A 56,184-nucleotide genomic window follows, 5' to 3' on the forward strand; every position below is an offset into this window, starting at 1 on the left:
TGGACATAGAGCGAGTTGCAGCGGACCCGGGCACGCGGGTGGCGGCGTTGCAGCTCGTCCACGTACCGCCAGTGGGTGGTGCACTCCCGGTCGTCCAGCAGCCCGGCCTCGCCCAGCAGGAAGGCGCCGGAGCAGACGCTGAACAGGTGCGCTCCGCGTGCGTCGGCTCGGCGGAGCGCGTCGAGGACCGGCTCGGGAACGTTGGTGCCCTGGGCGTGCGCCGGTACGGCGACCAGGTCGGCCTCCTCCACCGGCCCGAGGTCGGCGTTTGGAGTGAGGTGGAACCCGGCGGAGGTGCGGACGGGAGCGCCGTCCGGGCTGCACACGTCGAAGCGGTACGCGGGGAAGCCGTCGGCCGTGCGGTCGGTGCCGAACACCTCCGCGAGCACGCCGAGCTCGAAGGGGGCGACCTGGTCGAGGGCGAGGACGGCGACGGAGCGAAGCATGTGACGAGGGTAACCCGACAGGTGGCAGTAAATCGATGATCAGTGGCATCACTGCCACTGTTCGGCCGGCGCGAGTCGTCGCAGACTGGTCTCAGTCCGGTGCGCACCGGCGGCGAAACCGACAGCAACCATGCGAAAGTGAGCGCCGCCATGGAGTTCCTGATCTTCCTCCTGTTCCTCGCCCTGCTCGTCGCCGCCTCGGCGGCCGGTCTCACCGCGGACAGCCGCGACTCGGCCGACTGGAAGCCCAGTGAGGACGGCCGTCGCTGGCAGTCCCGTACCTGCTGATGGCTTTGATGCTTTTTGCGCCGAAAATCCCGGGCGGGACCGCGCCGAAAGGTGCGGCCCCGCCGACGGAGGGCATCCGCCGTACGGCAGGCTAGGAGACATGGCTGACGGCTCCTGGTACGACGCCGACATCGACCACGTGATCATCTCCGAGGCGCAGATCCGCGAGAAGACGGCCGAGCTGGCCAAGCAGGTCTCCGCCGACTACGCCCACGTGGGTGACGGACTGCTGCTGGTCTGCGTGCTCAAGGGCGCGGTGATGTTCATGGCGGACTTCGCTCGAGCGTTGGGCCGCAACGGCCCCCCGGCCGAACTCGACTTCATGGCCATCTCCTCCTACGGCCAGGGCACCACCTCCTCCGGGGTGGTCCGCATCCTCAAGGACCTGGACCGGGACATCGCCGGCCGGCACGTCGTGGTCGTCGAGGACATCGTCGACTCCGGGCTGACGCTCTCCTGGCTGCTGCGCTACCTGGAGTCCCGCTCGGCGGCGAGCGTCGAGGTGGTCGCGCTGTTCCGCAAGCCTGACGCCGTCAAGGTGCCGGTCCCGGTGAAGTACGTCGGCTTCGACATCCCCACCGAGTTCGTGGTCGGGTACGGCCTGGACTTCGGGGAGCGTTACCGGGAGTTGCCCTACGTCGGGGTGCTCAAGCCTGAGGTCTACGCCCGGTCCTGAGGTTGGCCGGTCCGGGTCACCCACGGTGTGAGGGCAACTCGCATCGGTGCTCGTCAAGCCGACGTTCAGCGCGCTCTCAGTTCTTCCGGCTACCGTGGAGCCCGGTGGCGCGAAAGTACCCTCGCGCTCGGCCCCTCGACCGCGTGACCGGGCGTTCGGGTGGTCGGGCCGAAATTCCCGCCACGCCGGTTTCTGCCCGGACCCGCCGTACGACTTCGATGCGGGGCTGGCGAGGCCGCCCACGGTGCCCGTCGTCGATGGCAATGGTGCGCCGAGTGCGGGGCTCGCAAGCTCGCTCGTCGCGTACACGGTGTACCGTCGAATGACCGCGGCGCGGCAGTTTTCGCGTCTCGGGGTCGAGGCCGGCCCGCACGGCGGCTCCGGCCGCCGCCCAGCGCGGCGACACCATCAGACGGTCAGGACGTCGATCAGGAGGATGCGGGCGCCTTGGCGCTCGACAACAGTATGGAACGTACGCGTTTCTTCCGCCGACCGGTGGTCTGGATCATCCTGGTCATCCTCGGCGCCGTTGTGCTCAGTCAGCTGTTCACCAGTGGTCCCAGCTACCACCGCGTGGACACTTCCGTTGCGCTCGACCAGCTCCACACCGCCAAGATCAACAAGGTCGTCTTCCAGGACAAGGAGCAGACGCTCCAGCTCGACCTGGCCGAGAAGGCGAAGTTCGGCAAGACCGAGACCGACAAGATCGAGGCTCAGTTCCCGTACCAGGCTGGCGACCAGATCTGGAACGAGGTGCTGGACGCCAAGGCGGCCAACCGGGTCACCGGCCCGGCCGACACCGAGGTCTCGTCGGACAGCATCTGGGTGAGCCTGCTGGTCAACCTGCTGCCGATCGCGCTGCTCGTGCTCCTGCTGCTGTTCTTCATGTCGCAGATGCAGGGCGGCGGCTCCCGGGTGCTCAACTTCGGCAAGTCCAAGGCGAAGATGATCACCAAGGACACTCCGAAGACGACCTTCGCGGACGTCGCGGGTGCCGAGGAGGCCGTCGAGGAGCTGCACGAGATCAAGGACTTCCTGCAGAACCCTGCGAAGTACCAGGCCCTGGGCGCCAAGATCCCGAAGGGCGTGCTGCTGTTCGGCCCGCCCGGCACCGGCAAGACGCTGCTGGCCCGCGCGGTCGCCGGCGAGGCCGGAGTGCCCTTCTACTCCATCTCCGGCTCCGACTTCGTCGAGATGTTCGTCGGTGTCGGCGCCAGCCGGGTCCGTGACCTCTTCGAGCAGGCCAAGACCAACGCCCCGGCGATCGTCTTCGTCGATGAGATCGACGCCGTCGGCCGGCACCGTGGCGCTGGCATGGGCGGCGGCCACGACGAGCGGGAGCAGACGCTCAACCAGCTGCTCGTCGAGATGGACGGCTTCGACACCAAGGGCGGGGTCATCCTGATCGCGGCCACCAACCGGCCGGACATCCTCGACCCGGCGCTGCTGCGCCCGGGCCGGTTCGACAGGCAGATCCCGGTGGACGCCCCCGACATGGAGGGCCGCAAGGCCATCCTGCGGGTGCACGCCAAGGGCAAGCCGTTCACCCCCGACGTCGACCTCGACGCGGTGGCACGGCGTACCCCGGGCTTCAGCGGCGCCGACCTGGCCAACGTGATCAACGAGTCGGCCCTGCTCACCGCCCGCAAGGACCAGCGGGCGATCACCAACGACTCGCTGGAAGAGTCGATCGACCGGGTGATCGCCGGTCCGCAGCGTCGGACCCGGGTGATGAGCGACCAGGAAAAGAAGATCACCGCGTACCACGAGGGTGGGCACGCGCTGGTCGCCTGGGCGCTGCCGCACGCCGCGCCGGTGCACAAGGTGACGATCCTGTCCCGTGGCCGCTCGCTGGGCCACACCCTGGTGCTGCCGACCGAAGACAAGTACACCCAGACCCGCGCCGAAATGATCGACACCCTGGCGTACGCGCTGGGCGGCCGGGCCGCTGAGGAGTTGGTCTTCCACGAGCCCACCACCGGTGCCGGCAACGACATCGAGAAGGCCACCCAACTGGCCCGCGCGATGATCACCCAGTACGGCATGAGCTCCAAGCTCGGCGCGATCAAGTACGGCACCAGCGGGGACGAGCCGTTCCTCGGCCGCAACATGGGCCACGAGCGGGACTACTCGGACTCGGTGGCCGCCGAGATCGACGGCGAGATGCGGGCGCTGGTCGAGCTGGCGCACGACGAGGCCTGGGAGATCCTGGTGGAATACCGGGACGTCCTGGACAACATCGTGCTGGAGCTGATGGAGAAGGAGACCCTCTCCACGGCCGACATGGCGCGGATCTGCGCCCGGGTGGTCAAGCGCCCGCCGCTGGCGCCGTACAACGGCTTCGGCAAGCGCCAGCCGTCCACCGAGCCGCCCGTGCTCACCCCTGCGGAGAAGGACAAGCTCAAGGCGCAGGCCCAGGCTGACGGCGCGCAGGCGTCCGTTGGTGGCGGCACGCCGTCCAACAACTCGGACGGTACGCACTGAGCAACGACCCGACGGCCAGCTCCCCTCACCGGGAGCTGGCCGTCTCCGCGACCGAACCCGACGGCGACGACGCGTTGGACTACGTGGCCGCCCGACTCATCAGCGGCAGGCTGAGTGGCCGCCCGGTCGAGGACGCTGTCGACCTCGGCCGGATCGAGAAGGCGGTCCGGGAGATCCTGATCGCGGTCGGCGAGGACCCGGATCGTGACGGGCTCCAGCAGACCCCGGCCCGCGTCGCCCGCGCGTACGCCGAGCTCTTCGCCGGTCTGCGGGTCGACCCGGCCCAGGTCCTCAGCACCACCTTCGAGGCCAACCACGAAGAGCTCGTGATCGTTCGGGACATCGACGTGATGAGCCTCTGCGAGCACCACCTGCTGCCGTTCCGCGGCAGCGCGCACATCGGCTACATCCCCGGCCCGGACGGGCGGATCACCGGCCTGTCCAAGCTGGCCCGACTGGTCGAGGTCTACGCCCGCCGGCCGCAGGTGCAGGAACGACTCACCTCGCAGGTCGCCGACCTGCTGATGAGCAAACTCGCCCCGCGGGGCGTCGTCGTCGTGCTGGAGTGCGAGCACATGTGCATGGCGATGCGCGGCATCCAGAAGTCCGGTGCCAAGACCATCACCTCGGCGGTGCGCGGGATCCTACAGACGGACTCCAAGTCACGGGCCGAGGCGATGGCGTTGATCATCCCTCGCTGACCCGTACGCACCACGGCCGGCCGACCCCCTCTCGGGACGGCCGGCCGTTCCGTTTCCCGCCCCTTTTCCGAAGCAGCCGCAGCGGGTCAGCCGGCCAGCAGGGCCAGCAGCAGGCCCGCCGTGACCAGCACCGCCGGCACCAGGCAGACCAGCGCGCCGAAGCGCACCGTCCGGTCCAGCCGCTCGCCCGGGCCAGCGCGGAACGACCGCCCGATGCCCACCCAACCGGCGACGAACGCGACAGCCGGCATCGGCAGCCCGCAGATCAGCGCCGCCACACTCGCCGGACCCGGCCCGGTCGACGCGTACACGATCACTTGGATCAGAGGCACCAGCAGCGCCAGCGGCCCGTACACCAGAAGGTTCCGCGCCCGTGCGGGCCAGGAGCCCGGCCGGAGCCCGCGGCGCGCGGCCAGCGCCGCGTCCGCCGCCTCGGCCCGGCCGCGTGCGGCCCGCAACGCCGCCAGCACGGCCGCTGGGCCGCCGGCCATCGACCGGGCCGCCTCGGTCAGCTCCGGCGGCGACGGCATCAGCGAGATCGCCGGTACGCCCAGCTCCCGCAGCCGCTCCTGCTGGCTCGCCAGCCCGGTGCGGACCACCGTCAGCTCCTCCCGAGCCGCCTCCGCCGAACGGGCCTGCTCGCCAGCGGCCGCGGCCGCGCCGCGACGCACACCGTCCAGCTGACGCGCCGCCGCGAGGTACTCCGCCCACGTGTTGGCCGGCTCGGCGCCCGACCGCGTGACCGCGTCGTCCGGCCCGGCCGTCCGCTGGCGGCCCGGCCCGGTCACCGTCGCCTCCGAGCTCATCCCCGCACCTCCCGCGCGCACCACCGGATCACCCCGCCTCGTCGGCGAACGGCACCAGGACCGTGCCCCGCTCGTCCGGACCATCCCAGAGCGTCACCCGGTCGGGGCGCGACCGCCACTCCACCGGCCGGCCGAAGACGGCGGCGAGCTGCGCGGTCGGCACATCCAGCACCGCGACGGCGGCGAGCTTGTCCACCTCGCCCTCCGGCTCCAGCAGCGCGGCGAACGGCGGCACCGCCCGCCACCAGCCCAACAGGTGCCGGCCGGCCGGCGGCCCGTCCCGCAGCAGCGCACGCAGCCGGTCCGCCGGCAGCTCCCGAGGCCCGGGTCGATCCAACCCGAAGACCACCAGGTACGTCGGCAGGTCGTCGTCCGGATCCGCGAGCAGCGTCGGCAGGTCCACCATGCAGGCCGGGTGACGGGCGGCCAGCTCGGCCGTCAGCGTCTCCACCAGTGGTCGGGCCCCCGGGTCCGGTGCCGCCAGCAGGAAACGGGCGGTGCCCGGCGGGTGATGGGCCGCGGTGCTCCGGGCCGCCGTCGCCAGCAACCCACCCGCCGCCGAACCCGACCCCAGCACCGCGAGGTTACGGCCGGCCGCCGGCCCCAGTGGTACGGCAACCGTCGTGCGGGCCACGTCCACGGCCCGGCCGAGCAGGGCCGCCGGCCCGTGCGCCTGCCCCGCCAGCGCAGCGCGGTGGCGCGGATCGTTGCCCAGCAGCGGCCTGGCATACCCGGCGAACACCACCGGCGGTGCCGACGCCGCCGGCCGGGCGGCGAACAGCTCGTGCCGCAGCCGCTCCACCACCTCCGGATGGTCCTGCGGATCGGGGTGGTGGATCAGCCGTTCGTGACCACGGATCGCGCCCCGGGGACCGCCGAGCCCGCCGGCGGTGTTCACCACCGCGCTGCCGACCGGCAGGCCGGCCGCCGAGTCGTTCGTCGGCTCCAGGACAGGGCTGCCACCCGGCAGCGCCACCCGCACCGGAAACTGCCCGAGCACCGAATCCCGGTGCCCGGCGTCCGACCGGGCGCTCAACCCCAGCTCGCCGGCCCCGGCCAGCACCAGGTGTACGCCGTACGCCCGACCGGTCCGGGCCAGCCCGTCCAGGCGGGCGGCCACCTCGGCGGCCAGCCGGTCCCGTTCGGCGAAGACCAGCGGCAGATTGTCCAACACACAGACGATCCGGGGCAGCGGCTGGTGCTGGCGCAGCTCGGCGAAGCGCTGACCACCGGCCCGCCCGCCCGCCTCCGCCCGGCGCTGCACCTCGGTCGTCAACTGTTCGAGCAGATCCCGGACGTACTCCCGGTCGGCAGCCATCGCGGCCGCCCGCACCTGCGGGATCCAGGACCGGTCCCGCTCGGTCTGGAGGAACTCCACGAAGGACTCGCCATCCCCGAGGTCCGCCAGATAGAGGGCGAGGTCGTCCGGGCCATACCGGGCGACCAACCCGAGCAGCGCCGTGGTCAGGAACGCCGCACGCCCCGCCCCGGACCGGCCACTCACCAGCCAGTGCGGGGTCAGCTCCGTGAAGCCCAGCGGCACCGGCCGGCCCCCGGCGTCGCCGACCATCGTGGTCAGCCCGTCCGCCGAATCCGCCTCCCAGAGCCGCTCACCCGTCGCAGGCAGCAGACTCGCCAGCCCCAACCGGGAACCCGCCTCCACCTGCTCGGCCAGCCGGCGACAGACCGCGTCGACCAGGTCGGCCGGAGGGTCCGCCTCGACGAAGACCGGCGAGTTCAACCCGCCCGGCGGCTCGGCACCCGGGCTCGCGAAGGACGTCCCCGGCGGGTCGCCAAGCAGCGCGTACGCGTTGCGCAACACCAACGGGGTGGCCCGCGGCAGCGGTGCCCGGGTCGCGTACGGACCGGAGGGAGGCCACCCGGCCACCACCAGGTGCAGCCCAGCGGCCGGACCCTGCTCCGCCAACGCCTCAATCCGTGCCAGGTCCGTCGGGCCGGTCAGCTCCGGCAGGGCCGCGACCACCAACAGCAGCGTCCGGTCGTGCCGACGTCGCCCACTCGCCCCCGGGGTCACCCACTGCTCCGCCTCGGTCAGCACCGCGCGCAAACCCGCCACGTCCACCGCCGGCGGCGGCAACAGACCGGCATCGCCCAACGCGCCGAACGGGCTGAGCACGTCACCCGTGGCGTCCACCGCGCGCACCAGCAGCGCACCGGCAGGGGCCGCACCCAGCAACCGCAGCAGCACGGCCCGGAGCAACCCCGCCACCCGCGGCTCCCGGGCATCGGTGTCCACACTCAGGTGCCCCGTGCCGAACAGCGGCACCAGCGCGGGGAAACGGGCATCGTCCAACGGCGCCGCCGTACCCACCCGCACAAACGGCGGCGGGCCGTCACCCGCCGGAGAGTCCACGGTCAGCGAATCCAGGGCGGCACCAGACCAACCCGGTGCCAGTCGCCCGGCAACCACCCGCAGACGGTCGGCCAACTCGTACTGGCGGCGCTGGTCAGCGGGGGCCGGTCGGGTCTCGTCGAGGATGCCGGCGGCGGCGGTCACGACAGCTGCGGCCCGGCGGTGCAGCGCTGCGGCGCGGTTCGTGCGTGCCTTCGGACCGGCCACCGCGTCCCACCCCCTCTACCCGAGGTTGGCAACCCCTCCCTGAGCAGAGACGGTATCCCAGCCGAGGCCGCACCTTCGGGAGGTGCCACGGCGGTGCGCCGGTGTTGTCGCGGATCTCACCAGTGGGGAGGGGTCCGTCACGATCCGCTCGATCTGAGGCATTGGCTCCGGAGCATCCAGCCGTTAACGTCAGGAGGTGGAATCAGTGCAGCCCCCCGCCGGTTCCCAGGTCTCCCGCGTGCCGGCCCAGCGGACGCCGTCCGAGCAGCTGCCGCCGGCCCCGGCCGCACCGGCGCCGCAGCCGCCACGCCGCCGGTTGCGGACCGTGCTCACCGTGGTCGGAGGGGTGCTCGCCCTGCTCGGCATGGGCGCTGCCATCACCGGCTTCGTCTGGTACAACCGCGCCGCTGCCCCGGATCGCAGCGCGCCCGACGTGGTCGTGGACAACTACCTGCGTGCGTTCCTGGTAGACCGTAACGACGCGAGGGCGGACCTATTCACCTGCGAGGGCGGCGCGCAACTGGAACCACTTCGCTCGCTACGAGCCGACCTGATTGCCCGTGAAGAGCGCTTCGACGTCACAATCACGCTGAGTTGGGGGCAGCTTGCCAAGCAGGAGCAGGGCGACTCTGTAGTTGTTCGAGTCACTTTGATCATCTCGGCCATGGTCGACGGGGTCAAGCAGAGTGACCGGCAGCCCTGGCAGTTCGACACCCGGTTAGGCAAAGACTGGCGGGTATGCGGCGGCTCCCCGGCTGTCTAATCATTCAATCCACAGCAGATGAACTGGGACCTCCAGGGTGGTGGGGGACTGGCCGCGCCAGGCCCAGCGGTACCACTCGACCTCGGGGGTGATCCGCACGCAGATGTCGCCCTCGGCGCCCGAGTAGGTCTCGGTGACCGCCCGCATGTCCCGATGTTCCACCCCGCCCTCGACGTGTACCACCCGGCGTCCGGTGACCGCGTCCGCCTCGAAGACGGGGGTGGGTGACCGGTGGGACGGGCCGTCCAGTGAGACCAGCCGGATGCCGGTGCCCCGGGTGCTGTCCGGCACGGGTCGTTCACCGACCGTCTCCACCCAGACCCGCTCCACGGGCATCAGCGGCGCGAACACCTCGACCTGGTCGGCCTCGGCCCGGTACCACTCGTGCTCCGGAATCACCGGCACGTAGGTTCGGGCACCCTGCACCACCCGGTCGTCGGCGCGCAGGTCACCGCGCCAGCCCAGCCCTGGCAGGCCCACCACCACCCGCCGCCCGCGCAACTCCACGGGCTCGATCGCGGAGACGATGGTCAGCGGGCGGGGTGGCCGTGGCGCCCAGTCGGGCTGGTCGGCGAACGGGTCCGGCAACGGTCCGGTCATGCCCGTGGTGGCCTCACTCGACGGCGCGCAGCGGAGCACCCCGCGCGCGCATGAACGGGACCGGATCGATCGCGCCCCGGCTGGACCGGTCGTTGCGCAGGTGCACCTCGAAGTGCAGGTGTGGGCCGGACGAGTTGCCGCTGCTCCCGACCTGCCCGATGACCTCGCCAGCCGGCACGATCTGATCGGGTGTGACCCGGGGACGGCTCACCATGTGGCAGTACCGGGTGATGTAGCCGCCAGCGTGCAGCATGTCGACGAACCACCCGCAGCCGCCCTTGTCGGGGTATCCGTCCACGTCGCAGCTCTGCCGCCCACGGTCGTCGGGGTCGCAGCGGGCGACCAGCACCCGACCAGCGGCCGCGGCACGGATATCGGTGCCCTTGGCCGCACCGATGTCGACCCCGTTGTGGCTGGGCCGCTCGGCGGTCCGGAAACCGGAGCCGACGTCGCCGGGGATCGGCGCGGTCCAGCCGGAGGCGGCGATCTCACCGCGCTCGGCCGCGTTGCAGACCGCCTTGCCATTGATCTCGACGGTGCGGGCCGCGCCGCCGGCCAGGGCATCCACGATCTTGCTGGCCAGTTCCTCGTGCTTGGCGTACGCGTCCGGATAGGCGCTGATCTGGACCTGCTGTGCCACCACGGTCAGCGGTCGGCGCTGCCAGCTCCGTACCTTGACGAGCTTCTCGTAGAACTTGCGGGCTGTGTAGGCGGGGGTCATCCGTTCGGCGACCGTGCCCCACCCCGGCCGCTGCTGGAACAGGCCTAGCGAGTCGTGATCGGCACCGACACCCTCGTGCGGCAGGGCGAGGGACTCGGGCACGCTGGTGTTCGCCAGGTTGCGCAGGGCGGATTCCTGCATGGCGGTGGCCAGCGCGATCACCCAGCCACGCGAGGGCACTGCCATGTCCTGGCCAACCTTGATGATGATCGCGGCGTTGCGGACCTGCGCGTCGCCGTACTCGGCGAACCGTGGCAGCTCACCGGCGATATCCACCGGACGGATCGGACCACAGCCCCAACCGGCCTGGGTGTCCCCGCTGTCAGCGTCGCCGCCGAGCCCACTGAGGAAGAACGCCGCCGTGCCGCCGGTACAGCAGAGCAGGAGCAGCACACCGGTGAGAACGCTCGCGATCACGCCGACCCGCAGCGGTCGGCGAACAGCGGTGGCAGCGCGGCCGGCGGTCACGGCCGCTCCCAATCCACGACGTCGACCAGCCAGCCACCGTCGGCGGTGACCAGCTCGAGCCGGAGCCGACCTCTGTCGAGCGGCAGCAGCACCTCGACGAACGTCTCGGTGCGCGCTCGCACCGACGATGGGCCGGTCACCTCCTCGGCCGGAACCCCGCCGGGGTCGGCACCGGCTAGCTTCTCGGTCAGTGCCGACGTCGACATCGGCCGCAGGCCGGCATGCCACTCCTCGGCGGTCATCCCGGGCCGGCCGAGCCAGGCCGCAGCGAACCGGTCAGCGGTCTGCTCCGGTGTAGGGGCACCCGCCGAGGTGACCGGTGATGGTGGAGCCTCGGTGGAGAGCACGCCATCGTCACCGGCCTTCGGGTCCACTGTTGTGATCGGCCGGCTCGGTCGGCTGCTCAGACCGTCCGCCGGGTCGAGTGGACCGGAGGCCAGACGGGCCGCCCCGATCACGCCGAAGACGAGCACCGCGATCACCAGCGCCACCCCCAGCCGGGACCGCAGCGCCCGGGTGAAGAGGAACTCCAGAGCCCGCCGCATCACCGTCACCGAGCCTCTGAGCGCACCCGCGGTCCGGTGCGGTCCGGTGCACGCTCGGTGGAGCCCGGCCGGTAGACCACGAACGACGTATTCTCGGCCGGCACGTCCGGTTCGGTCCAGGTCGCCGGCTGCCGCCGCCGAGGTTGGGGCGGGACCGGGCGGCCCCGGCCGCCCGTCTCCGTTGTCGGTGTCTCGTCGGCGCGTTCCTGACCGTCCGGCCGTCCGCTGTCGGCGCGTCGGCCGTCAACGGGGGCGGTAGGTGTCGGCACCGGGTCTTCCCTGCGCGCCTCCGGGCGCAGCCGGGTCTGCTCCGCGTCGGGCGATCGGCGGCGTCCACCCACCGGCTCCGCCGTGCCGCCCGGCTCCGCGACATCGAGCCGCGCCGCGACCCGCATGTCCCGGAAGAACCGACGGTGCCAGGACCCGGCCGAGCTGACCGCCTCGCTGCTGTCCTTACCGCCCAGTTGGGTGATCCGCCGGTATGGGCGCAGCAGCAGCCAGCCGACGACTCCGCAGAGCCAGACCAGCACCACCTGGAGCCAGCCCGGCAGGGTGGGCGTACTCATGATCAGGTCGACGGCGAACAGGTAGATGGCTGCCCCGGTGCCGAAGATGGCGATGTTGAAGACCGCGGCGACCACCGCGTTCGCCAGCCGCCGCAACCCGGCGCTGGCAGGTCGGAGCAGCCCGACGGTGCCCAGGATGGGCGCCGCGATCACCGCCCACCGGAAGATCAGGAAGCCCAACAGCACCAGCAGCGACGCCGTCAGGTCGAACATGGCGAAGAGGATCGAGGCCAACACCGCGATGAATCCCGCGCCGACCCGGTCCATGTCGCGAACTCCCTGGAGGTACTCGTACGCCTCCGGATCCTCGGTCTGGATCTGCTGGGCCACCCGCGCCCACTGCTGCTGCTTTGCCTTGATCGTCGCCTCCCGGGTGGCCGGGTTGGCACGCAGCTTCTCGACCTCATCCCAGGACAGCGACTTCGCGTCGTAGAGCGCCGGGCCGTACTTGCGGGCGGTCTCACTGTCGGCTGAGCCGAGCACTCCCCGCAGCCAGTTCCGATAGAGCATGGCCTCGGTGGCAGTGTCACTGGCCCGAACGGCGGGCGGCCGTTTGTCGATACAGGCGTCTGGGTTGGGAAGAGCACACCGATCCGGCGGCGTGTCCCGGGTTGCGGGGCCTACCGCGTCGTGGACCACGCCCAGTGTGGTGATCAGCGTGCCGTCCGCGATATTGGCCGACTTGACCGGCCAGGCGGCGAGCGCCGTGACCGCGACCATGACGAGCAGAGCCCAGCCGGCGGTGGTCATCGCGTTGCTCATGTCCGACTGCCGGGACCGCCAGAGCAGGTAGAGCCCCACAACGCAGAGGGTGACGATGCCAAATACGCTGAAAACCTTCTGGTAAACAGCCTTGGTCGCCTGCTCGACCAGGGGGTCTGCCCAGCCCCACATCGACCGCGGATCCCAGGCCCGCTCCCGGAGCGCGTTCGAGGCGCCGACGATCGCGGTAGCGACCATGAACTCGCCGTTCGCCACCGTGGTGGTGAACTTGTAATCCGGATGCAGGACCGACGAGGCACAGCCGCCGGGGATGTCGTACGTCGGATAGCTGTACCCGGCGTAGCCATAGTCGCTGTAGAGCCCTTTCGGCCCGAGCTGCTTGGCGGAGTCCGGCCGACCAGCGAACCAGCCGGCGAGGCCGGAGTCCGGTGCGCCGGGGGTCGGGGCGTTGCGGCAGGTGATCTCGTCTTCGCTGACCGCCTGGAGTTTTGCCACGCAGGCCCGGAAATCGGCCTGCCACTCCGGGGTCGTGCAGAGGTCGGCGCGGGCCTGGGCGGCGGGCGGGGCGGCGGCTGCCGCCTCCGCGCCGATCAGTGGCCAGGTGAGCGAGGCCCCGGCCAGTACGCCGAGGGCGAGCAGGAACGACGCGATCCGTGCCCGGGCCCTCGCCATGTCACGCCTCCAGATCCGGCAGGGGGATGCTCGGCAGAACTCCGGCCGCCGCGGCGATCGCGGCGGGCGTCGTGTCGAGGTGGTCCAGCAGACCGTCGACGTACGAGACGTCGACCCGGACCTTCTGCACGCGGCCGTCGACGTCGCGCATCACGAACTCGCGGAAGCCGAGCCGGCTGGCCGAGTTGGTGTCGGCGGCGGAGAGCGAGGCGAGGGTGGCCTCGTACCCGTCGTTGACCGGCACCCGCAGCAGCCGCAGCGCTTCGGAGGCGATCTCGGCGTCCTCGGCGATCCGGCCGACGAAGACGGTGGAGACGAGGTTCTGCACGTCGAGGCCGAGGATGTCGCGTGGGTTCTGCGAGGCGACCAGTGCGGCGAGGTTCCACTTGCGGGAGTCCCGGGCGAGGCGGACGAGGAACGAACGTCCGGAGCGCCAGCCCTCCATGAAGTGCGCCTCGTCGAGGCCGACGAGCTTGCGCGACGACATCGACCCGCCGTAGCAGCGCCGGACGGCGAGCCGGTGCGCGGTGTGCAGCATCGGCAGGGCGAGCGCCTCCTCGGCCGACCAGTACTCCCGTTCGATCTTGAGGTCGGGCAGTCGCAGCCCGGCCATGGTGATCACGGTGAGCGCCGCGTCGGCGCCGAGCAGGCCCTCCGGTGGCCGGCCGAAGAAGAGCATGGCCAGCGGCATCTCCGCGGTGTCCAGCAGGAGGTTGGCCAACTCCTTGCCGGCATCGTCGTCGAGCCGGCCGAGGCAGCTCACCACGTCGTCCAGGGTGGACGTCTCCTCGGCGGGAACCTGCCGGACCGCGTGCCGGAACAGGGTGGCCGTCGACGCCTCGCGGGCCACCTGCGGTGGCACCAGCATCATGCAGATGTCCTGGACCAGCATCCGCCGCTCGGCGCGGGCGTTGGAGACCGCGATCTCGAACTCCCGGTCACCGGCGGCCCCGGCCGCGAACTCGCTGCGTAGGGGCGTGGGGATGAGCGAGTAGGGGGCCAGGGTGCCGTGCTCCGAGCCGGTCAAATTCAACACTCGGGAGTACGGCCGCAGCTCGGGCATGGCGCAGAGCCGGGCGAGCGGCCCGGACGGGTCGAGCAGGGTCACCTGGACGCCTCGGCGGGCGGCCAGATAACCCAGGGCGCCGAGCAGGGTGGACTTGCCACCGCCCGGCTCGGCCACGAAGACCGCGAGCCCGGAGCGTTCGCGGACCTCCATGGGGAAGTGCAGGTCGAGGAAGACCGGGCGGCGGCAGGTGCCGGCGGTCCGGCCGATCAGGTCGCCGCGCCGGTCGCCCACGTTGGAGGCGGCCTGCGGGAGCGCGGCGGCGAGCAGCGGGACTGGCATCCGGCGGACGTAGCCGGTGTTGGCGATCGGCTCGCCGGGGATGAACTCGCGGGCCAGCCAGTCCTGGTTCTTGGGGTGCTGAAGCGAAATGCGCAGCTCGCGGGAGTAGAGCTGGATGAGCCGGCGGGCCCGCTCCAGGCACTCCTCCCTGGTCCGGCCGCCGACCGCGATCCGGTGCCAGCCGTGGGCGCGGGCCGAGTCGACGGGCAGCCCGGTGGTCATCTCGTCGCCGATCACCAGCGCCCGCTTGGCGAGCCGTTCCAGCTCCGGTGGTGCGTCGATGCCGTGCTCGGCGTAGTCGAGCTGCTGGGAGCGGATCATCCGCAGCCGGTGTTCGAGATTACGGAAGGAGTCGCCGGAGCCGAGGATGTCGACCCGGGTGGAGATCTCCATCGGCCAGGGCAGCCGCTCGTGGAAGTGCAGCCAGGGCTCGTGTCGTTCCGGGATCTCCAGCGGCTCCATCCGGCCGACGGCGAGCACCGCGACGTGTCGTTCCTCGCCGGTCATCCGGTTGACCAGCTTCACGGTCGAGCCGTACGGGGTGCGGTAGCGCTCGACCTGCTCGGTCAGGGCGAGCAGGTCGCCGCGTTCCCAGCGCCCGTCGGTGACCGGGGAGAGCCGACCCGGCGGTGCCATGCAGAGTGCCACCGAGCGGTAGAGCAGCCACTCCAACTCCTGGGCGGTGACCCGCCGGCCGCGCATGCCGAACGCGCCGAGCACCTCGTCGAACTGTTCCACGGTGCGGCCCAGCTTGCGGCGTTCACCGTCAGCGGTGCCCCGGCCGAAGGTGCGCAGCAACCGCTCGGTGAGCGAGTCGCCGAGGGACCGGCGGGCGAAGGTGACGCCCAGGTAGGTCTGCCCCTCGGCGTGGTTGACCGACATCAGGTGCCGCTGGGCGGCGACCAGGTGATCGGCCCAACCGGTGGTGCCGGGTACGTCGGCGAGCGGCGCCGGGGTGTGCGCGTCGATGGTGCGCGCCCACTCGTCGGCGGGGAAGGGCCGGGTGGTGCGGCGCAGGTGCAGCCGGAAGCCGGCCAGGCCCGCGTACTGCTCGGAGATCGCCGACAGCAGCGCCTCGCGTTCGGCGTCCGGACGGAAGGCCCAGCGGACCTCGGGCAGCCAATACCAGGCGGTGACCGTGTTCAGGGTGAAGGTCAGGTGGCCGGCGATCTCGGTGATGGCCAGCTCGACCGACGGATCCCGGTCACCGAACTTGATCTTCGGTGCGCGGACCCGGGTCGGTCGGATCGGTCGGTCCTGGCGGTTGGCGGACCGCTGTCGGGGGGTGGCGACATCCCGCCCGGTCGGCTCGGTGCCGGCGGACCTGGGTCGGGCCGTGTCGGTCGCGGAGGCCCGCCGCGTTGGCCGCTCCAGGGCCGGCCGCTCGGCGGCCGTCACCTCGGCCGGGCCTGCCGGTGCCCGCATCGGCGGTGCTGCGCCGGGCCCGCCTGGCGGTGCCGTCGACCGGTCGATCGGGGTGGCGGGGTTGGTGGTGGCCGAGGTCGACGTGTGGCCCGTGACCGGGTCGGGCGCGGCCGGCGGGCGGGGCAGGGGCAGCCGGTCGCCGGCCTGGTGTGGCACCCGGGACTCGATGGCCGGGCTCGCACCCCCGCGCCACGGCTCGACGGGCCGGCCGCCGGGCTCGTCGTCGGGGGTCCACGGTGCTTCCAGTTCGGGTGCGCGGTCCGGCACCCGCTGAGCCGGTCGGGTGGGCGCTGGCCCCAGGGCGGACTGCTGTGGAACTGCCGGCTGCTCCCGGGTGGCGGGGCCGGCCGTCACGGCCCGTGCCGAGCCGGGCCGGGACGCGCCGAAGAGATCCAGGAACGGTGAGTCGATGTCGGCGTTCTCGCCGGCCGACACGGCGGTGGGCTCGGCGGGTGGCGTGCGGCGGTTGACCGGCCGAGGGGCCTGGAAGACGCCGACCGCGCCGTGACCAGGGGAGGCCACCAGCGCGGGATCGAGCGCCACCTCATCCTCGGCCTCGTTGTAGTCGAATGACTGCGCACGGTGACTGGCCGGTACGGCCGGGCGGCCGGCCGGGGAGCCCGGCGTGGAAGAGCGATTCATGCGGCAGCCTCACCCACAACGTGTGCCAAACCGATCGGCGTACGCCCGGTCATGCCAGCTCCTCCCGGATCCTGATCCGGCTGCCGACCAGGCGCGGGTCGCGCTGCTCGATCGCCGGCTCCCGGGTGCGTCGCCAGTCGGTCAGCGCGGTGCGGATGACCACCCGCGCCGGCCGATCGGGGTCGACGTGCCGGAAGATGAACGACGTGGTCACGATGGCGAGCGCGATCTCCCAGGCTGGGAAGAGCTCGACCGTCAACGTGAACAGCCAGTGGATGAACATGTAGAGGGGGACGAGCAGCATGAAGAGCCCGTACTGGGCGTAGGGCAGGTGGACCGGAAGGGTGTAGCCGGGCGGCCCGAGGTAGACCAGGCGGGCCCGGTAGATGTCGTCGTCGGTGCGCAGCCGCATCTGGTGAACGCGCCTATTCGAAGATGAGGTCGATCAGGTAATCGCCGACGAAGAAGAGCGTGGCCGCGCCGGCGATGAAGGCCAACCCGACGATGGCGATGGCGGAGCTCGTCAGCACCTTGGATATCTCGCCGCGGCTGGCTCGGCCGATGAAGATGACGCCCAGCACGGCGAGCAGGATCGGCGCGATCTTGCTGGCGAAGAAGGTGACCACACCATTGGTGTCGATCCCCTTCGGTGCCGGCTCCGCGAGCGGAGCTGACGCCAGGGTGGAGAGCGCGTGGGCGACGCCGGACGACGCCGTCTCCATGAGCTCGAAGGCGATCACTGGAAACCTCCCCATATCGCGGCCGGCCGTGCCGCGGCGGTGCAGTAGGCAAGCCTGGCGGGAAATTGCTCACAGGGCGCAGCGCTGTCGACCCTGCGTTCGTTACTCACCACGGAGAGTGGCGAGCTTTGGGCGGTTTTCCCCGCTTCGGCCCTCCCCTCCAGGCTTCGCCATCTCGATGCTGGCCAATTCCAAAGCGTACGGGCCGCCCCGGATTGCGACAAGCGCGAGGGGGCTGCCTGATTCTGCCCGAAAGACCGATCGTACACCTGTTCCAATGTGCACGTCAGGGGCGTTGGTTCGGGGGCCACCCGGGCCGGTGGGCGCCGCCGCCACGACCGGTACCGTCTAGTCGTGACCGATCTGGTACGGGCTCCAGGCCCCGTGGTGATGGGCGTCCTCAACGTCACGCCGGACTCCTTCTCCGACGGCGGACGGTACGCCGACCTCGACGCCGCCGTCGGACACGGCGTGCGTCTGCGTGACGCCGGGGCGCACCTGGTCGACATCGGTGGCGAGTCGACCCGCCCCGGCGCCGAGCGGATCGACGCGGCGACCGAGGCCGGCCGGGTCCTGCCGGTCATCCGCGAGCTGGCCGCCGCCGGTGTGCCGGTCAGCATCGACACCAGCCGCGCAATCGTGGCCGAGGCCGCGTTGGAGGCCGGCGCGGCGGTGGTCAACGACGTCTCCGGCGGGCTGGCCGACCCCGACATGGCCCGGGTGGTCCGCGACACCGGCTGCCCCTGGGTGCTGATGCACTGGCGTGGCCACTCCCAGCAGATGGGCGAGTTGGCCAGCTACACCGACGTGGTGGCCGACGTCCGGGCCGAACTGGGCCAGCGGATCGACGCCGCACTGGCCGCGGGGGTGGCCGCCGACCGCATCGTCATCGACCCCGGCCTCGGCTTCGCCAAGACGGCCACGCACAACTGGGAGCTCAGCGCCCGGCTGCCGGAGCTGCTGGAACTCGGGTACCCACTGCTCTTCGGGGCCAGCCGCAAGTCGTACCTCGGGCGGCTGCTCGCGGCCGGCGACGGCACGCCGCGACCCACGGCGCAGCGGGAGGCGGCCACCGTCGCCACGAGCGTGCTGGCCGTCGCGGCCGGTGCCTGGGGGGTACGCGTGCACGACGTGCGGGCCACCGCCGACGCGCTGGCGGTCTGGGCCGCCACCGGCAGCCCGCGCCTGGTCCCCGCCTGGGCCGGTCAGGGGCGGTCCGAGTGAGCGGTCCACGTCGGGTGCACATCCGCAATGCCGGACGCGCCCACGTACGTCGGGCAGACCCGGCAGCCGCAGCACCGATCGGCCGGGTGGCCGGCCGGCGAGAGGGGAAGCGATGACCGACCGCATTCAGCTGACCGGACTGCGGGCCCGCGGCCGGCACGGGGTGTACGACTTCGAGCGGGAACAGGGGCAGGACTTCGTGGTCGACGCCGTCCTCGAGTTGGACCTGGCCCCGGCCGCCGCCAGCGATGACGTAGCCGCGACGGTCCACTACGGCGAGTTGGCCGAGCGGCTGGTCGCGGTGGTGACCGGCGAGCCGGTCAACCTGATCGAGACCCTCGCGGACCGGCTGCTCGCGGTCTGCCTGGCCGACGAGCGGGTCAGCGCCGCCACGGTCACCGTGCACAAGCCGGAGGCGCCGGTGCCGCACACGTTCACCGACGTGGCTGTCACCATGACCCGGGCGCGTACCCGGTGACGCGGGCCGTGCTGTCGCTCGGCAGCAACCTGGGCGACCGGCTCGACCACCTGCGTACGGCCGTCGCCACGCTCGGCGACGCCGTGCTCCTGGTCTCCGGGGTGTACGAGACTCCACCGTGGGGAGACGCCGACCAGCCCGCGTACCTCAACGCGGTGGTGCTGGCCCAGGACGACGCCGCCAGGCCGCGCGACTGGCTGGAGCGGGCGCGGGCCGCGGAGCGCGCGGCCGGGCGGGTCCGTGACCCGCAGCGGCGGTTCGGGCCGCGCACCCTCGACGTGGACGTGATCGCGGTCTGGGGCGACGACGGCGAGCCGGTGCTCAGCGACGAGGAGGAGCTGACCCTGCCGCACCCCCGGGCGCACCTGCGGGCGTTCGTGCTGCGGCCGTGGATCGACATCCAGCCCTACGGACGGTTGCCCGGCCATGGATGGCTGACCGACCTGCTCACCGCCGGCCCCGCAGCCGACGACGCGCTGGAACTGCGTCCCGGCCCGAACTGGCGTTAGAGTCGACGGCATGACCCAGTGGAGCCGGCCGGCATGACGCAGGCGAAGTCCCCACCACCGGGCGGGCCGGGCCCGGACGGGTCGCGGATGGGCCCCACCCGCATCTCGACCCTGGTCGTGGCCGCCCTGGGCGCGGCGGCGGTGGCCTGGTTGCTGATCAGCACCTTCTACTACAGCAGCATCCCCCGGCTGCCCTGGCTGCCGGTGGTGACGCTGGCCGCGCTCGCCGTGCTGGAGGCGTACGCCGCCATCAACACCCGTGGCCGCATCGACCGCAAGCCCGGCCGGGATCCGGTCAACCCGTTGATGGTTGCCCGGTTCGTGGTGCTGGCCAAGGCGTCGGCGCTGGCCGGCGCCATCTTCGCCGGTTTCTATGCCGGGCTCAGCGGCTGGCTCTTCATCGAGACCACTCGTGCCGCGTCGGAGGACCGGCCGGCCGCCAGCGGCGGGCTGCTGGCGTCGCTGGCGCTGGTCGGCGCCGCGCTCTGGCTGGAGCGATCCTGCCGGGTGCCGGAGCGCCCGGACGACCACGAGCCCGACCAGCGCGAGAGCCGCCCGGGCCAGCGCTGAGCCGAGGGGTTACGTCCGGCTCCGGGCGCGGGTACGGTGCCTGCGATCGGAGAGCAATGGCCGCCCCCGATCCGTCCGTGCGCCGGACCGAGGACGGCCGGCGACTGGGGAGGCGGCGCCATGGGGTACGAAGAAGCGGGCCGGGACCGGCCGATCGAACCCTCGTCAGGGGTTCCCGCCGCCGTCCTGGAGAACGTTTTCGACGACCCCACCCACGGTGAGCCCGGCCGGGACCGCATCGGCGTGCACGTGGGCTGGGAATTCCTGTTGCTGGCCAGCCTGGTCGCCCTGGGCTGGCTGCTCTGGCGGGCCGACCCGGATGTGCTGCGCGGCGCCGCCCTGCGCACACTCCTGGTCAACGCGGTCGGGCTCGGCCTGCTCGCTATCGCCGCCGGCCTGAGCCTGCGCACCGCCGCCCCGAACCTGATCATCGGGCCGGTCGCGGTCGCCGCCGCGCTGCACTACGCGGAGCAGGGCGACCGGGGCCTGATGGCTTCCGTGGGGTCGGCCGTCGTGGTCGCCGCGCTGGGCGGGCTCGTGCTGGCGCTGGCCGTGGTGGTGCTGCAGGTGCCCGGCTGGGCGGCCAGCCTGGCGGGAGCCGCCGGTGTGGTGGTGTACATCGAACGCCGTTCGGCGCCGGTGCTGGTGCAGGGGGACTACGAGCCCTCGCGGACGGCCGGCTACCTCTTCGCCGGCTTCGCCGCCGTCGCGGTCCTCGGCGGGCTGTTCGGCGCGATCCGGTCGATCCGGAAGCTGGTCGGCCGGTACCGACCGGTCGCCGATCCGGCCCGTCGTCGGGGTGCGTTGGCCGCCGTGGTCACCGCGGTCGCGCTGGTCGGCTCCACCGTGCTGGCCGCGCTCGCCGGCATCCTGCTCGCCGCCAACAACCCCGGGCCGGTCACACCCAACTCCGGGCTGGAGTGGACCGTGCTGGCGGTCGGGGTGTCCCTGCTCGGCGGCACCAGCGCGTACGGCCGCCGGGGCGGGGTGTTCGGCACCGTGCTGGCGGTCAGCCTGGTCACCGTCTTCCTGGCGTACGCGCCGGAGCGCGACTGGACGGTGAGTGTCTGGGCGGTCGGTGGTGTGGCGTTCGGCGTCGGGCTGGCGGTGACCCGGCTGGTCGAGAGGTTCGGGCGGCCCCGCCCAGGCAGCGTCGACACGCCCGAGCCGGTCGGCGACGGCGCGATCAGCACGGGCTGGTCGGTGCCCCAGGCGCAGCCGGCCGACAACTGGCCCCCGACGTTGCCGACGCCGCCCGCGCCGCAACCTGTCGACCCGTGGCGTGACCCGCGTTGGGAGGACGGCCCGCGCCGCTGGGACGCCAACGACCGGTGAGCCGCGCCGTCCGTCGAGCCGAAGGTGATCTCGAGCGTTAGGCTCGGCGACATGACCGACACACCTGCCGCCACCGGGGGCGGATCCTCGTTCGAGGAACTCGACGCGCTGTCCACCGAGGAGTTGCGGGAGCGGGCCTTCGCCCGGGCCCGGGAGCGTCGCGACGTGGGCTTCTACTGGTCGGTGTTGCGGCGCCTGCCGAACGCGGACGAGGCGACGGTGCTGGACGGCGCACCGAACTCGATCGGCCCGACCATCGACGAGGCCAACGCGTTGTGGCGGGAGCTGACCGGTCACGGCTACGAGGAGTCGGCGCCGCTGCTGCGGGCCGCCTTCATCGACTACCTGCTGAAGCACTGAGCCGTCCGGGGCAGCCCAGGTCCGCCCGACCGGCCGGTTCGGGGCCTGGGCGGATCAGGGGACTCGTCAGCCGCTCCGGCCCGGTCAGCCGCTACGGCACGGCCGCCGGCACCGGCGCGCTCGCCGTGCTGCTGCTGGTCGGCATCTGCGGCAGCCCGGCGTACACCGGTTGGGCCGCCAACACGCTTACCAGCCCGGACTCGGCCGGTGGCTTCTACCTGCGCCTGCTCGCGTGGCCGGCCTGGCTGCTGGACGCGGACGGGCAGGCCGGCGGATTGTTCGCCGCCAACCTGCGGGCCGTTCTGCTGGTGGTCCTCGCGGTGACCCTGCTCTACCTGCTGCCGGCCGCGCAGGTGGCCCGGGTGCCCGGCTCGATCAGCCAGTTCTTCTCCGGCTGGGCCGCGTACGTGCTCGCCGGTGGGCTCGCCGCCGTGCTGGCGGCGCTGCTCGGCCCGGACCCGTCGCTGCTCGGCGCGCTGCGGGACGCCAGCGCCGGTGCCGGTTACGGCTTCCTCACCGGCTGGATCATCGGCACCGCGAGCCTCGGCGGTCGTGCCTGACCCGACCGGTCAGCCCGTCGACCGGCCGAGGTCGAGCAGGCGCTGCCGACTGAGAGCCCCCACCGGTCGGCCGGCGTCGGTCACCACGAGCCGGTCGTGTCCCGAGGTGAGCAACACCGCCAGCGCGTCGTACGCGGTGCCGTCCAGCGGCACGGTGGGCAGGTCGGCGTCGCCGGGCACCGGCTCCAGCGCGTCCCGGTCGAGCGGGGTGACGGCCAGCCGGCGGATACCGCGGTCGGCGCCGACGAACTCGCGTACGAACGGGGTTGCGGGTGAGCCGAGCAGGGCGGCGGGCGTGTCGTACTGCTCCAGGTGCCCGCCCTCGGAGAGCACCGCGATCCGGTCGCCGAGCCGGACCGCCTCGTCGAGGTCGTGGGTGACCAGCACGATCGTCTTGCGGACCTCGGCCTGGAGGCGGAGGAACTCCTCCTGGAGTCGGGCCCGGACGATCGGGTCCACGGCCGAGAACGGTTCGTCCATCAGCAGCACCACCGGGTCGGCGGCGAGCGCGCGGGCCACACCGACGCGCTGCCGTTGACCGCCTGACAGCTCGTGCGGGTAGCGACCGCCGAACTGGGCCGGGTCCAACCCGACCAGGTCCAGCAACTCGTCGACCCGGGTCCGGGTCCGCTCGCGGGACCAGCGGAGCAGGCCCGGCACTGTGGCCACGTTCGCGCGTACCGTCTGGTGTGGAAAGAGGCCGACGTTCTGGATCACGTAGCCGATCCGGCGGCGTAGCCGCACCGGGTCGACGTCCGTGACGTCCTCGTCGCCGAGCGTGATCCGGCCGGCGGTCGGCTCGATCAGGCGGTTGATCATGCGGAGCACTGTCGACTTGCCGCAGCCGGACGGGCCGATCAGCACCACCAACTCGCCGGCCTTGACCTCCAGGCTGAGTTCGCGGACGGCGTCAGTGCCGTTCGGGTAACGCTTCTGGATGCCCTGTAGGGAGATCGACGCCGCGCGAGGGGATTCGGCCGCGCCGGGGGCCTCCGGGGTAACGTCCACGTATGTCCTTCCGCCTGAGCTACCGGGCCGACCCGGGTAACCCCTGGTTCTCCTGGCAGTACGTGCGGGACAACTCTGACACGATCGTCGCCGCCTTGCGTGAACACGCCTCCCTCACCGGGCGCGCGGTGCTGATCGCGGTGCTGATCGCCCTGCCGTTGTCGGTGCTCGCGTACTGGGTGCGCCCGCTGGCCGGCCCGATTCTCGGCGTCACCGGCGTGATCTACACCATTCCGTCGCTGGCGCTGTTCGCGTTCATCGCGCCGTACCTGGGCACCGGGACCACCACCGTGCTGGTCGGGTTGGTCCTGTACGCGCTGCTGCTGATCGTCCGCAACGTGGTGGCCGGGCTCAACCAGGTGCCGCCGGAGGTCGGCGAGGCCGCCGAGGGCATGGGCTACGGCCGGTGGAGACGGCTCTTCCGGATCGATCTGCCGCTGGCGATCCCAGGCATCCTGACCGGGCTGCGACTGGCCACCGTCTCGACTGTCGCGCTGGTCACCGTCGGGGTGCTGGTGGGGCACGGCGGGCTCGGCCAGCTGATCTTCGCCGGTTTTCAGAACAACCTCTACAAGGCCGAGATCATGACCGGCACGGTGCTCTGCGTGGCGCTCGCGGTGTTGCTGGACCTGCTGCTGGTCCTCATCGGCCGGCTGATCACCCCCTGGTCTGTCCGAGGTGCCCGGTGAGCGCGGCGGCGAACCCGGTGCACCAGGCGGTGCTCTGGCTCAACGACCCCCTGAACTGGACCAACCCCGGCGGCATCCTGGACCGTCTCGGCGAGCACCTGGTGATCTCCGCCGCAGCGGTGGCGCTCGGCTGCCTGGTGGCCTGGCCGGTCGGGCTCTGGCTCGGGCACGCCGGGCGGGGCGGCGGCCTGGTGGTGCTGGTGTCCAACGCCACCCTGGCCATCCCCACCCTGGCGCTGCTGACCATCCTGCCGCTGACCTTCCTCGGGTTCGGCCGTACCCCGGTGGTGGTGGCGTTGGCCGTCTTCGCGGTCCCGCCGCTGCTGGCCAACGCCTACACCGGCGTACGTCAGGCGGACGCGGAGGCGCGCGACGCGGCCCGCGGGATGGGTCTGTCCGGCGGGCAGTTGCTGCGCCGAGTGGAGCTGCCGCTCGCGGTGCCCTACCTGGCGGCCGGCTTCCGGACCGCCGCCGTGCAGGTGATTGCCACCGCCGCGCTGGCCTCGTTCGTCAACGGCGGCGGGCTCGGCGAGATCATTCGTACCGGGTTCGGGCTGAGCATCGCGGCCGGCGGCGGCCAGATCCTGGCCGGTGGTGTGCTGGTGGCCGGGCTCGCGTTGCTGGCCGAGCTGCTCCTCGGCATCGTCGAACGGCTGGTCACCCCCCGTCCCCTGCGGCGTGGGCGACAGCGCGCCGGGCGGCCCCTGCCCGCCGACGCCACCGGCCGGGCCTGACGCCCGCCCGCCGGTGGCCCGTCCGGGTGAGCGGACGGCGAAGCGGCGACCGGCGGCGGGACGTTCGGTGACGATGCGGTGACGATGCCCATTTCAAGTTGTCGGTCGGTTGCGGACCATGTTGGGTGGATAGTCGCGGGCGGCCGTCAGTCAGGATCGCCCGTCGGACACGCGGCCGGCCCGGGACGGGTCGCGCCGGGACACGGAAGGCGGGCACATGCGCGCACGTACACGTCTGGCGATGGGCGCGATCGGCGCCGTCGCCGGGGCAGCGCTCCTCACCGGCTGCGGTGACGCCGGTTCGTCCGGCACCGACGCGCCGCAGCCGAGCGCGTCCGGCGCCGGGTGCGCCCCGGTCGCCGGCCAGCAGCTCGTGGCTCTGGAGGACGACAAGAAGCTCCAGAACTCCGACAACGTCATTCCGGCGGTCAACAGCAAGGCGGCCAACCCGCAGCTGATCGCCGCACTGGACAAGGTCTCCGCGGCGCTCGACACGCCGAAGCTGGTCCAGCTCAACAAGGCCGTCAACGACGACCGCAAGACCCCCAAGGTCGCCGCGGAGGAGTTCGCCGCCACCAACAACGTCACGGCGGGCATCGCCAAGGGCCCGGGCGGCGAGATCACGGTGGGCGCCGGCAACTTCGCCGAGAGCCAGACGCTGGCCGAGCTGTACCGGATCGCGCTCACCGCGGCCGGCTACCAGGTCAAGGTGCAGCAGATCGGCAACCGGGAGCTCTACGAGCCGGCGCTGGAGAAGGGCGAGGTCCAGGTCATCCCGGAGTACGCGGCGACCATGGCCGAGTTCCTCAACACCAAGGCCAACGGCCCGAACGCCCAGCCGGTCTCCTCACCCGACATCAACACGACGGTGACCGCGCTCAAGGCCGAGGGTGACAAGGTGGGCCTCACGTTCGGTGCCCCCGCCGCCGCACAGGACCAGAACGCCTTCGCGGTCACCCAGGCCTTCGCCGACAAGTACGGCGTGCGGACTCTCTCCGAGTTCGCCGCGAAGTGCTCCGGCAGCGCGACCGTGCTGGGTGGGCCGCCGGAGTGCCAGCAGCGTCCGTTCTGCAAGCCGGGCCTGGAGAAGACGTACGGGCTCTCGGTGGGCTCGTTCTCCTCGCTCGACCAGGGCGGGCCGCTGACCAAGAACGCGCTGCGTGAGGGCAAGATCAGCGTGGGTCTGATCTTCTCCTCGGACGGCGCCTTCGCCACCAGCTGAACCCACTTTCGGCGTGCTGACGACGCCCCCGTCCCGCCCCGGGACGGGGGCGTCGTACGTCGGGGAGCCCGTTCCATCTAGTGGACATCGTGGGTAGGCTGCACATCCATGCCAGCCCCGGCCACCCCCGACGCCCGGCGTCAACCGCTGCTGCTGACCGTCCTCTTCTGGGTCGGCGTGGGCCTGGCCCCGCTGGCTGCGCTGATCCTGCTGGTCGCGGACGGTAACGGCCCGCTGCGCGTCGCGGCGGTGCTCGCCATCCTGGCGGTGATGCTGATCGGCCTCTCCATCGCGTTGCGGCCCGACGGTGCCGAGGCCTCGGCGCGGGCCGACGAGTTGCTGGACGAGATCGACGAGCTACGGCGGGAGTTGCGCGCCGAGATCGTCGCCGCCGCCCAGCGTGGCAATCAGGCGCTCGACCAGGCGCAGCGGGCCCAGGAGGGGATCGTCGCGGTCCGCCGCCGCCTCGACGCCACCGGCGCCGCCCTGGCCGGTGCTGCCCCGGCGGCAGAGCCGGCCGGTGCCGGTCGTGCGCGGGTGCCGGCTGTCGAACCTGTCGGCCAGGCCCCGGCCGCCCGCAGTCGGGTCCCGGTTCCCGGCGACGCGCCGGCCGCACGTGCTCGGGTGTCGGGCCCGGACGACGCCGCCGCGCGCTGGGGCGGCCCCGAGCGCGCCGACGACGACGAGCCGGCGTACCGCAGCCACGCGGTCGTGGACGCCGGGCCCGAGCCGCCCGCCGCCGGGCTGTACGGCGCCGAGCCACGGGCGACCGGGTTCGGCTCGATCCCCGGCCCCCGCGAGCACGACCGACCCCGCGAGCACGACCGTCCCGAGCCGGTGCACCGGCCGGTCGGCGTGGTCCGGCACACCGAGACCGTCCACGTCACCACCCGGCACACCGTGGTCGATGGCGGGCAGGCCGAGCCGGACGGACGCTATGGCAGCGGGTACACCGGCCAGTGGGCCCCTCCGGCGCAGGAATGGACCCCGCGCGGTGCCGGTCCCCAGGGAGGTGCCCGGGCGGCCGACCGTTCGTGGGGCGACCCGGAGAACCCCCGATCCGCGCACGACGACGACCGCGCCCGTCCCGACCGCGCCCGCGCCCGCCCTGCCCACGACCGCGCCCGCCCCGCTGACGACCGTCCCTGGGGCGCACAGCCCGTGACCCGTGGCGAGTCGACCCGGCCGGACCGGGACGGGCCCGCCCTCGGAGCCGACGAGCCGGGCTGGACGGCCCGCCGCGACGACCCGCAGTGGACCGACCCGCGCGACGCGTACGCCCAGCCCGAGGAGCCCGCCTGGGGTGCCCGGTCCCAGCGCGACGACCGCGGCTGGTCCCCGCCGCACGAGCCCGAGCGGGGCAGTGCCGGCGCACCGCAATCCGGTCCGGCGCTGCGGGCGGACGACACCGGCGAGTACTGGTCGCAGTTGCGGGCCGGTGACCGGTGGGCGGCCGTCCGCGACGACGACACCGGCCGTGAACTGCACGTCGGTGAGCGCCGGGCCGAGGTGCACGCCGACAGCACGGGCACCGAGTATCGGGTGGCCGACCGCTGGGCCTCCGTCCGCCACGAGGACCCGCGCCGCCACGAGGACCCACGGCGGCACGAGGACGGCCGCCGGCATGAGGACGCCCGTCGGCACGAGGACCCGCGCCGGCACGAGGACCCGCGCAGGCATGACGAGCGCGAGTCGTACCACCGGGCCGAGCCGGAGGGACGGCCGGCGCTGCCGGCGGGTGGGGTGCCCGTGCCGGACGAGTGGCACCCGCCGCGCCAGCGCGGCCACGGGGCGGAACCCACGCCCGAGCGGGCCGGACGACGGCGGGTCGAGGAGCGATACGGCTACCCACCGCAGGACGACGTGCCACGTGCCGGGGGCGCCCCGACCACCGACCGCTGGCGCTGACCCGCCCGGGTTACTTGTCGATGTCGCCGACCACGAAGAACATCGAGCCGAGGATCGCGATCAGGTCCGGTACGAGGCAGCCGGGGAGCAGGGTGGCCAACGCCTGCACATTGGCGTACGACGCGGTGCGCAGCTTCAACCGCCAGGGCGTCTTCTCGCCCCGGGACACCAGGTAGTAGCCGTTGATGCCGAGCGGGTTCTCGGTCCACGCGTAGGTGTGCCCCTCCGGGGCCTTCAGCACCTTGGGCAGCCGCGTGTTGATCGGCCCGGTGAGCTGGTCCACCCGGTCCAGGCATCGCTCGGCGAGGTCCAGTGACACGTACACCTGGTCGAGCAGCACCTCGAAGCGAGCGTGACAGTCCCCGGCGGTCTTCGTCACCACCGGAACGTCCAGCTCGTCGTAGGCCAGGTAGGGGTCGTCGCGGCGCAGGTCCAGATCGAGCCCGGAGGCCCGAGCCACCGGCCCGGACGCGCCGAACGCGGCGGCGTCGGCTGCGGACAGCACACCAACCCCCACGGTGCGGGCCATGAAGATCTCGTTGCGCCGGATCAGGTTATCCAGGTCGGGCAGCCGTCGACGTACCTCGCCGATCGCCGCCCGCGCACGGCCCGTCCAGCCGTAGGGCACCTCCTCCTTCAGGCCGCCCACCCGGTTGAACATGTAGTGGATCCGGCCGCCGGAGACCTCCTCCATCACCGCCTGGATGGTCTCCCGTTCCCGGAACGAATAGAACATCGGCGTGATCGCGCCGATCTCCAGCGGGTAGGAGCCGAGGAACATGAGGTGGTTGAGCACCCGGTTCAGCTCGGCGAGGGCCATCCGCAGCCAGGTGGCGCGCTCCGGCACCTCCATGCCCATCAGGCGTTCCACGGCGAGCACCACGCCCAGCTCGTTGGAGAACGCCGAGAGCCAGTCGTGCCGGTTGGCCAGCACGATGATCTGCCGGTAGTCGCGTACCTCGAAGAGCTTCTCGGCACCCCGGTGCATGTAGCCGACGATCGGTTCGCAGGCGATGACCCGTTCGCCGTCGAGCACCAGCTTGAGCCGCAGCACGCCGTGTGTCGACGGGTGCTGTGGGCCGATGTTCAGCACCATGTCGGTGCCGAGCTGCTCACCGCCGGTCCCGGCGACCAGGCCGGCCCCGGTGCCGACGGTCAGTTCACGGAGGTCCCCGGCGTCGGTGGTCATGCCCGTCATCGTGCCACGGCCGGCCCGAGCCCGATGCCGACCGGTTGGCGCAGCCACCAGTGGCCGCCGAGCCCGGCCGGGTCGGTCAGCTCGGCCACCGCCGACGCGGCGGCCAGCGCCTGCACGTACCCGGCCGGGTCGGTGCCGGCCAGACTCAGCGGGGGTCGGCCGCCGTCGGCCCCGAGCGCCCGCAGCGCCTCCCGCTGTGAGACCAGGGAGTACGCGCACCGGGCGACCGCCGCGCCGGCGGAGGCGACCGAGTCGATGGCCACGTGCGCGGTCACATCCCTGGTCCCGTCCGGCACCGGCGGCACCTGTCGTCCACTCTGGTACCCGGTCAACGTCCCGTCCACCGGCCGGCTGTCCCGCAGGTGCCCGTAGTCCACCGCCACCGCCAACCCACGTTCGACGCTCTTCACCGCTGCTGCCCAGGCTTCGTCCCGTGGTCTGCCGATCTCTGCGCGGTGGTTGTGGTGGGGGGCTGCCCGGAAACCCGACTCGCCTCCGCTGGTCGCGTCCGTCCAGGGCACACCAAAACTGGGGTCACCGTCCGTACCGGGCGGGCTGGTGGGCCACCACCTTGTGAGCCATTCAAGATCGGCGGGGCTGACCAGGTCACCAACGGTCTCCGCACCACTGTCGGGATCGACCAGCACGTACCGCCAGCCATCTTCGGTGTGCACCGTCACGTCGAGCGGAACGTTGTCCAACCACTCGGTCGCCAGCAACACCCCGTTGATCCCCGCAGGAATCTCAGACACCCAGTCGATTTTCTCCGGCAGGTGCGGGGGGCGGGGTGCCAACTCGACTGCCGTGAACCGCACCCGTCCCGCAAGCGACGGGCGAACGGCGACGGCCGACGGATCGCCGGGCGACCGACGGGCGGAAACCCCCACCGCGAGCCCGGCGGCGTCTTCGATGGATCGCAGCAGGCCATGCAGAAGCTCCCCGCGCCCAGCGCCCACGTCGACAACGTCGAGCCGGTCAGGGTGGCCGAGGGCCGCGTCGACCTGCGCGAGAAGGCGGAGCAGCGCCCTGGCGAAGGCCGGGGAGGCGTGCACGCTGGTCCGGAAGTGGTCGGCCGGCCCGGTGCCGGCCACGAAGAAGCCGTCCGGCCCGTAGAGGGCCAGGCTCATCGCGTCCCGCCACGGGATCGGCATCAGCTCGCTCCGAGTTCTGGGGGCGTCACCGTGCCGACCCTACGGCCACCGTCCGGAGGCGACTCCGATCCCCGCCGCGCCGCCGTCGTGGCTCATGCCCGGAAGTAGTGCCCTTCGTGCAGGTCGGCGATCAGGCCGGGGTGGGCAGGGGTCCAGCCCAGCAGTTCGCGCGTGATCGCGGACGACGTGGGATTGTCCATCTGCGCGAACTGCCCGAGGAAGCCGAAGTAGTCGTTCGCCTCGTCGGGGCTGATGCTCCGGACCGGGAGGTCGAGGTTGCGGCCGATGGCGGCGGCGACCTGCCGGAAGGGGACTCCCTCGTCGGCGGCCCCGTGCAGGCGCACACCGGCCGGGGCCTTCTCCAGGGCGAGCCGGTAGAGCTGGGCTGCGTCGAGCGTGTGCACGGCCGGCCACCGGTTGGCGCCCTCGCCGACGTACGCGGCGTACCCGTTCCGCCGGGCCGCCGCGATGATGATGGTGATGAAGCCGTAGCGGTCGAGCGAACTGTGCACCGTGGGCGCGAGCCGGATGATGGAGGAGCGCACCCCGCGCGAGGCGAGGCCTGCCACGAAGTTCTCCGCGTCGATCCGGTAGCCGCCGCCCGGGAAGGTGTCGCGTTCGGTGCCGGGGCGGCCGACGATGCCGCCCATCACGAGCATGGCCGTCCCGCCCGTGCCGACCAGGGGTTTGCCGGAGCCGGCCAGGCCGTCGGCGAGTGCCGTGAGGGCGTCCAGGTCAGCCGAGGCGGCGCCGGCCAGGTCGCCGTTGATCATGAGGTCGTGGCGGAACGCCAGATGGATCACCCCGTCGGAGGCGGCTGCCTCTTCGCGGAGCACGTCGAGGTCGTAAAGATCGCCGCGGCGTGCCTGAGCGCCGATCTTCTCGATCGCGGCTGCGGACGCGTCGGAGCGGGCCAGACCGACAACCTCGTGTCCGGCGGAGAGCAGTTCCGGTACGACTGCCGAGCCGACATGGCCGGAGGCGCCGGTGACGAATACGCGCATGGTGGTTCCTTCGTGAGTGCCGATGTCACATTGCGACATCACCGTACCTCGCCTGATGTCACCACGCGACATCGCGCCGGAAATAATGTCGCGGTGTGACATCGGATACCATCGCCGCATGGCCCGCTGGCAACCGGACGCGCGCGGCCGCCTGGAGGCGGCCGCCTTCGAGCTGTTCCGCGAGCGCGGCTTCGAACAGACCACCGTCGCCGACATCGCCGGCCGTGCCGGCCTCGACAAGCGCACCTTCTACCGGCTCTTCGGGGACAAGCGCGAGGCCCTCTTCAGTGGCAGCGGGCACCTGGAGGAGGTCCTGGCCAAGACGGTGGCCGAGACGGACGCCGGCCCATTCGAGGTGGTCATCGCCGCCTTCGAACGGATGGCGGAGGAGGTCTTCGTCGACCGCCTCGAACTGGTCCGGGCGCGACAGGCCATCATCGAGAGCAGCCCGGAGCTGCAGGAACGCGAACTGCGGAAGGTGGGCTCGCTGGTGGCCGCGGTCACCACCGCCCTGCGTGCCAAGGGCCTCGACGAGACCACGGCCACCCTGGCCACCGAGTCGGGTGTCACGGTCTTCCGGGTCGCGTACGCCCGCTGGGTCGCGCCCGGCAGCGACGCCTCGCTCGCCGAACTGATCGCCGAGGTGGCCGCTGAGCTGCGCGCGATCACGTCGCCCCCGGGGAGGCGGTGACGAGAGCCCGCGCGGGGTGGTGAAGGTTTTCACACATCCTGTTTGGGCTCTGCGGCGCGGGAGCATACTTGCGATCGACCGGTACCCCTTCTCGAGGACTGGATCGTCGCCATGAGCGCACCGTTGCGCCCGCGTCCGGCCGCCCAGCTTGGGCCCGCCGCACCGTGGGACCGCGCCGTCACCGGCGCCCCCGCCACCTCCCGTCTGCTCACCGTGGGCGTCGTCGGCGCCGGCCGGGTCGGTGCCGTGCTGGGCGCGGCACTCGTCGCCGCCGGGCACCGGGTGGTGGCCGTGGCCGGCCGCTCCGGGGCCAGTCGCGCCCGGCTCGCCCTGCTGCTGCCCGAGGTGCCCCGCCGTCCGGTGGACGCCGTCGCCGACGCTGCCGCCGACCTGCTGTTGATCGCCGTGCCGGACGACGCGTTGGCCGGCGTGGTCGCCGACCTCGCCGAGCGGGGCGCGCTGCGTCCGGGCCAGGTGGTCGCCCACACCTCCGGCGCGCACGGGCTGGCCGTGCTGGCCCCGGCCGCCGCGGCCGGCGCCCGCCCGCTCGCCCTGCACCCGGCCATGACCTTCACCGGTACGCCGGACGACCTGGCCCGGCTGGCCGGCATCTCGTACGGGGTGACCGCCCCGGCCGAGCTGCGCCCGCTGGCGGCCCGGCTGGTCGCCGACCTGGGTGGCGTGCCCGAGTGGGTGGCCGAGACGGACCGCCCGCTGTACCACGCCGCGCTGGCACACGGCGCGAACCACCTGGTGACCCTGGTGAACGAGGCGACCGACCGGCTGCGTGACGCCGGGGTGGCCCGGCCGGAGAAGGTGCTCGCCCCGCTGCTGCGGGCCGCCCTGGAGAACGCGCTGCGGCTCGGCGACGACGCGCTGACCGGCCCGGTCTCCCGGGGCGACGCCGGCACGGTCGAGCGGCACCTGGCCCGGCTGGCGGCCACCGCGCCGGAGTCTGTTCCCGCGTATCTGGCGTTGGCCCGGCGTACCGCCGACCGGGCGATCGCCGCCGGCCGGCTGCGGCCGGTGGACGCGCAGTCGCTGCTGGGCGTGCTGGCTAACAGCGATCGGGGGGTGGCGGCATGACGCAGCTCGTGCACACGCGGGCCGAGTTGGCCGAGGCCCGGGCCGCGCTGAAGGGCACGGTCGGCGTGGTGATGACCATGGGCGCCCTGCACTCCGGGCACGAGACGCTGCTGCGGGCGGCCCGGGAACGGGCCGACCACGTGCTGGTGACGATCTTCGTGAACCCGTTGCAGTTCGGGCCGAACGAGGACTTCGACCGCTATCCGCGCACCCTCGACACCGACCTGGAGGTGTGCCGGCGGGCGGGGGCCGACCTGGTCTTCGCCCCGTCGGTGGCCGACATGTATCCGGACGGCCAGCCCCGGGTGCGTCTCGACCCGGGGCCGCTCGGCGCGGAGCTGGAGGGTGCCAGTCGCCCCGGCTTCTTCCACGGCGTGCTGACCGTGGTGCTCAAGCTGCTCCAGCTCACCCGGCCTGACCTGGCGTTCTTTGGTGAGAAGGACTATCAGCAGCTCAGCCTGGTGCGGCGGATGGCCCGGGACCTGGATGTGCCGGTCGAGGTGGTCGGCGTACCGACCGTTCGGGAGCCGGACGGGTTGGCGCTGTCCAGCCGCAACCGCTACCTGAGCGAGCCCGAGCGGGCGGCGGCGCTGAGCCTCTCCGCCGCGCTGCGGGCCGGCGCCCGGGCCGCCGACGACGGCCGGGACGCGGGGGCGGTGCTGGCCGCCGCGCACGCCGCGTTCGGCGCTGGTACGCCCGGCGCTCAGCTCGACTACCTGGTGCTCACCGATCCCGACCTGGAGCCGGGGCCGGTGTCCGGGCCGGCGCGGCTGGTGATCGCCGCGTGGGTTGGCAGCACCCGGTTGATCGACAACGCGGCTGTCCACCTCGCCCCTCGCTCCTGACCCGGCCGCACCCTCTCCACCACTTTCGTGAAAGGCCAGCCCCGATGCTGCGGACCATGCTCAAGTCGAAGATCCACCGAGCTACGGTGACCCAGGCGGACCTGCACTACGTCGGCTCGGTGACGGTGGACCAGGACCTGCTCGACGCCGCCGACCTGCTCCCCGGTGAGCAGGTCGCGATCGTGGACATCACCAACGGCGCCCGGCTGGAGACGTACGTGATCCCGGGTGAGCGGGGCAGCGGCGTGATCGGCATCAACGGTGCCGCCGCCCACCTCGTGCACCCCGGTGACCTGGTCATCCTGATCTCGTACGGGCAGATGGACGACGCCGAGGCCCGGTCGTACCGGCCCCGGGTGGTGCACGTGGACGCCGACAACCGGGTCGTCGAGCTGGGTGCCGACCCGGCTGCGGCGGCCCCGGGCACGGCCGGCGACCCGGTACCCAGCCCGCTGGCCGTGTCCGGCGTCTGATCCCACGCGGCGCGATTCCGGTCTGTCACCGGAAGGTCATTTCCGGTTACCCTTGGCACGCCGTCGGAAGATGGTCGGTGGCTGGGGGAGGCCGCGATGCGCCGTGCCATGACGACCCTGTTCGCCTCTGCCGTCTCGGCGGTGCTGCTGGTGGGCTGTGCCGCGTCCGGTGACCTGGACGGCGACCTGACCGACGACTGGGCGGCGCTGCCGCCGGCCACGGCGTTCACGCCGGCCGCCGGTGTGTGCCAGGCCGCCGACTTCGCCGAGGTGATCACCCTGGCCAGCTATCAGCCGATCGACTGCGCCGGCCCGCACCGGGTGGAGACCGTGCACGTGGGGGCGTTCCCGGCCGAGCAGGCCGCCGCCCCGGCCAACGGGTCGACGGAGCTGCGCGGCGCGTTCGCCGAGTGCGACACCCGGGCCTCCGGGTACGTGGGCGACGACTGGCGGGCCGGGCGGCTGCGGTTGTCGGTGGCGTTGCCGTCCGGGCCGGGCTGGGCGGCCGGCTCCCGCTGGTTCCGGTGTGACCTCACCGAGCTGACAACGGTCGAGGCGGCGGCCACCGTCGTGGTCCGGTCGGGCAGTCTGCGGGACGCGTTGAAGGTGGCCTCCGGGCTGCGGTTGGGCTGTCAGCAGACCCGTGGCGGGGCAGGCGCGGGTGTGCGGACGCTGGTTCCGGTGGAGTGCGGCACGCAGCACGACGCCGAGTTCGTCGGGGTGTGGCGTGCACCGGACAAGCCGTACCCCGCCAAGGACGCCGACTGGGTGCCGCTCTACGACGGTTGCCGCAGCGTCCTCGGCCGGTACGTCGGCGTCCCGAACGACGTCCACCTGCGGTTCCGCAGCGGCGTGGTGGTGCGTCCGCCGGGTGCGGGGCGCTGGCGGGTCGGTGATCGGGGTGTCCGCTGCTACCTGTGGCTCAGCGACCGTACGGTGACCGCCTCGCTGCGGGGCGTCGGCCCGGCTGGCCTGCCGGTCCGGACGAAGTGACCGGGGCCCGCCGGTCGGCGCGGCGCTGCCGCCGTCGGACGGGGTAGCCCAAACCACTCGTCCCGCCCCCGTCGCCCCCGAGCGAGGATGGTTCGGGTTGACTGGGGGGATGGACCTTCCGACCGTCGATCTGCCGGCCCTGCCCCCGAAGCTGGCCGCTCCCGCGCCCGGCTGGGTGGAGACCACCGACGTGATCGTCGTGGGCTCCGGGGTGGCCGGGTTGACCGCCGCGCTGCATCTGCGTGAGGCGGGTCTGCACGTCACGGTCGTCACCAAGGTCAACATTGACGACGGCTCGACCCGGTGGGCGCAGGGTGGCATCGCGGCCGTGCTCGACCCGGCGGACACCCCGGCGGCGCACGCCCGGGACACCGAGATCGCCGGGGTGGGGCTCTGCGACCCGGCGGCGGTCCGGGCACTGGTCGAGGAGGGCCCGACCCGGCTGCGGGAGCTGATCCGGATCGGCGCCGAGTTCGACCGCCACCCCGACGGCTCGCTGATGCTGACCCGCGAGGGCGGCCACCGGGCGGACCGGATCGTGCACGCAGGTGGCGACGCGACAGGCGCCGAGGTGCAGCGGGCACTGCACGCGGCGGTGCAGCGCGACCCGTGGATCCGGCTGGTGGAGCACGCCCTGGTGCTGGACCTGCTGCGAGCGCCCGGCGATGGCCCGGACGGCCTCGGCCCGGCCTGCGGGATCACCCTGCACGTGCTGGGCGAGGGCAGCGAGGACGGTGTCGGCGCGCTGCTGGCCCGTGCGGTGGTCCTGGCCACCGGGGGAATGGGGCAGGTCTTCGCGGCCACCACCAACCCGGCGGTCTCCACCGGCGACGGGGTGGCGCTGGCGATGCGGGCCGGCGCGGCGGTGACCGACGTCGAGTTCGTCCAGTTCCACCCGACGGCCCTGATCACCCCACCCGGTGCGGGGGTGCCCGGCGCCGGGCACGCGCAGCAGCCGCTCGTCTCCGAGGCGCTGCGCGGCGAGGGCGCGTACCTGGTGGACTCCGACGGCAAACGGTTCATGGTGGGCCAGCACGAGTTGGCCGAGCTGGCTCCCCGGGACGTGGTGGCCAAGGGCATCCACCGGGTGCTGCTGGCCAACGGCGCGGACCACGTCTTCCTCGACGCCCGACACCTGGGTGGGGCCTTCCTGGCCGGGCGGTTCCCGACCATCGTGGCGTCCTGCCTGGCGATCGGCGTGGACCCGGCCACCGACCTGATCCCGGTGGCGCCGGCCGCGCACTACGCGTCCGGCGGCGTCCGCACCGACCTGCGCGGCCGCACCTCCATCCCCGGCCTGTACGCCTGCGGCGAGGTCGCCTGCACGGGTGTGCACGGTGCGAACCGGCTGGCCAGCAACTCGCTGCTGGAGGGCCTGGTCTTCTCCCGGCGGATCGCCGAGGACATCGCGGCGGGTCTGCCCGAGCAGGTTCAGCCGGCGGACACCGGCGCCTGGCGCGGGGGCGAGGGCTGGGTGCTGCCGGCCGAGGCGACGCCGACCCTGCAACGGGCCATGACGCGGGGAGCCGGGGTGCTCCGCTCCGCCGCGACGCTGGCCGAGACGGCGGGGACGCTGACCGAGCTGGGCGTTGCCCGGGGCCGGCCGCGGACGGCCGACTGGGAGGCGACCAACCTGCTCACGGTGGCGTCGACGCTGGTGGCCGCCGCGTACGCGCGCACCGAGACGCGGGGATGCCACTGGCGGGAGGACTTCCCGACGGCCGACGAGCGGTGGCTGGGCCATCTGGTCGGGGCGGTCGGGACGCAGGGCGGGTTGACGCAGCAATGGGAGGGACGTTCATGACAGAGTCGACGCAGGCGGCGTTGCGGGCGGCTGGACTGGATCCGGCACAGGTACGGCAGGTGATCGAGAACACGCTGGTCGAGGATCTGGGGCCGGATTTCCTCGACGTCACAAGCGTGGCGACCATCCCGGCGGAGCAGATCGACACCGCCGACCTGGTGGCCCGCGCGGACGGTGTGCTGGCCGGCTTGGCCGTGGCCGCCGCCGTGTTCGAGCTGGTCGGCGAGGTGACCGGGTTCGGGCGTACCGTCGAGGTGTCGCAGCTGGCCCGCGACGGTGAGCGGGTGGCCCGCGGCGACGTGCTGGCGACGGTGACCGGCCCGACCCGGCTGCTGTTGACGGCCGAGCGGACGGCGCTCAACCTGCTGTGCCGGATGTCCGGGGTGGCCACCCACACCCGCGCCTGGGCGGACGCCCTCGCGGGCACGAAGGCGATGGTGCTGGACACCCGCAAGACGACGCCGGGGCTGCGGGCGCTGGAGAAGTACGCGGTGCGGGCCGGTGGGGGCACCAACAAGCGGATGGGCCTCTACGACGTCGCCATGATCAAGGACAACCACAAGCTGGCGGCCGGGGGCATCACCGCGGCGTACCGGCGGGTCCGGGAGGCGTTCCCGGAGGTGCCGGTGCAGGTCGAGGTGACCACGGTCGCCGAGGCGGTGGAGGCGGTGGAGGCCGGTGCGGCGTTCCTGCTCTGCGACAACATGACGCCGGAGGTGCTGGCCGAGGCGGTGACCGCGGTGGGTGACCGGGCGGAGCTGGAGGCGACCGGCGGGCTGACCCTGGAGGCGGCCGGCCGGTACGCGGCCACCGGCGTCGACTTCCTCTCGGTGGGTGCGCTTACCCATTCGTCGCCGATCCTGGACATCGCGCTGGACCTGCGCACGGAATAGTTGTCTAGGCTGCGTGCGTGCTGCTCTGCATCGACATCGGAAACACCAACACCGTGCTGGCGACCTTCGACGGCGACAAGCTGGTGCACTCCTGGCGGATCAAGACCGATGCCCGCTCGACGGCGGACGAGCTGGGCCTGAAGTTCCGGGGCCTGCTCGCCGCGGACAACGTCGAGATCACCGGCGTGGCCGCCTGCTCCACGGTGCCGGCCGCGCTGCGGTCGCTGCGGACCATGCTCGGCCGTTACTACGCCGACGTGCCGAGCGTGATCGTCGAGCCCGGGGTGCGGACGGGTGTGCAGTTGGCGATCGACAACCCGAAGGAGGTGGGCGCCGACCGGGTGGTGAACACGCTTGCCGCGTACACCCTCTACGGCGGGCCGTCGATCGTGGTGGACTTCGGCACGACAACCAACTTCGACGTGATCAGCGGTCGGGGCGAGTTCCTCGGAGGGGCGTTCGCCCCGGGCATCGAGATCTCCTTCGACGCGCTGGCCGCCCGGGCCGCCCAGCTGCGCAAGGTCGAGGCGACCAAGCCCCGCTCGGTGATCGGCAAGAACACCGTGGAGTGCCTCCAATCCGGCCTGTACTTCGGCTTCGCCGGCCAGGTGGATCGGATCGTCGAGCGGATGACCGAGGAGTTGGGTGAGGTGAAGGCGGTGATCGCCACCGGCGGCCTCGCCTCCCTGGTGATCAACGAGTGCCACAGCATCACCCACCACGAGCCGATGATCACGCTGATCGGCCTGCGGATGGTCTACGACCGCAATCTCTGACGCCGGTGGGGCTCAGCGCCGCCGGGCGCGCAGGACGATCGTGCGGTACGGCAGCTCGACGGTCTCCCGACCGGCCAGGTCCGGGTGGGTGTCCAGGAGATGCCGGAGCTCCCGCTCGACCCGCTGCCGGTCCGCGCTGGACGCGGTGAGCCAGTACGAGCGGGTGCGGATCATCCCGAGCACCTCGTCGGGGGTGAGTGTGGCGCGGTGGGTGAATTCGCCGAGCTCGATGGCGTCGAAGGCCGCGCCGAAGTCGGTGTAGCTCTCGATCAGGTTGGCGGACTTCTCCCCGATGTGGGCGATCCGGCTCAGCTCCGCCACCCAGTCGAGCCGGTCGTCCCGGACGTTCCAGATCGGCGCGAAGGCACCGCCGGGCCGGAGCACCCGGGCGATCTCGGCGTGCGCGGGCTCCCGGTCGAACCAGTGGTAGGCCGTGCCGACCAGCACCGCGTCCGCCGCGCCGTCGGGCAGCGGCACGGCCTCGGCGCTGCCCGCGAGCGCCGTCGTGCCCGGCGTGGCGTCCGCGAGCTGCGCTCGCATCCCCGGATCTGGCTCGACGGGTACGACCTCATGGCCGAGGGCGAGCAGGGCGCGGGTCAGGATGCCCGTGCCCGCGCCCAGGTCTACCACCCGGGCGTCGCTCAACCCATCAAGTGCCCAGCGGACCGCCGCTTCCGGATAACGGGGTCGAAACCGGTCGTAATCGCTCGCCGCAGCGCCGAAGGAGAGGGCGTGAGTGTGATCGACCATGGCGGGCAGGTTATCCGGTAACGACCCCCGGAACGCTTGAGTACGCTCGGGCCTGACCCCCCGTAATCTTTCGTGACGAGGAAGCGTGCCGTGAGCGAGCAGAACGCCGTGCCAGTGGACCCCGCCGACGACCTTCCCGAGCAGATGAAGGTCCGCCGGGAGAAGCGGGACCGGATGCTCGCCGAGGGCATCGAGCCGTACCCGGTCGGTTTCTCCCGGACGACCACCCTCGCCGAGATCCGCGCGAAGTACGCCGACCTGGCCACGGACACCGCGACCGGCGATCAGGTCTCGGTCACCGGCCGGGTGATCTTCGTACGCAACACCGGAAAGCTCTGCTTCGCGACCCTGCGCGACGGTGACGGCACCGAGTTGCAGGCGATGCTCTCCCTGGACCGGGTCGGACCGGAGCGGCTGGAGGCCTGGAAGCGCCTGGTCGACCTCGGTGACCACGTCGGCGTGACCGGTGAGGTGATCACCAGCCGCCGGGGTGAGCTGTCCGTGCTGGCCGAGCGGTGGGACATGACCGCCAAGGCGCTGCGGCCACTGCCGGTGGCGCACAAGCCGCTCTCCGAGGAGGCCCGGGTCCGGCAGCGCTACGTCGACCTGATCGTCCGGCCGCAGGCCCGGCAGATGGTCCGTACCCGCGCCGCGGCGGTGCGCAGTCTCCGCGATTCACTGCACGGGCAGGGTTACATCGAGGTGGAAACGCCGATGCTGCAACTGTTGCATGGTGGAGCAGCGGCCCGACCGTTCGTGACCCACAGCAATGCGTTGAGTACGGATCTGTATCTGCGAATCGCCCCGGAACTGTTTCTCAAGCGCGCCGTGGTCGGCGGCGTCGATCGCGTCTTCGAGATCAACCGCAACTTCCGCAATGAGGGCGTCGACTCTTCGCACTCGCCCGAGTTCGCGATGCTGGAGACCTACCAGGCGTACGGCGACTACGACACGATGGCCGAGTTGACCCGCAATCTCGTGCAACAGGCGGCGATCGCGGTCGGCGGCTCGACCGTGGTGACCCACGCGGACGGGCGTGAGTTCGACCTCGGCGGCGAGTGGCGCTCGGTGACACTCTTCGGAGTCCTTTCAGAGGCGCTCGGCGAGGAGGTCACGGTCCGCACCGAACGGTCCCGTCTGGTGGAGTATGCCGACAAGGTGGGATTGGCCGTCGACCCGAAGTGGGGCCCGGGCAAGCTGGCCGAGGAACTGTTCGAGGAACTGGTCGTGCCCGGCCTGGAGGCGCCCACCTTCGTTCGGGACTACCCGGAGGAGACCAGCCCGCTGACCCGGGCGCACCGCACCGAGCCGGGCCTGGCGGAGAAGTGGGACCTCTACGTGCTCGGCTTCGAGCTGGGCACCGCGTACTCCGAGTTGGTCGACCCGGTGGTGCAGCGGGAACGGCTGCTGGCCCAGGCGCAGCTCGCCGCCCGAGGCGACGACGAGGCGATGCGTCTCGATGAGGACTTTCTCCGGGCGATGGAGTACGGAATGCCGCCGGCGGGCGGTATGGGAATGGGAATCGACCGGCTGTTGATGGCCCTGACGGGCCTCGGAATTCGGGAAACGATCCTCTTCCCGCTGGTCCGCCCGGAGTAGTCACAGCTGGCTCTCAGCGAGTCGGAACCGCATCCCATTGACGAGGCGAGCAGTGCGGGGGTTATTGTGCTCTCGTTAGCAGGACACCCTGCTTGAAAGGAATGTGGGACGTGGCCAAGCAAATCATTCACAAGCTGGTCGATGACCTGGACGGTGGGGACGCTGACGAGACCGTCAAGTTCGCGCTCGACGGCGTTCAGTACGAGATCGACCTGTCCGGTGTCAACGCCGCGAAATTGCGCGACGTATTCGCGCCGTACGTCGGTGCGGGCACCAAGGTGGGTCGCGGTGGCGTGGTGATCGGTGGACGGGCTGCCCGCGGCAGGGGTGGCGCGACCGCCGACCGGGAGCAGAACAAGGCGATCCGGGAGTGGGCCAAGAAGGCCGGCAAGGACATCTCGGATCGGGGCCGTATCCCGCAGGAGATCGTCGACGAGTACCACGCCAAGCGCTGATCCGTTCAGCAATCGGTGGCCGCTGGCCGCCGCAGGGCGACACCGACGCCGGGCCGGAGATTCTCCGGGCCGGCGTCGCCGTGTGAAGGGGCGGTGCCGGCGGGGTTCGCGGCCCGGGGAAGCTTTCGGGCCGGACCGACGTTGTCCACAACCAGTGGAGTGGAAATCCACAGCCTGTGGATAACTCCCTGAGGGCCGCGCCTGGTGCTCGTCGCCGACGCCGGTCCGCCCTCCGCAGGGCCCCGGAGACGCTCCGAGGGCCGGGAGAGGGCTTCTGTCGCGCCGGTCGGATTTCGCTCTGCGCGTAGCGACAGGGGTACCGGAACACCTCCTGAGCGCGGACGGTTGTGTAAAACGACGTGGAACTGACCCAGAGCAGAGACACACGACCTCAGCTGAGTCGGTCAGCGACGATAGAGTAAGGAGGCACGGACGCCCGTCCTGGACGTTCGTGCACCGGCCCCGCCAAGATCTTGACCATCAAGGCGCACGGCACGTGAGGAGCACGAGGGCATGTTCGAGCGGTTCACCGACCGAGCGCGACGGGTTGTCGTCCTGGCCCAAGAAGAGGCCCGGATGCTCAACCACAACTACATCGGTACGGAACACATCCTGCTGGGCCTGATCCACGAAGGTGAAGGCGTCGCGGCGAAAGCCCTGGAGAGCCTCGGCATCTCCCTGGAGGGCGTCCGTCAGCAGGTCGAGGAGATCATCGGCCAGGGCCAGCAGGCGCCGAGCGGGCACATCCCGTTCACGCCGCGGGCCAAGAAGGTGCTGGAGCTGTCGCTGCGCGAGGCGCTGCAGCTCGGGCACAACTACATCGGCACGGAGCACATCCTGCTCGGTCTGATCCGCGAGGGTGAGGGCGTCGCCGCCCAGGTGCTGGTCAAGCTCGGCGCCGACCTCAACCGGGTCCGCCAGCAGGTGATCCAGCTCCTCTCCGGTTACCAGGGCAAGGAGCCGGCCGCCGCTGGCGCCGCCCCGGGTGAGGCCGCGCCGTCGACCAGCCTGGTGCTGGACCAGTTCGGCCGTAACCTGACCCAGGCCGCCCGCGAGGGCAAGCTCGACCCGGTCATCGGGCGCGAGAAGGAAATCGAGCGGGTCATGCAGGTGCTCTCCCGCCGTACCAAGAACAACCCGGTCCTGATCGGTGAGCCCGGCGTCGGTAAGACCGCCGTGGTGGAGGGGCTTTCCCAGAAGATCATCAAGGGCGAGGTGCCCGAGACTCTGAAGGACAAGCAGCTCTACACGCTCGACCTCGGTGCGCTGGTCGCTGGTTCCCGCTACCGCGGTGACTTCGAGGAGCGCCTCAAGAAGGTGCTCAAGGAGATCCGCACGCGCGGCGACATCATCCTGTTCATCGACGAGATCCACACCCTGGTGGGTGCGGGTGCCGCCGAGGGCGCGATCGACGCGGCGAGCATCCTCAAGCCGATGCTGGCCCGTGGTGAGCTGCAGACCATCGGCGCCACCACGCTCGACGAATACCGCAAGCACCTGGAGAAGGACGCCGCGCTTGAGCGCCGGTTCCAGCCGATCCAGGTGGGTGAGCCGTCGCTGGCCCACACCATCGAGATCCTCAAGGGCCTGCGCGACCGCTACGAGGCGCACCACCGGGTGAGCATCACCGACGCCGCTCTCGTGGCTGCCGCGACGCTGGCTGACAGGTACATCTCCGACCGCTTCCTGCCGGACAAGGCGATCGACCTGATCGACGAGGCCGGTGCCCGGATGCGGATCCGTCGGATGACCGCGCCGCCAGACCTGCGTGACTTCGACGAGCGCATCGCCCAGGTGCGTCGCGACAAGGAGTCCGCGATCGACGCGCAGGACTTCGAGCGCGCCGCCCAACTGCGTGACAAGGAGAAGCAGCTCCTTGGTCAGAAGGCGCAGCGGGAGAAGGAGTGGAAGGCCGGTGACCTGGACGTCGTCAGCGAGGTCGACGACGAGCAGATCGCCGAGGTGCTCGGCAACTGGACGGGCATCCCGGTCTACAAGCTGACCGAGGAGGAGACCTCGCGCCTGCTGCGCATGGAGGACGAGCTGCACAAGCGCGTCATCGGCCAGGAGGACGCGGTCAAGGCGGTCTCGAAGGCGATCCGGCGTACCCGGGCCGGCCTGAAGGACCCGAAGCGCCCGTCGGGCTCGTTCATCTTCGCCGGCCCGTCCGGTGTCGGTAAGACCGAGCTGTCCAAGGCGCTCGCCGAGTTCCTGTTCGGCAGCGAGGACGCCCTCATCCAGCTGGACATGTCCGAGTTCCACGACCGCTACACGGTCTCCCGGCTGGTGGGTGCCCCTCCCGGCTACGTCGGCTACGACGAGGGCGGGCAGCTGACCGAGAAGGTGCGTCGTCGGCCGTTCTCGGTGGTCCTCTTCGACGAGATCGAGAAGGCCCACCCGGACGTGTTCAACACGCTCCTGCAGATCCTGGAGGACGGTCGGCTCACCGACGGTCAGGGTCGGATCGTGGACTTCAAGAACACGGTCATCATCCTGACCACCAACCTGGGCACCCGCGACGTGGCCAAGGCCGTGTCGCTGGGCTTCCAGCAGTCGGAGGACTCCGAGTCCAACTACGACCGGATGAAGCAGAAGGTCAACGACGAGCTCAAGCAGCACTTCCGGCCTGAGTTCCTCAACCGGATCGACGACACCATCGTCTTCCACCAGCTGCGGCAGAACGAGATCCTCTCGATCGTGGACATCATGATCCGGCGGATCGAGACGCAGCTGCACAACAAGGACATGGGTCTGGAGCTGACCGACAACGCCAAGAAGTACCTGGCGCTGAAGGGCTTCGACCCGGTGCTCGGTGCCCGTCCGCTTCGTCGCACGATCCAGCGCGACATCGAGGACAACCTCTCCGAGCGGATCCTGTTCAACGAGCTGACCCCCGGTCAGATCGTCGTGGTGGACTGCGAAGGCGACCCGAACGACATCGACAAGTCCAAGCTCGTCTTCCGGGGCGCGGAGAAGCCGGTCGAGGTTCCGGACGCCGTGCCGGCCGACCTCGGTGGCACCGCCGCCGCAGGCGCGGACGAGTAGCTCAACCAGCAGCAAGAGGGCGGGGTCTGGTGGCGCAAGCCACCGGACCCCGCCTTTTGCGCTGTCCGCTCACCATGCGCGGCTAACACCTCGGAGGCGCCGTGCGCCTCGTGCGGTGATCGACTCCGTATCGGCGACATGGCGGTGTCCTGCCCCCGGGAAACCCCGATATCGGCGATATGGAGTCGATCAAGGCCTGCGCCCCAGCGGCCGGCGGGGGCGCGCCGAATCAAGGCCTGCGCCGCAGCGGCCGGCGGGGGCGCGCCGAAGGGTTCGGCGGGTCAGGTGGTGAGGTCGGCGGTCGGGAGGGACGGGCCGTCTCCGGCCAGGCGGAAGGAGTCGGCGCCGACCGGTTCGACCAGGCCGTCCTGCACGAGGCCGGCCAGGGCGCGGGCGCGCTGCACGTCATCGGTCCAGACCTGGTCGAGCCGCTGGTGTGGGACCGGCCCGGTGGTCTCCCGGAGCACCCCGAGCAACAGTCCGCGTACCTGCCGATCGGTGCCCGCGTACCGCTGGGGGCGGCGGGTCGGCCCGGCCGGCGCAGCCTGCCCGGAGGCCCGCCACGCGCAGACCGACTCGACCGGGCAGGCCGGGCAGCGCGGCGACCGGGCCGTGCAGATCACCGCGCCCAGCTCCATGAACGCGGCGCTGGCCAGCGCAGCGGCGGCCGGCTCCGTCGGGAGCAACTCCTCGGTGGCGACCAGGTCGGCCGGGCGGGTGACCGGTCCGGCGTCCGGTTCGCCGGCCACGGCCCGGCTGACCACCCGCCGTACGTTGGTGTCGACCACCGGATGCCGCTGCCCGTACGCGAACGCGGCCACCGCCCGAGCCGTGTACGTGCCCAGCCCGGGCAGCGCCAGGAGCTGCTCCAGCCGGTCCGGCACCTGGCCGCCGTGCCGCTGCACGATCGCGACCGCGCACTCCCGCAGCCGGACGGCCCGACGGGGGTAGCCGAGGCGTCCCCACATCCGGATGGCCTCGGCGGGTGTGTCCGCCGCCAGCGCGGCCGGCTCCGGCCAGCGGGCCAGCCAGGCGTGCCAGGCCGGGACGACCCGGACCACCGGCGTCTGCTGGAGCATGACCTCGCTGACCAGGATGGCCCACGGTGTGACCCCGGGCTCGCGCCACGGCAGGTCACGGGCGTGCTGCTGGAACCATCGGCTGACCAGGGCGGCGAAATCGGGTTGAGTCATGGCGCCGTCGATGATGTCACGCGATGTGTTCCCGCTGGATGGGCGGCTCGGGTGGGGTGTCGACGCGACGGTGGGCGGATCGGGCAGAATGCGCGGATGAACGAGCTCGCGATCACCGTCATCGGCCGGGACCGGCCGGGCATCGTGGCCGACGTCGCCGAGGTCCTGGCCCGGTTGGGCGCGAACCTCACCGACAGCACGATGACCCGCCTGCGGGGGCATTTCGCGATGACCCTCATCTGCACCGGGCCGGCCGCCGCCGAGGTCGAGGCGGCGCTGGAGGCGCTGGCCGCCGAGGGGCAGCTGCTGGCGACCGTACGCGCGGTCACGCCCGACGGTGAGGTTGCCCCAGTCGGAGAGCCGTACGTGATGGCGGTGCACGGGTCGGACCGGATGGGCATCGTCGCGGCCATGACCCGGGTGCTGGTGGACGCCGGTGGAAACGTCACCGACCTGAGCACCCGGTTGGCGGGTTCGCTCTACGTGGTGCTGGCTGAGGTCGAGTTGCCGGCCGGTGTCGCGGACACGCTGGCCGACCGGCTGCACCGGACGGCCGCCGAACTGGGCGTGGAGGTCACACTTCGGCCGGCAGACCCGGACCTGCTGTGAGCGGCGAGCGCGGCGGTCCGGACGTCGAGGCGTACGCCGGCCTGGGTGACTGGACACCGGAGTCGTTGGCTGTGCCGGGTGAGGTGCGGGCCGTCGTGTCGGCCCCGCACCCGGTGTTGAGCCAGGCCGGGGGTGACGTCGATCCGACGGCCGAGGAGACCGTCCGGCTGGCCGCCGATCTGGTGGCCACCATGCGGGTCTCGCCGGGCTGCGTGGGCTTGGCCGCGCCGCAGATCGGCGTGGGCGCTCGGGTCTTCGCCGTCGACGTGACCGGGCATCCGAAGGCGGTGACCGTGCACGGCACGTTCGTGCTCTGCAACGCCCGGGTCGTCGAAGCGACGAGGTGGAAGCCGGGCCGGGAGGGCTGCATGTCGGTGCCGGACCTGACCGGGGACGTGAAGCGGGCCAGCCGGCTGGTCGTGGAGGGTGATCTGCCGGGCAGCGGCGCGGCGGTCCGGTTGGTGACCGACGGTTTCGAGGCGCGGGCGTTGCAGCACGAGATCGACCACTGCGCGGGCCTGCTCTTCCTGGACCGGGTGGCCGGCGCACACGCCGTCTACCAGCGAAAGGTCTACCTCTGATCGGGCCGTGGACGACCGTCCCCTCCGTCCCTAATGGAGGGTTGTTGGGTCGTCGGGGTGGCGTTACGGCGCGTCGTGCCGGGCTGGTGGGTGCGGCGCGGCTACGGTGGGGGGCATCATGCGTCTGACGGTCGGCCCCCTGCCACCCGCCGTGTACTGGCGGCGTCGCGCCGTCGTACTCGGAGCGGGGCTTCTCTTCCTGATTGTCCTGCTCTATTCCTGCACCGGCTCGGGTCGCTCGGGCGGGCGAACGGAGGCGGGGGCTACGCCGACGCCGACCGTGAGCCCGTCAACCGCGAGCCCGGGGCCGGCCGGGCCGGTGCTGACACCGCAGACCGGGGTTCCGCCTGCGTCCGGGTCCGCCGCTCCTGAGACCACGGAGCCGGCCCCCGAGATCACCAGCAACAACCCGCCGCCAGGCTCCGCCGGCTCGGTGGACGACAGCACCTGCACCGACGCGGAGATCAGTGTGACAGCGGTGGCGCGGCCGACCTCGGTGCAGCGCGGGGCGGTGGTCGACCTCCAGTTGAAGATCAAGAACACGTCGGACCGGACGTGCAGCCGCAACGTCGGCGCCGATCTCCAGGAGATCTTCATCAAGTCCGGTGCCGAGAAGGTGTGGTCCTCGGACACCTGCGGCAAGGTCCAGGGCTCGGACGTGCAGTCCTTCACGCCGAACTTCGAGCGCTCCTACCAGGTGGGTTGGAACGGGCGGGACGCCACCCGGTGTGACGGCAGTGGGCTGGCCGCTGGCCCGTTCCCGCAGGCGGGGACGTACCAGGCGTTCGCCCGGGTCGGCACCAAGCTCAGCGCACCCGTGAAGATCACCATTACCGGCTGAGCCGGATCAGACGTACCGCTCCAGGATGGATGCCTCGGCGAGCCGGGACAGCCCTTCCCGGACGCCCCGGGCGCGGGCGTCGCCCACCCCCTCGACGGCCTGCAGATCCTCCACGGTCGCGCCCAGCAGCCGCTGGAGGCTGCCGAAGTGCAGCACCAGGCGGTCGACGACGGCCACCGGCAGGCGGGGCACCTTGGCCAGCAGCCGGAAGCCACGCGGGCTGACGGCGGCGTCCAGCGCGTCCGAGGCGGCCGGGTAGCCGATCGCCTTGGCGACCGACACCAGGTCGATGAGCTCGGTGGCACCGAGCAGGTCGAGCTCGACCAGCGCCTCATCCAGGGTGCGGGACTTGCGGCCGACCGGCAGGTAGTCCCGGATGACAAGCGTGCGGTCGGCATCCACGCCGGCCATCAGCTCGTCGAGCTGGAGGGCGAGCAGTCGGCCGTCGGTGCCCAACTCGACCACGTAACCGGCGATCTCGTCGGCGATCCGGCGGACCATCTCCAGTCGCTGCACCACCGCCACCGCGTCCCGTACGGTGACCAGATCCTCTATCTCGAGGGCGGACAGCGTGCCGGAGACCTCGTCCAGCCGGAGCTTGTAGCGCTCCAGGGTGGCGAGCGCCTGGTTGGCCCGGGACAGGATCGCCGCCGAGTCGTCGAGCACGTGCCGCTGACCGTTGACGTAGAGGCTGATGATCCGCATGGACTGGCTGACCGAGATGACCGGGTAGCCGGTCTGCCGGGCCACCCGCTCGGCGGTGCGGTGCCGGGTGCCTGACTCCTCGGTCGGGATGGACGGGTCGGGCATCAGGTGCACGGCCGCCCGGACGATGCGGGTGCCGTCGCTGGACAGCACCACCGCACCATCCATCTTGCACAGCTCGCGGACCCGGGTCGCGGAGAACTCCACGTCCAGCGGGAAGCCGCCGGTGCAGAGGCCCTCGACGACCTTGTCGTAACCGAGCACGATGAGCGCGCCCGTACGCCCGCGCAGGATGCGCTCCAACCCGTCCCGCAGCGCGGTGCCGGGTGCCATCAGGGCAAGGTTGGCCCGCAGCGGGTCGCCGGCGCTGCCGGCGGCGGCGGTGACGCTCACGCTGATCGGGCGGGCTGGCGAGCCCACAGCGCCGGTGCGGGCCTGGGGTGGCGCGCCGGCAGGCTTGGTGGTGTCGCGGTCGATCGGCACGGGCACAGTCTACGGACTGCCGTGCGGTGGGTGCTGTCGTGGTTACTGTGATGTGTCACGATGCTGCCCCTTCCGAGCATTTCCGCTGGCGCCGTGGTGTCCGGTATGGCCGTCCGCGTCGGCACGGTGGGTCACTCGGCGGACGCGCGAGCCGCATGGTGCAGTGCCGAGCGGACGTCAGTGACCTCGGTCACTCGCATCTGCTCGGGCCCGGCGCCGGTGCTGGTCGGGCCGCAACCCGGCGGAACCAGGGCGACCTTGAACCCCAGTCGGGCCGCCTCGGCCAGCCGGCGGGGCACCGCACCGACCCGGCGCACCTCACCGGTCAGGCCCACCTCGCCGATCGCCACGAGGTGCGGCGCGATCGCCAGGTTGAGCCCGCCGGACGCGACCGCCAACGCGACGGCCAGGTCGGCCGCCGGCTCCACCACCCGGATGCCGCCCACGGTGGCCGCGAAGACCTCCCGGTCGTGCAGCGTCAACCGCTCGGTGCGCCGTTGCAGCACCGCGAGCACCATGGCGAGGCGGGCCGAGTCGAGGCCGGAGACCGTACGGCGGGGCGAGCCGGCCACCGTCGCGCCGATCAGTGCCTGCACCTCGGTGACCAGTGCCCGTCGCCCCTCCATCGCCACCGTCACGCAGGTGCCGGGGACCGGCTCCGAGTAGCGGGTCAGGAACAGACCGGACGGGTCGGCCAGGCTGCTGATGCCGCCCTCGTGCATCTCGAAGCAGCCGACCTCGTCGGCCGCGCCGAACCGGTTCTTGACGCCGCGCACCAAGCGCAGCGAGGAGTGCTTGTCGCCCTCGAAGTGCAGCACCACGTCGACCAGGTGCTCCAGCACCCGGGGCCCGGCCACCTGGCCGTCCTTGGTGACGTGCCCAACCAGCACGGTGGCGATGCCGCGTTCCTTGGCGACCGAGACCAGCGCGGAGGTGACCGCGCGGACCTGCGTCACCCCACCGGGCACCCCTTCGGTGCCGGTGGTGGAGATGGTCTGCACCGAGTCGAGCACCAGCAGACCGGGCTTGACCGCGTCGAGGTGCCCGAGCACCGCCGCCAGGTCGCTCTCGGCCGCCAGGTAGAGCTGGTCGTGCAGGGTGCCCATCCGCTCGGCGCGCAACCGCACCTGACTGACCGACTCTTCTCCGCTGACCACCAGCGAGGGGCTGCCGGCGCCGACCGCCCACTGCTGGGCCACATCCAGCAGGAGGGTCGACTTGCCCACGCCGGGCTCGCCGGCGAGCAGCACCACCGCGCCGGGGACCAGCCCGCCGCCGAGCACCCGGTCGAGCTCGCTCACGCCGGTGGGCCGGGCGCGGGCCGGAGCGGCGCTGATGGTGGCGATCGGCCGGGCCGGCTCGGCCGGCATCCGGGAGCTGACCACCCGACCGGAGACGGTCGGGCCGGTCACCGTGGACTCGACCACCGAGCCCCACTCGCCGCACTCTGGGCAGCGCCCCACCCATTTGGGGGGCTGGTGCCCGCAGGCGTCGCACTCGTAGGCCGGGCGCGGCTCGCGGGCGGCGGACCGGCCGCGGGCGGCACCGGCCGTGCCGCCGCGTGGCGACGTCGATCGGGAGGTGGTCACATCAGGACGCTAGCCTTCCCGTGCGACGAAAACACCCCGGCGTGGTGGTCACCACGCCGGGGTGTCTGTCGATGTGCAGGTCGGTCACTCGTGGGTCGTGTCGCCCTCGTCGTGGCCGCCCAGGCGCTCGATGATCGGCGAGGGGACCGGCGGCGCGGTGAGCGGCACCGCGATCGGCACCGGGCTGGTGACCGTGTTGCCGTTGCCGAAGTCGAACGTCACGACGACGTTCTGCCCGCTGCGCAGCGCCTCCCTCAGGCCGATCAGCCGGAGCTGACTGGTGGCCTCGGAGTTGAGCTGGAGGTAGCTCTGCGGCGCCAGCTCGATCCGGGCCGGCTGGCCCGGCGCGGCGGGGCTGGCCGAACCCGATGCCCGCGCCGATTCCGGCGCGGACGGGGTGGCCGACGACGACCCGGTGCCGGACGGGGTCGCCGACGGGCTGGCCGAGCCGGATTCGGAGGCCGACGGGCTGGCGGAGGCCGAAGCCTCGGCGGAGGGCGACGGGCTCGCCGAACCGCCAGAGATCACCACCTCGCGGGCGCTCTCGGTGGTGACGGTGACCGTCACGGTGCTCTTCGAGTCGTTGTAGATCACGGCGTTGAGCGGCGCGTCCTGGCCGGCGCGGTAGCCCTCGGTGCCGGGGTAGTCGACCAGCAGGCCGCGCACCGCGTAGGCGCCGTTGGGGGTCGTGAGGTTGACGCCCTGGACCGACGGCTCCTTCAACGCGGTCTCGGCGATCTGACCGGTGCCGCATCCGGACACCAGCAGGCTGGCAGCCGCAATACCGGACAGCAACAGGGCCGCCCGCCGGGATCCCCTGATCGAGCGCGTCACGTCGGTCCTCCTCGTTACGATCCCCACCCGGCCGCACGCCGGGCATGGTGGCCCTACCCGCGCAGACCGCGCTCCAGGGTAGTTGGAGCTGATCGAGGCCCGCACACGGACCCGGCAATGCCACCTTCTTGGGTGCCTCTCACACCACCCGGCCGCTCGCCACCAGCAGAACCACGTCGATGAGGGCCACCAGCATCACCGCCCGGAAAGCGGACACCGGCCGCCGGCCGGCGCGGGCCGCCGAGCGCCCGGCGTACCAACTCAGTGGCGGCACCACGGCGGCCGTGCCGACCGCCGCCAGGCCGACTGCCGACGGCGGCCCGGGTGGCCCCAGGACCAGGGTCGCGGTCGCGGCGAGGAGCAGCCCTGCCGCGGCCGCCCGGCTGCCGGCCGCGCCGAGCCGGTGCGGCAGGCCGCGCACCCCGGTCCGGGCGTCGTCGGCGAGGTCGGGCAGCACGTTGGCGAAGTGCGCGCCGGCACCCAGGCAGGCCGCCGCGACCAGCAGCCAGGCCGGCGGGGTCGGCTCGCCGGGCAGCCCCAGCACCACGAAGGCGGGCAGCGCGCCGAAGGAGACGGCGTACGGCAGCACCGAGAAGGCGGTGGCCTTGAGCGGCCAGTCGTAGAGCAGCGCGGAGACCAGGGCGACCGTGAGCCAGAACGCCGCCGTTGGGTTCGTGGTCAGCGCCAGCAGCGGGCAGGCCACCGCGGCCGCCGCCGCAGCCCAGGCCGTGGCGCGTCGGCCCACCGCGCCGGAGGCGACCGGCTTGTCGGTACGCCCCACAGTGGCGTCCCGTTCGGCGTCCAGCGCGTCGTTGGTCCAGCCGACGGCCAGCTGGCTGGCCAGCACGGCGAGCACCACCGAGACGATTCCCGCCGGTCGGTGCCCCACTCCCCAGGCGAGCAGACCGGCCACCGTGGTCACCGCTGCGGCCGGTTCCGGATGGCTCGCTCTGACCAGCCCTAACACCCTGGACGACATAAGGGAAGTCTGGTCGTTACCGAGCAGTCGTGCCACGCTCGTTTCCATGCGAGACGTGGCTGCGGCCGCGGCGTCCACCGGTCCCCGGGTGCTGCCGCGCAACGACCCGCGCCAGTACGACGACCTGGCCGGTGAGTGGTGGCGGCCGGATGGCGCGTTCGCGATGTTGCACTGGTTGGCCGAGGCCCGCGCGGCGCTGGTGCCGCCGGCCGGCCGGCCCGACGCGATCCTGGTCGACCTGGGCTGCGGCGCCGGGCTGCTCGCGCCGCACCTGGCCGGCAAGGGTTACCGCCATGTCGGTGTGGACCTGACCCGCTCGGCGCTGGTGCAGGCCGCCGAGCGCGGGGTGCGGGTGGTGCAGGGCGATGCCACCGCGGTGCCGCTCCCCGACGGTTGCGCCGACGTGGTCTCGGCCGGTGAGCTGCTGGAGCATGTGCCGGACTGGCGGCGCGCGGTGGCCGAGGCGTGCCGGCTCCTGCGTCCGGGTGGCCTGCTGGTGCTGGACACCCTGAACGACACGGCGCTGGCCCGGCTGGTCGCGGTGCGGATCGCCGAGCGGCTGCCCGCGGTGCCGCGTGGCATCCACGATCCACGGTTGTTCGTGGACGCTCGCGCGTTGGTCGCCGAGTGCGCCCGGCACGGTGTCGAGTTGCGGCTGAGGGGCATCCGGCCGCAGGTCGGCGGCCTGGTCGCCTGGCTGCTGCGCAGGGCTCGGGGGACCCGGGCGTCGGGTGTGGCGCGCACCGGCCGTGCCCCGCGCATCGTTCCGACCCGGTCCACCGCCGTGTTGTACCAGGGCCGGGGGGTCCGTAACGGATAGTCGGGTCGTGGCGGGGGTAAGGGACGCCGAGGAGGGGGCGATATGACGGTGCACGCGCTTGAGGCGGCCCGCCGGTTGGCGCCGCGGTTCGCCGCGCGGGCGGCGGAGCACGACCGGGACGGCTCCTTTCCGGTCGAGGACTTCCGTGACCTGCGGGAGGCTGGCCTGTTCGGGTTGATGGTGCCCCGCGCGTTGGGGGGCCTGGGTGCCACCTTCGCCGAGTACGCGGCAGTGGCCACTGAGCTTGCCCGGGGCAACGGCGCGACCGCCCTGGTGTTCAACATGCACGCCTCGGTCACCGGCGCGTTGGGCGCGGTCACCGAGGAGTTGGCCGAGGCGCTCGGTGTGCCGGACGAGGCGCTGGCCGCCCGGGACCGGCTGCTCACCGCTGCGGCGCAGGGATCCTGGTACGCGGTGGCGATGAGCGAGCGGGGCGCCGGTGCTCGGCTGTCCCAGCTGAGCACGGTCTACGAGGCGACCGACGAGGGCTGGCACCTCAAGGGCAGCAAGACCTTCTGCTCCGGTGCCGGGCACGCCGACGGTTACCTGGTGGCCGCGCGCAGCTCGGCCGACCAGTCGGTGGTCTCGCAGTTCCTGGTGCCGGCCGGCGATGGTCTGACGGTCGAGCCGACCTGGGACGCGCTCGGGATGCGCGCCACCTCCTCGCACGACCTGCACCTGGACGTCACGGTGCCGTCCGACCGGTTGCTGGGCGGGGTGGAGGGGCTGGCCCTGGTGGTCGCCCAGTTGATGCCGCACTGGCTGGTGGCCAGTTACGCCGCCGTGTACGTGGGGGTGGCCCGCGCGGCGATCGACGCGGCGGCCGAGCATCTCAACGCCCGCAACCTGGCCGGCCTGCCGGCGGTGCGGGCGCGGCTGGGCCGGGCGGACGCGGCGACGGCGGCGGCCCAGCTGGTGGTGGCCGAGGCGGCCCGCCGGGTGGACGACGCACCGGGCGACGAGGAGACCAACCGCTGGGTGTGGCGGGCGAAGCTGCTCGCCGGCACGACGGCCGCCGAGGTGGCGGCGTCGGTGCTGGAGGCGGCGGGCACCTCGGCGACCCGGCGCGGCCATCCGTTGGAGCGGCTCTATCGGGACGCCCGCTGCGGCTCACTGCACCCAGCCACGTCGGACGTCTGCGCCGACTGGCTGGGCATCGCCGCGTTGGGCGGCGATCCGGACCGTGACGGATCGGCACCGCGTTGGTGAGCCGGCCTTGCGGTTCTCGCGCGGGGATCGGGCCGGCCGAGGTGGCCGGTGGGACGTCCAGGGGGAGGACAGCGTCTGACGAGAGGTGGGGATCGTGCCCGTACCAGTGATCGCGGGGCTCGGGACGGCGCAGCCGCCGTCCGCTTCGCAGGACGAGTTGTGGGAGGGCTTCTTCTCCCGGCACTTCTCCGGCACCACCCGGTCGTTGGCCCAGCGGATCTTCGCGAACTCCGGGGTGACCCGGCGCCAGGCCGCGGTCAACCCCCTCCTGGAGGACGTCTCGGAGTGGCCGACCGAACGGCGGATGCGCCGCTACCAGGTGGAGGCGCTGCCGCTGGGCAAGGAGGCGGTCGGACGCGCGCTGACGGCCGCCGGGTTGGACGCCGGCGACGTGGGCATGTTCATCGTCTGCTCCTGCACCGGGTACGCCACCCCGGGGCTGGACATCCTGCTCGCTCGGGACCTGGGCATGTCGCCGAGCACCCAGCGGATGTTCGTCGGCCACATGGGCTGCTATGCGGCACTGCCCGGGTTGGGCGCGGCGAGTGACTTCGTTTCCGCTCGGGGCCGGCCGGCGCTGCTGCTCTGCGCGGAGTTGACCAGCCTGCACATCCAGCCGTCCAGCGCCCGGGTGGACACCCAGCAGATCGTCTCGCACGCGCTCTTCTCGGACGCCGCGGTCGCCGCCGTGGTGGTGCCGGGTGGCCCGGGGTACGCGTTGCGCGAGGTCACCTCGGTCACCGACACCTCGACGGCCGACCACATGACCTGGGACGTCACCGACGCCGGTTTCCGGATGGGGCTGTCGCCGAAGGTGCCGCAGGTGCTCTCCCGGCATGTTCGCGCGCTGGTGGACGATCTGCTGGCCCGGCACGACGGCACCAGCTCCGAGGTGGACGGTTGGGCCGTGCACCCGGGCGGCCCCCGGATCCTCAACGTGGTCGAGCGGGAGCTCGCCCTGCCGCCGCAGGCGCTGGCCGCGTCCTGGGCGACGCTCGACGAGCACGGCAACTGCTCCTCGCCGACCGTGCTGCTGATCCTGGACCGGCTGGCTCGCGCGACGACGGCCCCGAGCCGGATCGTCATGTTGGCGTTCGGTCCGGGCCTCACCCTGTACGCCGCCCTGCTCGATCGACAGGGCTGATCGACCGCGACCCCGGCCGGTACGCTCACCCACATGGATGCGGAGGTGGGCCACCGGCTGCGGTCCGCGGTGCTGGCCGGGGTGGTGGTGGCCGCCCTGGTGGTCGGCGGCTGGTGGTGGCGGGCCGCCGCTCCCCACCCGACCGAAGGCTCGGCTCGTCCTTCGACGGCCGAGCCGAGTGAGCAGCCGACCGTCAGCACCGCGTTGGAACGTGTCCTGGCCTCCGGGGCGCCAGATGGGCCGGTGCGGGTGCGGATCGACCCCGAGACGGGTGAGGTCAGCGAGGTGCAGACCAGGCCGAGAGTGGTGATCGACCCGGCGACCGGCATGATCACCGACGTCGAGGGCACGCCGGGCGACAGCTTCCGATCGGGTGACCTGCCGATGTTCAAGGCGACGATCTGGCGGGAGCGGAAGGAACTCACCTCGGGGCGGGGCGTGACCCGGCAGTCCGCCGACGATGGCGTCCGGCACCTACTTCAGTACCGGTGCACCCGGCCCGGCACCCTCGTGGTGGCGGTCACCGGAGCCGATATGACCGGCCCGTCCCGCATCGACTGCGACGGCACGATCGCCACGGCCGAGGTGTTCCCCACTGGCGGGCCGATCCGGGTGTCGCTGTCGACGGCGGGTGAGCGGCCC

At 72.3% G+C, this 56,184-nt stretch carries 53 protein-coding genes and 1 pseudogene (2 of these 54 running past the window's edge); 34 read left to right on the forward strand and 20 right to left on the reverse strand.

From position 1 onward, the window contains the following. Positions 1–446: the start of a helix-turn-helix domain-containing protein gene (locus ABZ808_RS22680; RefSeq protein ID WP_357009827.1), read on the reverse strand. Its footprint begins 517 nt before the window's first position; only the first 446 of its 963 coding nucleotides appear in the window; it begins with the start codon at positions 444–446; the stop codon falls past the left edge of the window. 138 nt (positions 447–584) lie between these two features. On the opposite strand from ABZ808_RS22680, the gene ABZ808_RS22685 reads away from it, so the two are divergent. The 4 genes from ABZ808_RS22685 (at position 585) to folE (ending at position 4,595) form a co-directional block, all read left to right on the forward strand. Continuing rightward, positions 585–734, forward strand: a complete 150-nt coding sequence (locus ABZ808_RS22685) for a hypothetical protein (RefSeq protein ID WP_357010742.1) — start codon at positions 585–587, stop codon at positions 732–734. A 100-nt stretch (positions 735–834) separates the two neighbouring features. Beyond that, a complete protein-coding gene (gene hpt / locus ABZ808_RS22690) occupies positions 835–1,410 on the forward strand; it encodes a hypoxanthine phosphoribosyltransferase (protein ID WP_030328005.1) in 576 nt (191 codons plus the stop codon). Between the two features lie 465 nt (positions 1,411–1,875). After that, complete coding sequence (ftsH, locus tag ABZ808_RS22695) at positions 1,876–3,894, forward strand: ATP-dependent zinc metalloprotease FtsH (RefSeq protein WP_357009830.1); 2,019 nt, start codon at positions 1,876–1,878, stop codon at positions 3,892–3,894. 35 nt (positions 3,895–3,929) lie between these two features. Next, positions 3,930–4,595, forward strand: coding sequence for a GTP cyclohydrolase I FolE (folE, locus tag ABZ808_RS22700; RefSeq protein ID WP_357010712.1), 666 nt, complete (start codon positions 3,930–3,932; stop codon positions 4,593–4,595). An 86-nt stretch (positions 4,596–4,681) separates the two neighbouring features. Here the strand turns inward: folE and ABZ808_RS22705 are convergent, their stop codons facing one another. Then, positions 4,682–5,401: a hypothetical protein gene (locus tag ABZ808_RS22705; protein WP_357009834.1), complete on the reverse strand. Its 720-nt coding sequence runs from the start codon at positions 5,399–5,401 to the stop codon at positions 4,682–4,684. 28 nt (positions 5,402–5,429) lie between these two features. Further along, the gene (locus tag ABZ808_RS22710; protein WP_357009837.1) at positions 5,430–7,982 is read right to left on the reverse strand and encodes an FtsK/SpoIIIE domain-containing protein; all 2,553 of its coding nucleotides are present in this window, start codon (positions 7,980–7,982) and stop codon (positions 5,430–5,432) included. A 205-nt stretch (positions 7,983–8,187) separates the two neighbouring features. Here ABZ808_RS22710 and ABZ808_RS22715 point away from each other — a divergent pair, with 205 nt between their 5' ends. Then, a complete protein-coding gene (locus tag ABZ808_RS22715; RefSeq protein ID WP_357009839.1) occupies positions 8,188–8,745 on the forward strand; it encodes a hypothetical protein in 558 nt (185 codons plus the stop codon). Here ABZ808_RS22715 and ABZ808_RS22720 read toward each other — a convergent pair whose 3' ends face one another. Genes ABZ808_RS22720 through ABZ808_RS22750 form a run of 7 tightly spaced genes read right to left on the reverse strand, consistent with a single transcriptional unit; the run spans position 8,746 to position 17,195 of the window. Beyond that, positions 8,746–9,345: a hypothetical protein gene (locus tag ABZ808_RS22720; RefSeq protein ID WP_357009842.1), complete on the reverse strand. Its 600-nt coding sequence runs from the start codon at positions 9,343–9,345 to the stop codon at positions 8,746–8,748. It lies immediately after the preceding gene. A 13-nt stretch (positions 9,346–9,358) separates the two neighbouring features. Continuing rightward, positions 9,359–10,534, reverse strand: a complete 1,176-nt coding sequence (locus tag ABZ808_RS22725; RefSeq protein WP_357009845.1) for a M23 family metallopeptidase — start codon at positions 10,532–10,534, stop codon at positions 9,359–9,361. Then, positions 10,531–11,088, reverse strand: coding sequence for a hypothetical protein (locus ABZ808_RS22730; RefSeq protein ID WP_357009848.1), 558 nt, complete (start codon positions 11,086–11,088; stop codon positions 10,531–10,533). Before ABZ808_RS22730 ends, ABZ808_RS22725 begins: the two co-directional genes overlap by 4 nt. Continuing rightward, a complete protein-coding gene (locus ABZ808_RS22735; protein ID WP_357009851.1) occupies positions 11,085–13,040 on the reverse strand; it encodes an MFS transporter in 1,956 nt (651 codons plus the stop codon). The genes ABZ808_RS22730 and ABZ808_RS22735 overlap by 4 nt, the downstream gene beginning before the upstream one ends. Before the next feature lies 1 nt (position 13,041). After that, positions 13,042–16,455: an ATP-binding protein gene (locus ABZ808_RS22740; RefSeq protein WP_357009854.1), complete on the reverse strand. Its 3,414-nt coding sequence runs from the start codon at positions 16,453–16,455 to the stop codon at positions 13,042–13,044. Positions 16,456–16,504: 49 nt separating this feature from the next. After that, a complete protein-coding gene (locus ABZ808_RS22745; protein ID WP_007466101.1) occupies positions 16,505–16,867 on the reverse strand; it encodes a hypothetical protein in 363 nt (120 codons plus the stop codon). Positions 16,868–16,880: 13 nt separating this feature from the next. Further along, positions 16,881–17,195 (reverse strand): hypothetical protein, encoded by a 315-nt coding sequence (locus ABZ808_RS22750; RefSeq protein ID WP_053654780.1) that lies wholly within the window; start codon positions 17,193–17,195, stop codon positions 16,881–16,883. 354 nt (positions 17,196–17,549) lie between these two features. On the opposite strand from ABZ808_RS22750, the gene folP reads away from it, so the two are divergent. The 7 genes and pseudogenes from folP to ABZ808_RS22785 all read left to right on the forward strand — a co-directional run bounded on the left by folP (position 17,550) and on the right by ABZ808_RS22785 (position 22,231). Beyond that, positions 17,550–18,419 carry a dihydropteroate synthase gene (gene folP, locus ABZ808_RS22755; RefSeq protein ID WP_357009856.1) on the forward strand — a complete coding sequence of 290 codons (870 nt, stop codon included), beginning with the start codon at positions 17,550–17,552 and terminating at the stop codon, positions 18,417–18,419. A gap of 112 nt (positions 18,420–18,531) precedes the next feature. Continuing rightward, the gene (gene folB, locus ABZ808_RS22760; protein ID WP_357009859.1) at positions 18,532–18,897 is read left to right on the forward strand and encodes a dihydroneopterin aldolase; all 366 of its coding nucleotides are present in this window, start codon (positions 18,532–18,534) and stop codon (positions 18,895–18,897) included. Then, positions 18,894–19,420 (forward strand): annotated as a pseudogene (gene folK / locus ABZ808_RS22765) (2-amino-4-hydroxy-6-hydroxymethyldihydropteridine diphosphokinase). The gene folB and the pseudogene folK overlap by 4 nt, the downstream one beginning before the upstream one ends. Positions 19,421–19,439: 19 nt before the next feature. Beyond that, complete coding sequence (locus ABZ808_RS22770) at positions 19,440–19,976, forward strand: DUF3180 domain-containing protein (protein ID WP_357009862.1); 537 nt, start codon at positions 19,440–19,442, stop codon at positions 19,974–19,976. A 120-nt stretch (positions 19,977–20,096) separates the two neighbouring features. Continuing rightward, positions 20,097–21,311, forward strand: coding sequence for an ABC transporter permease (locus ABZ808_RS22775; RefSeq protein ID WP_357009865.1), 1,215 nt, complete (start codon positions 20,097–20,099; stop codon positions 21,309–21,311). A 51-nt stretch (positions 21,312–21,362) separates the two neighbouring features. Then, a complete protein-coding gene (locus ABZ808_RS22780) occupies positions 21,363–21,671 on the forward strand; it encodes a hypothetical protein (RefSeq protein WP_357009868.1) in 309 nt (102 codons plus the stop codon). A gap of 125 nt (positions 21,672–21,796) precedes the next feature. Further along, positions 21,797–22,231: a hypothetical protein gene (locus ABZ808_RS22785; protein ID WP_357009871.1), complete on the forward strand. Its 435-nt coding sequence runs from the start codon at positions 21,797–21,799 to the stop codon at positions 22,229–22,231. A 9-nt stretch (positions 22,232–22,240) separates the two neighbouring features. Here the strand turns inward: ABZ808_RS22785 and ABZ808_RS22790 are convergent, their stop codons facing one another. Beyond that, positions 22,241–23,239, reverse strand: coding sequence for an ATP-binding cassette domain-containing protein (locus ABZ808_RS22790; RefSeq protein ID WP_357009873.1), 999 nt, complete (start codon positions 23,237–23,239; stop codon positions 22,241–22,243). Positions 23,240–23,241: 2 nt separating this feature from the next. Here ABZ808_RS22790 and ABZ808_RS22795 point away from each other — a divergent pair, with 2 nt between their 5' ends. From ABZ808_RS22795 to ABZ808_RS22810, 4 genes are all read left to right on the forward strand, one after another. Then, positions 23,242–23,928 (forward strand): ABC transporter permease, encoded by a 687-nt coding sequence (locus tag ABZ808_RS22795; RefSeq protein ID WP_357009876.1) that lies wholly within the window; start codon positions 23,242–23,244, stop codon positions 23,926–23,928. After that, complete coding sequence (locus tag ABZ808_RS22800) at positions 23,925–24,662, forward strand: ABC transporter permease subunit (RefSeq protein ID WP_357009879.1); 738 nt, start codon at positions 23,925–23,927, stop codon at positions 24,660–24,662. Before ABZ808_RS22795 ends, ABZ808_RS22800 begins: the two co-directional genes overlap by 4 nt. Positions 24,663–24,879: 217 nt before the next feature. After that, positions 24,880–25,884: a glycine betaine ABC transporter substrate-binding protein gene (locus tag ABZ808_RS22805; protein ID WP_357009882.1), complete on the forward strand. Its 1,005-nt coding sequence runs from the start codon at positions 24,880–24,882 to the stop codon at positions 25,882–25,884. A gap of 108 nt (positions 25,885–25,992) precedes the next feature. Beyond that, positions 25,993–27,792, forward strand: coding sequence for a hypothetical protein (locus ABZ808_RS22810; RefSeq protein ID WP_357009885.1), 1,800 nt, complete (start codon positions 25,993–25,995; stop codon positions 27,790–27,792). Positions 27,793–27,802: 10 nt separating this feature from the next. Here the strand turns inward: ABZ808_RS22810 and ABZ808_RS22815 are convergent, their stop codons facing one another. The 3 genes from ABZ808_RS22815 to ABZ808_RS22825 all read right to left on the reverse strand — a co-directional run bounded on the left by ABZ808_RS22815 (position 27,803) and on the right by ABZ808_RS22825 (position 31,145). Then, entirely contained in the window at positions 27,803–28,990 is a 1,188-nt protein-coding gene (locus ABZ808_RS22815; protein WP_357009888.1) for an NADH-quinone oxidoreductase subunit D, read from the reverse strand. Then, on the reverse strand, positions 28,987–30,141 hold the full coding sequence (locus ABZ808_RS22820; RefSeq protein WP_357009890.1) for an SAM-dependent methyltransferase: 1,155 nt from the start codon (positions 30,139–30,141) through the stop codon (positions 28,987–28,989). The genes ABZ808_RS22815 and ABZ808_RS22820 overlap by 4 nt, the downstream gene beginning before the upstream one ends. Positions 30,142–30,233: 92 nt before the next feature. Continuing rightward, on the reverse strand, positions 30,234–31,145 hold the full coding sequence (locus tag ABZ808_RS22825; protein WP_357009893.1) for an SDR family oxidoreductase: 912 nt from the start codon (positions 31,143–31,145) through the stop codon (positions 30,234–30,236). 118 nt (positions 31,146–31,263) lie between these two features. Between ABZ808_RS22825 and ABZ808_RS22830 the strand changes: the two genes are divergently transcribed. The 8 genes from ABZ808_RS22830 to ABZ808_RS22865 all read left to right on the forward strand — a co-directional run bounded on the left by ABZ808_RS22830 (position 31,264) and on the right by ABZ808_RS22865 (position 38,706). Further along, positions 31,264–31,836: a TetR family transcriptional regulator gene (locus ABZ808_RS22830; RefSeq protein WP_357009896.1), complete on the forward strand. Its 573-nt coding sequence runs from the start codon at positions 31,264–31,266 to the stop codon at positions 31,834–31,836. Positions 31,837–31,947: 111 nt separating this feature from the next. Continuing rightward, entirely contained in the window at positions 31,948–32,922 is a 975-nt protein-coding gene (locus ABZ808_RS22835) for a Rossmann-like and DUF2520 domain-containing protein (protein WP_357009899.1), read from the forward strand. Further along, positions 32,919–33,767, forward strand: a complete 849-nt coding sequence (gene panC, locus ABZ808_RS22840; RefSeq protein WP_357009902.1) for a pantoate--beta-alanine ligase — start codon at positions 32,919–32,921, stop codon at positions 33,765–33,767. Before ABZ808_RS22835 ends, panC begins: the two co-directional genes overlap by 4 nt. 44 nt (positions 33,768–33,811) lie before the next feature. Next, positions 33,812–34,240, forward strand: a complete 429-nt coding sequence (gene panD, locus ABZ808_RS22845; RefSeq protein WP_357009905.1) for an aspartate 1-decarboxylase — start codon at positions 33,812–33,814, stop codon at positions 34,238–34,240. A gap of 96 nt (positions 34,241–34,336) precedes the next feature. Then, a complete protein-coding gene (locus ABZ808_RS22850; RefSeq protein WP_357009908.1) occupies positions 34,337–35,233 on the forward strand; it encodes a septum formation family protein in 897 nt (298 codons plus the stop codon). 109 nt (positions 35,234–35,342) lie between these two features. Beyond that, the gene (locus ABZ808_RS22855) at positions 35,343–37,037 is read left to right on the forward strand and encodes an L-aspartate oxidase (RefSeq protein WP_357009911.1); all 1,695 of its coding nucleotides are present in this window, start codon (positions 35,343–35,345) and stop codon (positions 37,035–37,037) included. Then, positions 37,034–37,930 (forward strand): carboxylating nicotinate-nucleotide diphosphorylase, encoded by an 897-nt coding sequence (gene nadC, locus ABZ808_RS22860; protein WP_357009914.1) that lies wholly within the window; start codon positions 37,034–37,036, stop codon positions 37,928–37,930. Before ABZ808_RS22855 ends, nadC begins: the two co-directional genes overlap by 4 nt. A gap of 17 nt (positions 37,931–37,947) precedes the next feature. Beyond that, positions 37,948–38,706 (forward strand): type III pantothenate kinase, encoded by a 759-nt coding sequence (locus tag ABZ808_RS22865; RefSeq protein WP_357009917.1) that lies wholly within the window; start codon positions 37,948–37,950, stop codon positions 38,704–38,706. A gap of 12 nt (positions 38,707–38,718) precedes the next feature. Here the strand turns inward: ABZ808_RS22865 and ABZ808_RS22870 are convergent, their stop codons facing one another. Next, positions 38,719–39,456: a class I SAM-dependent methyltransferase gene (locus ABZ808_RS22870; RefSeq protein WP_357009920.1), complete on the reverse strand. Its 738-nt coding sequence runs from the start codon at positions 39,454–39,456 to the stop codon at positions 38,719–38,721. 90 nt (positions 39,457–39,546) lie between these two features. Here ABZ808_RS22870 and lysS point away from each other — a divergent pair, with 90 nt between their 5' ends. The 3 genes from lysS to ABZ808_RS22885 all read left to right on the forward strand — a co-directional run bounded on the left by lysS (position 39,547) and on the right by ABZ808_RS22885 (position 44,555). Beyond that, positions 39,547–41,055 (forward strand): lysine--tRNA ligase, encoded by a 1,509-nt coding sequence (gene lysS / locus ABZ808_RS22875; protein WP_357009923.1) that lies wholly within the window; start codon positions 39,547–39,549, stop codon positions 41,053–41,055. Positions 41,056–41,165: 110 nt separating this feature from the next. Further along, on the forward strand, positions 41,166–41,510 hold the full coding sequence (locus tag ABZ808_RS22880) for an Lsr2 family protein (protein ID WP_357009926.1): 345 nt from the start codon (positions 41,166–41,168) through the stop codon (positions 41,508–41,510). Positions 41,511–42,023: 513 nt separating this feature from the next. Continuing rightward, a complete protein-coding gene (locus tag ABZ808_RS22885) occupies positions 42,024–44,555 on the forward strand; it encodes an ATP-dependent Clp protease ATP-binding subunit (RefSeq protein WP_357009928.1) in 2,532 nt (843 codons plus the stop codon). Between the two features lie 281 nt (positions 44,556–44,836). Here ABZ808_RS22885 and ABZ808_RS22890 read toward each other — a convergent pair whose 3' ends face one another. Then, the gene (locus ABZ808_RS22890; RefSeq protein ID WP_357009931.1) at positions 44,837–45,748 is read right to left on the reverse strand and encodes an A/G-specific adenine glycosylase; all 912 of its coding nucleotides are present in this window, start codon (positions 45,746–45,748) and stop codon (positions 44,837–44,839) included. Between the two features lie 96 nt (positions 45,749–45,844). Here ABZ808_RS22890 and ABZ808_RS22895 point away from each other — a divergent pair, with 96 nt between their 5' ends. The 3 genes from ABZ808_RS22895 (at position 45,845) to ABZ808_RS22905 (ending at position 47,779) form a co-directional block, all read left to right on the forward strand. Then, entirely contained in the window at positions 45,845–46,357 is a 513-nt protein-coding gene (locus ABZ808_RS22895) for an ACT domain-containing protein (RefSeq protein ID WP_357009933.1), read from the forward strand. Further along, positions 46,354–46,938, forward strand: a complete 585-nt coding sequence (locus ABZ808_RS22900) for a peptide deformylase (protein WP_357009936.1) — start codon at positions 46,354–46,356, stop codon at positions 46,936–46,938. The genes ABZ808_RS22895 and ABZ808_RS22900 overlap by 4 nt, the downstream gene beginning before the upstream one ends. A 118-nt stretch (positions 46,939–47,056) precedes the next feature. Next, complete coding sequence (locus tag ABZ808_RS22905; RefSeq protein ID WP_357009939.1) at positions 47,057–47,779, forward strand: hypothetical protein; 723 nt, start codon at positions 47,057–47,059, stop codon at positions 47,777–47,779. Between the two features lie 6 nt (positions 47,780–47,785). On the opposite strand, the gene disA is transcribed toward ABZ808_RS22905, so the two are convergent. The 4 genes from disA to ABZ808_RS22925 form a co-directional block, all read right to left on the reverse strand. Next, entirely contained in the window at positions 47,786–48,967 is a 1,182-nt protein-coding gene (gene disA, locus ABZ808_RS22910; RefSeq protein WP_007466050.1) for a DNA integrity scanning diadenylate cyclase DisA, read from the reverse strand. Between the two features lie 131 nt (positions 48,968–49,098). Beyond that, positions 49,099–50,556: a DNA repair protein RadA gene (gene radA / locus ABZ808_RS22915; protein ID WP_357009942.1), complete on the reverse strand. Its 1,458-nt coding sequence runs from the start codon at positions 50,554–50,556 to the stop codon at positions 49,099–49,101. An 84-nt stretch (positions 50,557–50,640) separates the two neighbouring features. Then, positions 50,641–51,390, reverse strand: a complete 750-nt coding sequence (locus ABZ808_RS22920) for a hypothetical protein (protein WP_357009945.1) — start codon at positions 51,388–51,390, stop codon at positions 50,641–50,643. A gap of 139 nt (positions 51,391–51,529) precedes the next feature. Then, entirely contained in the window at positions 51,530–52,369 is an 840-nt protein-coding gene (locus tag ABZ808_RS22925; protein ID WP_357009948.1) for a UbiA family prenyltransferase, read from the reverse strand. Positions 52,370–52,415: 46 nt separating this feature from the next. Between ABZ808_RS22925 and ABZ808_RS22930 the strand changes: the two genes are divergently transcribed. The 4 genes from ABZ808_RS22930 to ABZ808_RS22945 all read left to right on the forward strand — a co-directional run. Beyond that, the gene (locus ABZ808_RS22930) at positions 52,416–53,189 is read left to right on the forward strand and encodes a methyltransferase domain-containing protein (protein WP_357009951.1); all 774 of its coding nucleotides are present in this window, start codon (positions 52,416–52,418) and stop codon (positions 53,187–53,189) included. 42 nt (positions 53,190–53,231) lie between these two features. After that, entirely contained in the window at positions 53,232–54,398 is a 1,167-nt protein-coding gene (locus tag ABZ808_RS22935) for an acyl-CoA dehydrogenase family protein (RefSeq protein ID WP_357009954.1), read from the forward strand. 94 nt (positions 54,399–54,492) lie between these two features. Beyond that, positions 54,493–55,542: a type III polyketide synthase gene (locus ABZ808_RS22940; protein WP_357009957.1), complete on the forward strand. Its 1,050-nt coding sequence runs from the start codon at positions 54,493–54,495 to the stop codon at positions 55,540–55,542. 33 nt (positions 55,543–55,575) lie between these two features. Then, positions 55,576–56,184, forward strand: partial view of a hypothetical protein gene (locus tag ABZ808_RS22945; protein ID WP_357009959.1) — the 5' portion only. The gene runs 36 nt beyond the window's last position; the window shows 609 of its 645 coding nt (coding positions 1–609); it begins with the start codon at positions 55,576–55,578; its stop codon lies off the right edge, out of view.

This window comes from Micromonospora sp. NPDC047527 (assembly GCF_040643015.1).
GTDB lineage: Bacteria > Actinomycetota > Actinomycetes > Mycobacteriales > Micromonosporaceae > Micromonospora.

Excerpts from the sequence above, each read along its gene's own strand:
- ABZ808_RS22890 (WP_357009931.1), bottom strand. The coding sequence starts at position 45,748 with ATGACTCAACCCGATTTCGCCGCCCTGGTCAGCCGATGGTTCCAGCAG.
- ABZ808_RS22820 (WP_357009890.1), bottom strand. The coding sequence starts at position 30,141 with ATGCCGATCCCGTGGCGGGACGCGATGAGCCTGGCCCTCTACGGGCCG.
- ABZ808_RS22830 (WP_357009896.1), top strand. The coding sequence starts at position 31,264 with ATGGCCCGCTGGCAACCGGACGCGCGCGGCCGCCTGGAGGCGGCCGCC.
- folB (WP_357009859.1), top strand. The coding sequence starts at position 18,532 with ATGACCGACCGCATTCAGCTGACCGGACTGCGGGCCCGCGGCCGGCAC.
- ABZ808_RS22810 (WP_357009885.1), top strand. The coding sequence starts at position 25,993 with ATGCCAGCCCCGGCCACCCCCGACGCCCGGCGTCAACCGCTGCTGCTG.
- ABZ808_RS22825 (WP_357009893.1), bottom strand. The coding sequence starts at position 31,145 with ATGCGCGTATTCGTCACCGGCGCCTCCGGCCATGTCGGCTCGGCAGTC.
- ABZ808_RS22740 (WP_357009854.1), bottom strand. The coding sequence starts at position 16,455 with ATGAATCGCTCTTCCACGCCGGGCTCCCCGGCCGGCCGCCCGGCCGTA.
- ABZ808_RS22895 (WP_357009933.1), top strand. The coding sequence starts at position 45,845 with ATGAACGAGCTCGCGATCACCGTCATCGGCCGGGACCGGCCGGGCATC.
- ftsH (WP_357009830.1), top strand. The coding sequence starts at position 1,876 with ATGGAACGTACGCGTTTCTTCCGCCGACCGGTGGTCTGGATCATCCTG.
- ABZ808_RS22855 (WP_357009911.1), top strand. The coding sequence starts at position 35,343 with ATGGACCTTCCGACCGTCGATCTGCCGGCCCTGCCCCCGAAGCTGGCC.
- ABZ808_RS22885 (WP_357009928.1), top strand. The coding sequence starts at position 42,024 with ATGTTCGAGCGGTTCACCGACCGAGCGCGACGGGTTGTCGTCCTGGCC.
- ABZ808_RS22735 (WP_357009851.1), bottom strand. The coding sequence starts at position 13,040 with ATGGCGAGGGCCCGGGCACGGATCGCGTCGTTCCTGCTCGCCCTCGGC.
- ABZ808_RS22780 (WP_357009868.1), top strand. The coding sequence starts at position 21,363 with ATGACCGACACACCTGCCGCCACCGGGGGCGGATCCTCGTTCGAGGAA.
- ABZ808_RS22905 (WP_357009939.1), top strand. The coding sequence starts at position 47,057 with ATGCGTCTGACGGTCGGCCCCCTGCCACCCGCCGTGTACTGGCGGCGT.
- panD (WP_357009905.1), top strand. The coding sequence starts at position 33,812 with ATGCTGCGGACCATGCTCAAGTCGAAGATCCACCGAGCTACGGTGACC.
- ABZ808_RS22850 (WP_357009908.1), top strand. The coding sequence starts at position 34,337 with ATGCGCCGTGCCATGACGACCCTGTTCGCCTCTGCCGTCTCGGCGGTG.
- ABZ808_RS22930 (WP_357009951.1), top strand. The coding sequence starts at position 52,416 with ATGCGAGACGTGGCTGCGGCCGCGGCGTCCACCGGTCCCCGGGTGCTG.
- ABZ808_RS22925 (WP_357009948.1), bottom strand. The coding sequence starts at position 52,369 with ATGTCGTCCAGGGTGTTAGGGCTGGTCAGAGCGAGCCATCCGGAACCG.
- nadC (WP_357009914.1), top strand. The coding sequence starts at position 37,034 with ATGACAGAGTCGACGCAGGCGGCGTTGCGGGCGGCTGGACTGGATCCG.
- ABZ808_RS22795 (WP_357009876.1), top strand. The coding sequence starts at position 23,242 with ATGTCCTTCCGCCTGAGCTACCGGGCCGACCCGGGTAACCCCTGGTTC.
- ABZ808_RS22745 (WP_007466101.1), bottom strand. The coding sequence starts at position 16,867 with ATGCGGCTGCGCACCGACGACGACATCTACCGGGCCCGCCTGGTCTAC.
- ABZ808_RS22870 (WP_357009920.1), bottom strand. The coding sequence starts at position 39,456 with ATGGTCGATCACACTCACGCCCTCTCCTTCGGCGCTGCGGCGAGCGAT.
- panC (WP_357009902.1), top strand. The coding sequence starts at position 32,919 with ATGACGCAGCTCGTGCACACGCGGGCCGAGTTGGCCGAGGCCCGGGCC.
- ABZ808_RS22770 (WP_357009862.1), top strand. The coding sequence starts at position 19,440 with ATGACGCAGGCGAAGTCCCCACCACCGGGCGGGCCGGGCCCGGACGGG.
- ABZ808_RS22720 (WP_357009842.1), bottom strand. The coding sequence starts at position 9,345 with ATGACCGGACCGTTGCCGGACCCGTTCGCCGACCAGCCCGACTGGGCG.
- ABZ808_RS22805 (WP_357009882.1), top strand. The coding sequence starts at position 24,880 with ATGCGCGCACGTACACGTCTGGCGATGGGCGCGATCGGCGCCGTCGCC.
- ABZ808_RS22815 (WP_357009888.1), bottom strand. The coding sequence starts at position 28,990 with ATGACGGGCATGACCACCGACGCCGGGGACCTCCGTGAACTGACCGTC.
- ABZ808_RS22775 (WP_357009865.1), top strand. The coding sequence starts at position 20,097 with ATGGGGTACGAAGAAGCGGGCCGGGACCGGCCGATCGAACCCTCGTCA.
- ABZ808_RS22705 (WP_357009834.1), bottom strand. The coding sequence starts at position 5,401 with ATGAGCTCGGAGGCGACGGTGACCGGGCCGGGCCGCCAGCGGACGGCC.
- ABZ808_RS22835 (WP_357009899.1), top strand. The coding sequence starts at position 31,948 with ATGAGCGCACCGTTGCGCCCGCGTCCGGCCGCCCAGCTTGGGCCCGCC.
- ABZ808_RS22935 (WP_357009954.1), top strand. The coding sequence starts at position 53,232 with ATGACGGTGCACGCGCTTGAGGCGGCCCGCCGGTTGGCGCCGCGGTTC.
- hpt (WP_030328005.1), top strand. The coding sequence starts at position 835 with ATGGCTGACGGCTCCTGGTACGACGCCGACATCGACCACGTGATCATC.